We start from the raw sequence: 57,671 nt of genomic DNA, 5'->3' as shown, positions 1-57,671 counted from the left end.
GCTGAAGCGCATAGTGCATTAGGTAGAATCTATCTAGAGCAGAAAAACTGGGCTCAGGCTCAAGAAGAGTTTGAACTGGCGCTAGCGGTTCGACCAAGCGTCAATGACTATGGGTATCTCTCAACAGCTCTAGAGAAACAGAATAAGCATGCAGATGCTCATAATGTAAGTAAGAAAGCGATAGCTCTAATTACCGATCAATAGCTCTATGGAGTCATGACCAAATCTAAAAAAACCAAGCAATTATGCTTGGTTTTTTATTGATACTCATGAAAAGGAAAGTTAAATCACTCTAGAAAACTGCTGCTGGCGCGCCCTACTGCGCAGATATTTATCAAAACACATGCAAATGTTTCTAATAAGCAATCGACCTTTCGGTGTTACCCTGAGTAAATTCCCTTCGTCTACCACCAGTTCGTCACTTAAGAATGGCTCTAATAGCCCAATATCCTCAGCGAAATAGCGTTCAAATATGACTCTAAACTGTCTCTCTATCGCTCTTTTATCAAGACGGAAATTACAGATAAGCTGTTTAATAACTTCACGACGAATGAGGTCATCTTTTTCAAGCAATAAGCCTTTCCATAATGCATGACGCTGAGCGTTGACCTGTGCATAGTAGGCTTTTAAATCTTTCTGATTCTGAGCGTAAGTATCACCAACCATAGATATTGCTGACACACCAAAACCAATAAGATCATTGTCTCCATGAGTAGTGTAGCCTTGGAAATTACGATGCAATACCCCATTACGCTGAGCAATCGCCAGCTCATCATCAGGCAAGGCAAAATGGTCCATGCCGATAAATTGATAACCCGCTAATGTCAGTTTCTTTATCGTCGTTTGCAGAATCGCCATCTTTTCAGAAGCTTGAGGTAAGTCTTCGTCTTTAATTTTTCTCTGGGCAGCAAATAGCTGCGGCATGTGAGCATAATTAAAAATAGACAGTCGACTAGGACGAATCTTTAGGATTTGATCCAGTGTTTCAGAAAAACTTTGCACAGTTTGTTTAGGTAGGCCGTAAATCAAATCGATATTTGTCGAACGGAATCCAAGCTCCTGTGCTTTTGTCATCAAGTCAAAGATAAATTCTTCGTCCTGCTCACGATTCACCAGTTTTTGAACTTCTTTATTAAAGTCCTGAACACCAATACTCAGACGATTGAACCCTTCCTCTCTTAAATGTTCAAGGAGGTCAATTTCAATTTCGCGTGGATCCACTTCTATACTAATTTCAGCATTCTCAGCAAAATGAAATTCCTGGCGTAACAGCGCCATCAGACGGCTGATTTGAGCAACATTTAGAAATGTAGGGGTACCTCCACCAAAATGGAGCTGATTCACTTCGCGCCCAAACATCAATGACGCTCTTTGGCGAATTTCGTAGTCTAGAATATCGAGGTATTCGTCTGCTTTCTCACTATGGCGCGTAACAACTTTATTACAGCCACAGTAATAGCAAAGTTTGTGACAGAAAGGGATATGAACGTATAAAGACAGTGGACGCTCAGGATACTGAGTACAAGCCATATCAAAGTCAGCAATGGTAAAAGCTTCATGAAACTCCACTGCGGTTGGATAGGATGTGTAGCGTGGACCAGAGTAGTTATACTTTTCTAGTATTTTCTGATCCCAAACAATCTGCTCATTGTTTTCCGATTTGTACACCATTGTTCACTGTCCACAAAAACTACGACTGGTTACTATTTTGCCATATCGAAAAAAAAAGACGTCACTTAGAACTCAAATGTTGGAAAAATAAGGTCGAAAGTGCAATCTGGATCACTATTTGATCGAAAAATTACACCATCTGTATGTCAATTTGATTATTAAGTGGCCGTACATTTTCTTTAAGCTCTTTAAGCTCGCTCACGATCGAGTCACTCAAACGGCTTTCGGCTTTCATTCGCTGCATATTTTGCTGCATGCGTTCTTTTTTCTCTAACGCCTGACGCTCTTCACCACGAGGCATGTCTTTCACCACGTGGTAAAGCTCAGATATTGCCGGATAGGTTTTATCAAAGTCGACCCGTTCTTCGCCCTGAACATAGTCCATAATGCAGTAGACTCGGATACTAATTTCTGACAGATCACATTGCCCCTGAATTCCGACGTTACAAAGCGTTTCAACGTTTTCAAAAATGTTGGCATTACGCTTCTGAATGGCAAGTTTCATTTGTTGTGCCTGTAACTGTTTCTGCTTCTTAAGTTTAAGAAGAAGATAAGCAGCATACGATGCCAATGCGACAATAATAATTGCACCAATTACAGCTAAAACAGTTACATTCATCCTAACTCACCTTTTACTTTTCTAAATTATCTACATCTAGGTTTTCAAATCTTGAGAGTAAGTCATCTTCCGAATCGTTTGAAGAAACTTTGCCCTTTTTCTGTGACTGAGATTCATCATTCACTTGCTCTGACGAATCTTCTTCAAATAAACCGAGCTGCTTCATTAACTGTTCAATGCGATCTAGCTTCTCATCGACGTATTTCTGTAAACCCTCACCAAGCGTATCACCGTTATCTAGGCGATCTAATAAGACATTTAATTGTGCGTCATTTTCTAACATGTCCAACTCTTTCTCTGCGTTCTCACGCTTCTGTTGTTTGGACAATTTTTGTGGTGCTTCAACAATCAACGGGATTTTTTTCTTACTGCCGATGCGCGGATCTTTCACCTTACGGCCTAAAATATCCTCTTGCTTGGCTTCTTGAGAATGACGGCTGCCAGACTTTAATCCTTTTCTTTTTTTCTGCTTCTTCAAGTCACGACCCAACTGATCTGACGTAGAACGCTCACGTATTACAATGACATCAGTGTTTCCAGCTGATCTTGCTTTCTTTTTTCGACTCATAATTCAGGAACCTTAAATAAGATGACATCGTTGCCAATAAACTCTAGTTCGAGCTGATCCCGCTCTGCCAAATATTCGAACGTATTACGACTATAGAATCTCACATGGGTGAGATCGCTTTTATAGTGCCACGTCGCAAATGCATCTACATCTTTGACTAGTTTGGTCATCAATCCAATCCAGCCACCTGGCTTAACTAATTTTAGCCACGATTTCCAGACAATGTCTGGTTCAAAAATATGTTCGATGACCTCAGTAGATACCATAAAATCATACTGCCGTTCTAATGAGGATACATCGGGATAATAATATATGTCGTACAGCGACATCTGCTTCCCGCTTTCTTGAAACATATGAGCTAAAGCGGGCCCCGGACCACAACCAAAATCCAACCCAGATGCATCTGCTGCGACTCGATTAGAAATAGGTTCATAAACCCGAGAGAGAAAACGACGATAACGTTCATCATAAATATCGTTTTCATGTAAATCATAGAAAGATTTTTCGTCCTTCTCCGGTAAAAGATAGTCGGAACCAACAAACACTAATTCACAACGTTTACATTGCCAATATTCCCGACTTTTGTCGGTATGGTAGTGATGTATTTGGTCGCTATGACATAGTGGACAATCAGACATCAGACTCTCCTTTGTAAAGGGAAGCGCAAGATACCAGAAATGGCGATTAGAGTGGAGGGGAAAAGGTGATTTTTTCAACGATATTGCAACAACAGGGTATAAAAAAAGCGATAGAGCCCTCTATCGCTTTCTAAATCTGGCACTGGTGCCAAAAGAGTAACACAACTGAATTGTGTACAAGTGTCCATTTGTTTTAGGTGCTTTCCGTGCGAATGTTGTTTGTCATCATCCTGATGAGTTTTGCTTTCCCTGGAAAACTTCACTGTTTCAGAGCACATCCCAAGCCTGGTCCTTTACGTCCCGAATCCATGCGGCTAAGTCAACCATCCTTGTCTAATAGATATCCTATCTACTAAACATTCCCCCCGATACTATAAAAAATAGATAGATGCAGGGTGGTCGCTCCGTTTCTGGAGAAGTACTTTACGCTAAAAATTGTAATGGACAAGATGCTGGACTAGGACACAGATCACGTACTGTCAAATAAGTTTAAAATATCATTATTTTTCAGTTAATTAATAACAATAAAAATAGAATAGAAAATCTTCAAAATGGTGGATATCTCACATAATGTGCAGAGATTTAATTTGTATCAGTATGGTGGCAAAGGCTCTCTTTATATCTAAAGCGCATAAAACTTCCAGCTTATAACCAGCATCATGATATAATTGAGCCAATAGTCTTTAAGTATACTGTTCACGGCATTCACGTGATGGAGTCCATTTTGAGCGTAAAAATTCATTATCAAAACACGCACTTTATTACCAGCGCACCAGATATCCGCCATTTACCAGCGGATGAAGGCATTGAGATCGCATTCGCAGGACGCTCAAATGCGGGAAAATCTAGCTCACTTAATAAGCTAACAAATCAAAGAAGCCTAGCGAAAACCAGTAAAACACCGGGGCGAACTCAACTTATCAATTTATTTGAGGTTGCGCCGGGATGTAATATCGTCGATTTACCTGGGTATGGATTCGCTCAAGTTCCTATTGAGATGAAAAAGAAATGGCAAAAGTCATTGGGTGAATACCTGCAGCAAAGACAGTCACTCAAGGGATTAGTCGTATTAATGGATATCCGCCATCCAATGAAAGATTTGGACCAGCAGCTGATATTCTGGGCTGTAGAATGTCAGATACCAGTACAGGTTCTCCTAACAAAGGCGGATAAGCTTAAAAGTGGAGCAAGAAAGGCACAGGTTCTAAAAATTAAAAAAGACGCAATTGGTTTTGGCGGAGAAGTCTACGTCGATGCATTTTCATCGCAAAATGGCCTTGGTGTAGACACACTTCGAAGCCGTCTCGATTCTTGGTTTGCTCCAGCATTGGTAGCGCAGGAAATCGAAGACTCTCTTGATGATGACATCGAGCCACCAGTAGAAGAATAAGTATCTATTGTCCGAAAGGCATGATTATTTTCTTTCGGACAATAAAAACCCCGCCATCCTGGCAGGGTAACGGGAGAGATATTGAATTTCTTATTATTCGTTGTTGTATAATAAGCATCGCCCACAATTCGCTATTTAGCAAATTTCCCTTCACATTTTCTGATATAAATATTAGTCATAAATTTCAAATAGTTATATGAATATCGCATCCAATTCATCTTTATTTTCGTAAAGAATTAAGATTTTTGTGAAAGGAATAAAATTACAGAACCATTATTGAAATCGTTATATAAGTAGCAAGCTTTAATCGCAGAAGATTTCTCGGAGAAAGAGGTTTGGCGGATAATGATGAATTTTAAGTCATTGATATTTTTGTTTTTTACATGAAAAAACGCCCCGCTCAAAAACTGAGCGGGGCGGCTGAATCAGCCTAATCCAATAACGTGAAACAAAAGGTCTGAAAGATAGAACATCTTACCTCTGTACCCTACGAGTATTAATTTACAACAAATCGACCGAAAATCAAACTTTTTTTGTAGTTTTTTTTCATATTTTTTTTACCCAACCACATAAAAACATGATCTAAAACAACTTTGTTTCAGTAAAAAAAAAGCTAGCGTTTGTGCGCTAGCTCATGTTTATTTGTCAAATATGATTAAAATTTGTCTAGTGAGCCTGTTCCCAGTTATCTCCACGCCCAACTTCCGCTAGTAGTGGGACAGACAGCTCTGCTGCAGATTCCATCAGTTTTTGTATTTTACTTTCAATTTTGGTGATTGATGACTCTTCAACCTCAAATACCAATTCATCGTGAACTTGCATTAAGAGACGAACCTTTCCATCACCTTCTTGCTGTATCCACTCATCAACTAACAGCATCGCCTTCTTGATAATGTCTGCAGCGGTTCCCTGCATAGGTGCATTAATAGCAGCCCTCTCTGCAGCCTTGCGACGCATACCATTCCCAGATTTAATTTCCGGCAGATATAAACGTCGACCGAACAGAGTCTCTACATAACCTTTATCGCTAGCAGTGCTGCGAGTATCTTCCATGTACTGCATCACACCAGGATAACGCTCAAAGTAGGTATTCATGTATTGCTGAGCTTCTCCACGAGGAATACCCAGTTGTTTGGCCAAACCAAACGCACTCATCCCATAAATCAGCCCAAAGTTAACCGCTTTCGCGCGACGGCGCTGCTCACTAGAAACTTGATCAATCGAAACGCCAAGTATTTCCGCAGCGGTTGCAGCATGGATATCTTTACCTTCAGTAAAAGCTTCAACAAGCGCCTTATCATTAGATAAGTGCGCCATAATCCGTAATTCAATCTGAGAATAATCGACAGCAACAATTTTCCAGCCTTTTGGCGCGACAAATGCCTGACGAATACGTCGTCCTTCTTCATTTCGTACTGGAATATTCTGCAAGTTTGGATCCGTTGAAGATAAACGCCCAGTAGCAGTAACAGCCTGGTGATAGGAAGTGTGTACACGGCCAGTCGCTTTATTGATCAAACGAGGTAGCTTATCGGTATAGGTCGATTTAAGCTTGGCCAAACCACGATACTCAAGAATCACTTTAGGCAGAGGATAATCTAAAGCCAACTCCTGCAATACTTCTTCATTTGTTGATGGCGTTCCCGATGGCGTTTTTTTCACGACAGGTAATGACATTTTTTCAAACAGAATCGCTTGTAACTGCTTTGGTGAACTGAGGTTAAACTCTTCCCCTGCCATCTCATAGGCAGTCTGTTCAAGTTCCGCTAATCGTTTTGTAATTTGTTCAGATTGTGTTTTCAATTTCGCAGCATCAATAAGGACACCGGTTCTTTCAATGCGTGACAATACAGGAACAAGAGGGACTTCCACAGTCTCATAGATCGTTTTCAGTGATTCGTCATTCGCGATTTCACCGTATATGCGATTATGGAGGCGTAAAGTCACATCAGCGTCTTCTGCGGCGTACTCACCGGCCTGCTCAAGGTCAATTTGATTGAACGTGAGTTGGTTCTTGCCTTTACCAGCAAGCTGCTCGAAAGAGATACAACTATGTTGTAGGAAGCGTAGCGCTAAACTATCCATATCATGTTTGCCCCCTACGCTGTTTAGGACGTAAGAAGCTAACATGGTATCGTGTTTGATGCCTTTAAGTTCAATGTCGTACCGAGCTAAAATACTCGCATCAAATTTGAGGTTCTGCCCTACTTTGGCTTTTGCTTCATTCTCAAGTAGTGGCTTTAGGCGAGCTAACACTGAGTCTCGATCTAATTGCGCAGGTGCATCAAGATAATCATGAGCAACAGGTAAATAAGCCGCTTTTCCTTCCTTGATGGCAAAAGATAAACCCACCAAATTGGCCGTCATGTAGTCTAGGCCATCGGTTTCGGTATCAAACGCAATTAAATCCGCATTCTCCAGTAAGTCTACCCATTTATCGAAGACCTCTTCACTGGTAATAACCTCGTACGCACTGCGATCGATGGCAACAGCAGAATACGATGTCGGTGTTGCTTTAGAAGAACCACTTTTCGGCTGAGTAAGTTTTTTCGCTGCCGCTTCGTCAGGTTTGATAACACCATCCCCACCTTCCAAAAGCTCATTCAACCACGATTTAAACGCAAGCTGGCCATAGAGTTCTATCAGCTTATCAGTGTCGGGGCTCGCTTTAGTTAATTCATGCGGTTGAAACTCCAACTCAACATCAAGCTTAATCGTCGCCAACTCATATGATAAAAATGCGTTGTCTTTATTGTCTTCCAGCTTCTTCGCCATGGTTTTCGAACCACGGAATCCAAGATCTGCAATATCATCCAAATGCTCGTACAAATCGCCGACACCACCAATTCCTTGCAGCAATGCAGTAGCTGTCTTGGCCCCAACGCCCGGAACACCAGGTATATTATCAACTTTGTCTCCCATCAGAGCGAGATAATCAATAATCAACTCGGGTGGAATGCCAAATTTTTCGATCACACCGTCGCGATCCATGATGACATTAGTCATGGTGTTGATCAGTGTAACGTTATCATCAACCAGTTGAGCCATATCCTTATCACCGGTACTTACCAATACTGGCATACCCGCTTTTGAAGCCTGAGAAGCAAGCGTTCCAATAACATCATCCGCTTCTACACCTTCAATCGCCAATAAGGGTAATCCCATCGCACGAATAATATTGTGTAGCGGTTCAATCTGAGAGCGTAATTCATCAGGCATTGGTGGTCGGTTTGCTTTATATTCAGCAAACAACTCATCGCGAAAGGTTTTTCCCTTAGCATCGAATACTACAGCAATATGTTCAGAATCTACCTGTCTGAGCAGACTACGAATCATATTAACTACACCATAAACAGCATTTGTTGGAATGGTTCCATTGCTCATAGTGCTTGGGAAAGCGTGAAACGCTCGATAAAGATAAGATGAGCCATCAACTAAAATCAGCGGCTTCTCAGGGATACTGGCCATAATTTATTAGAATCCAATCAATCTGTGCAGAAAGTCATTATTGGCGACTAGGATGCCACGATCAGTCAAAGTATTCCACGGTAACAGAGAGATACTCTTCTCAATCTCATACCACTCAATACCGTGAAATATTTACATGTGATATGAATAATCTTTGCACACAAAAAGATAGCCCATTGATTAAAAATCAATTAAATACATATAATTCATAAACTTACAAAGTTGGCACGTAACTGGCTTGATATAAATCACTAACTAAATATAGGAGGTTGCTATGCCAGCTAATACTAAAACCACTCAAGATAAAGCTCATGAGAAAATTGATAACACAGCAGATGCTGCTCATCGTAGTGTAGATTCGGTTTCTGAATCAGCGGAAAGAAATCGTGCGCACCTTCAAGAAGTATCAGAGCAAATCTCTCAGCAGGCTCAGAAAATGGCTGAGTCAGCGAAAGAACGTTCAGACAAAGTTGCAGAATCTGTCGGTTCGTATGCTAAAGAACATCCCATTAAAACAGTCGGTATGGCATTTCTTGCCGGTGCAGTAGTTGCAGGTCTCATCGGGAGACGTCGTTAATCACTGTGGAGAACGTCATGGATAATAATAATCCTGACCAACCAGCAGTTAATGACGAGAACGTATTCGAACGCCTGTTAGTCACTCATCAAGTATGGTTAAAACAGGTGCTCGGTCTCGCGGCACTGGAAGCGAAAATTTGGGCAGCTTCCGGTGCCCAGCTCATAGCGTTAATCTGTGGTGTCGTATTCCTTTCAATCACCGCTTGGCTTCTACTCATTACACTTGCTGCCGTTGCAGCTTGGCACTATGGCTTTTCTTTAATTGCTATTGTCACGACTGCGTTTGGTCTTGTTGTAATTTCAACTGTCTTGATGATGCTTTGGGTTAGGAAAACACTAAAAGCTATGGACATAAATAAGTTGTTGGATACTGTTATCCCCGATGATTGAGGAAGGTTTATGTTTTATATAAATGAAATGAAAAAAAAACGCGAAATTCTTTATGAATCGGCTCAAGTGACAAAACGCGCCGCCAAAACAGCCCGCCATCGTAGTCAGCAAAAAGTCCTGTCAGAACTATCTTCCAAAAAATCTCTCGCCTGCAGTTTTCTATTGGGTATGGCTTCAACAACCGAAACAACAAATCGCCACGTTCTGTCCAACATAGTAAACACGTTGCTTACTACCCTAAAGAGTGAATTAGCAATACAACTAGTCGATATCGCTCAACAAAATTTCTCACAAGACGACAAAACGACTAAGTAGCCCACAAAACTGTGGATAACTCTGTTTATACTTTTTATCCACAGACTACCCACATCCCAAAACCCAACCAAGATCAATTTTAACCCATTGTTTTTATTGTAAATAATTTCAGATCGCACAGAGCTAAATGGATCTTTAAAAGATCCCATACTGTGGAAAATAATTTCTCCTAACTATAAATTTGTGCGCAAAAATTAAACTTTTGGCATAAAAAAAGCGACATTCGAAAATGTCGCCTAGCATAAAATAGAAAGCCAATAATGTGTTTATCGCCTTCCTGATAAGCTATAAATTACACTGGAAGCAATGTGAGCAATGTCGTGTCAAAAAGAACTTTGTCAATCCCAAATGAAGAACGTCTGAAATATCATCTGTTTTTCTGTTTGAGAATTCCTTCATTCCCTAAGACAAGTTAATAATAATTATTCTCATTTATAGAGTCAAGCACTAAATGAGAAAAAGTCTCATTTAATTTTTACTATTGGCGATATAAACAAAAAAAGCTGGCGACTGCGCCAGCTTTTTGTATGAAATGAAATCAGATTACTCTTTTCTCAAGTGGGAAGCTTTTGCTCTCCCCTCTTCAGCTAACCATTCAGCAACGCGCTTAGTGAAGTATGTCAGAATGCCATCAGCACCAGCTCTCTTAAAACAAAGCAAAGACTCCATAATGGTTTCTTTTTCTTGGAGCCAACCATTATTAATTGCCGCCATATGCATCGCATACTCACCGGACACCTGATAGGCGAACGTAGGTACCTGAAGTTCTGTTTTTACGCGTCGAACAACATCTAGATATGGCATCCCAGGCTTAACCATCACCATATCAGCCCCTTCGCTAACATCCATTGCCACTTCATGAAGAGCTTCATCAGTATTAGCAGGATCCATTTGGTAATTTTTCTTATTACCGCCTTTTAAGTTGGCTGCGGAACCCACCGCATCACGGAAAGGACCATAATAATAAGACGCATATTTCGCAGAATAAGCCATGATCTGAGTATAGATAAAGCCGTGCTCTTCCAGTGCTTCACGAATTTTACCAATTCGACCATCCATCATATCAGATGGGGCTACAACATCCGCTCCAGCAGCAGCATGAGACAGAGCTTGCTTCACCAAAATTTCTGTTGTTTCTTCATTAAGAACATAACCATCTTCATCAATGATGCCATCTTGTCCATGGGTAGTATAAGGGTCTAACGCAACATCCGTAATCACCCCCATCTCTGGCACATGCTCTTTTAGAGCTTTCACTGCTCTTTGGACTAAACCTTCAGGATTATAAGCCTCAGCAGCATCTAACGTTTTAACGTCTTGATTAACTACTGGAAATAGCGCTAATGCAGGGACACCGAGGTTAGCCAGATATTGTGCTTCTTCGACTAGCAGATCGATAGACAGACGTTCAATACCAGGCATAGATTCAACAGCTTCACGTCGATCTTTTCCCATCAAAACAAAAACAGGGTAAATAAGATCGCTCACCGACAACTGATTCTCAGCCACTAATCTGCGGCTAAAATCATGTTTACGAATACGGCGCATACGACGTCCGGGAAACTCACCTTGAATCGAAACTGACATTTTATCTCCTTATTCATTATTGTGCGCAAAAGGCACAGCTCAGGCTTTGCTCAAAATAATACCACTGACTCTCTATTTCGGCATGAATTCCCGTTAGAAAAATGCCAAAATGATCTAAAAGAGCGCCTTTCAATGCTTTTATTCCACTCTTTTACAATCAATAAGTGAGTTTTCTATGATCGATACCCATGCCCATATTTACGCTGATGAGTTTAACCATGACCGAGATGAAATGGTGAAAAGAGCGATTGATCAGGGCATTGAAATGATCTTATTACCCAATATCGATTTAGATTCGATAGCACCTATGCTTGAGACCGAAAGACGCTATCCTGAGCTATGTCGTTCAATGATGGGGCTCCACCCTTGCTATGTTAAAGAAGATATAAAAGAGACACTAACGACCATCCACAACTGGTTTGAACAGCATAACTTTATCGCTGTCGGTGAAATTGGTATCGATTTATATTGGGACAAAACATTCAAGCGGGAACAAGAGTATGCGTTTGTCACTCAGTTAAACTGGGCCAAAGAACTTAACCTCCCTGTCGTCATACATACTCGAGACTCTATCGAAGAAACACTGACGCTTCTGAATACTGAACAAGATGGGTCGCTAAGTGGAGTATTCCATTGTTTTGGTGGATCAGTAGAAGAAGCGAAAGCGATCAACGACCTCAACTTTCATCTTGGTCTTGGTGGAGTATCCACTTTTAAAAACGGCGGTATGGACAAAGTGATTCCTCACCTTGATATGAACTATGTGATTCTGGAAACTGACTGCCCTTATCTGGCACCCGTCCCACATCGAGGAAAGCGTAACGAGCCCGCCTACACGGAACTCGTTGCTAAAAGGATTGCTGAATTACGAGATATCAGCGTTGCTGATGTAGACAAGATAACCACTAGTAACGCAAAAACGCTATTCAGGTTGTGATTGTTCTTCTTCTGGCTTTTTCGTATAAAAACGGGCGCACAATAAGCCAATTTCAAACAGCAGGCACATCGGTACAGCAAGTAGCGTCTGTGAAATAATATCGGGAGGCGTCAACAGCATCCCGACAATAAAGGCACACACCACAATATACGGGCGTTTTGCACTTAAATCTTGCGGTGTTGTTGCTCCCGTCCAGCACAACAGAATAATCGCGACAGGCACTTCAAAAGCCACACCAAACGCCATAAACAATGCCAAAACAAAATCTAAATAACTGGATATATCCGTCGCGTAAGTAACACCACCCAAGTTGATAGACGTAAAAAAGGCAAATATCAGAGGAAATACAACATAGTAGGCAAATGCGATTCCACAGTAGAACAGCAATGAACTCGAGACAAGCAACGGTAAAACAAGGCGCTTTTCATGTTTATACAGACCCGGTGCCACAAATCCCCATATCTGATAAAGAATATAAGGTACCGCCAGAAAACCTGCACTGATCAGTGTAAGTTTCATTGGCGTAAAAAACGGTGAAGTGACATTTGTTGCGATCATCGATGCACCCTGCGGCAATCGATCAATCAAAGGTTGGGCAATAAACTCATAAATATTATTTGAAAAATAAAATAGCGCAGCAAAAATTACGAGAACAAAAACAATACTGCGTAACAAGCGCTGCCTAAGCTCAAGAAGATGGCTAATCAACGGCTGCGTTTGATCATCATTCGACATAATTACTCACTTGCGAGACAACAATTTTGGTCAAACCCAAAAAGGTTAAGATTTAGAATGAGGTTGGTTTGCTTTCGAGTCAGAAGACATTTCGTTCTTTGGTGAATCATCTTCCTGATTTTCTTTCCCTGAAGCAGGCCTTTCGTAGGAGGACTGTACTTCAGTTACCGATTTTTTAAACGAATCAACAGATGAATGCAGTTCAGAAGAGAGCTCTTTCAGCCCCAGATTCTCTGACTGTTTAAGGTCATCCTGAAGCTCTTTTAGTTTTAGTTCCTGGGAGAGCTCGTTCTTGACGGAGTTCGCTGTTTGTCGAACTGCGTTTGTAAACTTCATCACAGAGCGAATCGCATTGGGTAACTTTTCAGGGCCAAGGACGACTAACCCAATAATGAAGATGAGAACGAGTTCCCAAAAACCAATATCAAACACGGTAGCCCCTATTATTCGTTAGGCTTATTTTTTTCAGATTTAGCTGTTGTATCATCAGCCATAGCATCTTTAAAGCCTTTGATTGCTCCGCCTAAATCACCACCAAGTCCGCGTAATTTTTTTGTTCCGAATAGTAGAATTACAATCGCTGCAATAATAAGCAGTTGCCAAATACTAATACCACCCATAATTATTTTCCTCTATATAGGTAAACTGTGTCCGCACTTATCTCTTTTTAACGACGATACAGACGCCAGCTCAAAGACCAACTAATAACACCAAGAACTCCGGTAGTCCACGACAAATCAGAGTGCTCACTCGTTACCAGAATTGTTGAACACACTATCAGTGTAGCACCAACCCCCAGCAAGAACTTAGCTGAACCGTGCTGGCGTTTTGTCTGTCGATAGCCATGATAAATTTCGTCAAGGCGATTCGACATAACTCTACCCTGTTTCAAGCTATCATAAACTAACTCTGGAAGTTCTGGCAATTTCTCTGCCCACATGGGCGCTTTCTCTTTAATCGATTTAATCACAGCCCCAGGGCCGACCTGATCGATCATCCAACGTTCAAGAAATGGCTTAGCCGTTTTCCATAAATCAAGCTGAGGGTATAACTGTCTACCTAATCCTTCGACATACAGCAATGTTTTCTGTAATAACACCAACTGAGGCTGAACTTCCATCTGGAAACGACGGGCTGTATTAAATAAATTCAGTAATACGTGACCAAACGAAATCTCACAGAGGGGTTTAGCAAAGATAGGTTCACAAACCACCCTAATCGCACATTCAAACTCATCAACGTTGGTATCGTAAGGAACCCAACCGGACTCGACATGCAGTTCGGCAACACGACGATAATCACGATTAAAGAAGGCGAGAAAGTTCTCCGCTAAGTAACGTTTATCTTCTTTATTCAACGTTCCTACGATTCCACAATCAAGTCCTATCCACTGTGGGTTTTCCGGATGGTCTGGGTTAACAAAGACATTCCCAGGATGCATATCTGCGTGGAAAAAGCTGTCACGAAATACTTGAGTAAAGAACACACTAACGCCACGTTCCGCGAGAATTTGCATATTCACGCCACGCTCACGCAACCCTTCAACGTCAGATACCTGTATACCATAAATACGTTCCGATACCATGACAGTTCGGTTACTGAGTTCAGAAATCACCTCAGGAACGTACAGTTCTTCACTGCCTAAGAAATTACGGCGCAATTGAATAGCATTGGCAGCTTCACGCCGTAAATCGAGTTCATCAAGTAGCGTTTTTTCATACTCGCGTACCACCTCAACAGGCCGTAATCGACGAGCCTCTGGTAACGCGCGAGCAACAATTCCAGCCATACGGTGCATTAAACGTATGTCTGCCTGAATCACTGGTTCGATATCCGGGCGAATCACCTTAATAACAATATCGCGACCGGATTCTTTTAATTTAGCGGTATGTACCTGAGCAATCGATGCCGATGCCAGTGGTTTAATATCAAAATCATCAAACCAATTTTCAACATCACCACCCAGCGCTTTTTCAATATGCTGTTTGGCTAAATGCCCATCAAATGGCGCTACATTGTCTTGAAGTAACGCTAGCTGATCTGCGATATGAGGCGGGAAAAGGTCACGTCGCGTCGACATCATCTGACCAAACTTAATCCAAACCGGACCAAGCTCCTGCAATGCAAGACGCAGACGTTCACCCAACGGCTTCTCGGGATATTTATTTTTCAGCCAGAAAACCGATTTTCTGGCGAGCAGAGGTGCTTTAAGCAATTGATGATCAGGTAAAAGTTCATCTAATCCATATTCCAGTTGAACCTGAATAATGTGATAAAGGCGTTTTACTTCTGATAGCCTCATATTTTCTCCGCTAACGCATTTAAACGTGACTCAACCTGAGCAGCCTGTTGATTAACATCGTCAACCTGATCGCAAAAATAAGCCACTTCCAGCGGTCCTGGAGCAACTTTCCATTCTTCGGTAAGAACCTGAGCCAAATGTCGCTGGTGCTTATTGGCTTGCTGCTTAAACGTATCGAAAAGCTGACGGCCAGTATGAGCAACAGTATGGGCAAGTGCGTCACCCACCCACTGTGTTAACCACTCTTCAATGTCAGGCTTAGCATCGGTCAGCAAAGTTGCAAACTTCTGAGCCAATTGAATATCACCCTCTAGTACAAGCAAATCTTGCTTGATTAACTGAGTAATATTGGCTTGCTCTCTAAGTTGTGGCAGTGTTTTTAGTGAGACAGAAAGATAACAATCAGGTTCCCCCTCATATTGCCCAAGCACATCAATTTGCTGGCTAAAAATGAAAGTCAGTGTCTTATCAAACTCTTTGATATGAAGTTGCAGTACTTTACCTTTGAGGCGAGAACATTGGCGAACCAGGTCAGAATCGCTCTGCACGAGACGGTTTAACGCCGTCTCAATCGTTGCCGTGATTAATGGATAGAAAGGCATAGCCTGACCTCCTTAGAATTTAAAGCCGCGGTGTAAAGCGACGATACCACCAGTGAGATTATAGTAGGTGGTTTTCTCGAACCCAGCCTCTTCCATCATTCCTTTCAACGTCTCTTGGTCTGGATGCATGCGGATAGACTCTGCAAGATAGCGATAACTTTCTGAGTCATTTGCCACAAGCTGCCCGATTTTAGGCAATACATGGAAAGAGTATGAATCGTAAATTTTTGAAAGTGGCTCAAGAATCGGTTTGGAAAACTCTAGAATAAGTAGACGACCGCCCGGTTTTAATACACGGAACATAGAACGAATTGCCGCATCTTTGTCTGTCACATTACGTAAACAGAAGCTGATGGTGATACAGTCAAAGTAATTATCTGGGAAAGGTAATTCCTCAGCATTTGCCTGAACATAATGAACATTACCGACAATACCATTATCACGCAGTTTATCGCGTCCCACATTCAGCATAGAGTTGTTGATATCAGCAAGGATAACATGGCCCTTTTCACCCACGATGCGAGAAAATTTTGCCGTTAAGTCGCCAGTACCACCACCTAAGTCAAGAATACGCTGTCCCGGGCGAGCACCGCTACAATCGATAGTAAAACGCTTCCACAGACGATGAATGCCACCCGACATCAGGTCATTCATGATGTCGTATTTTGCAGCTACTGAGTGAAAAACCTGCGCAACCTTCTGCACTTTTTCATCTTTTGCGACCGTTTGGAAACCAAAATGCGTGGTTTCCTGGCTTTCTACTGTGTTATTTGATTGCACGTGGTACCTACCCTAAATCCAAAAAATCCATTGCAAACCGCGAAGTAACCTCCACGATTTAAGGCCATTAGTTTACTTTATCCTGGCTCACTTGTCTTTCAGCAAGCGACTCATTTTGCTCTTCATTTTTATTGCCCGAAGCAAACCTCAATGCATCGCGTTGTGAACGTTCAGCTAAATGCGCAGGCATAGAACGTTTCACCTCCACACCCAACTCACGAAAACTCTCAGCCTGACGTAGTGCATTTCCACGTCCAGTAACAAGTTTATTCATCGCTCCCTGATAATTTTGATTCGCTCTATCCAGAGACTGACCCAGAGAGTCCATATCTTCAACAAACAGTCTGAGCTTGTCGTACAGCTTACTGGCTTTGTCGGCGATAATTTTCGCGTTTTGATTTTGCCGCTCATTTTTCCATAAATTATCAATAGTTCGTAGTGCGACTAATAATGTCGTTGGACTGACCAAAATGATGTTTTGTTCCATCGCATCTTTCACTAAAGAGGGATCAGCCTGCACAGCCAGTTGGAACGCAGGCTCAACAGGAATAAACATCAGTACATAATCGAGACTTTTTATCCCTTGGAGCTGGTGGTAATCCTTACGGCTTAGTCCCTTGATATGGTTTCGAATCGCAATCAAGTGATCGTTTAACGCTGAAGCCCGATGATGATCGTTTTCCGCATGAAAATACCGTTCGTAAGCGATCAGAACCATTTTAGAGTCGATAACAACCTGCTTATCATTAGGTAAAAAGACCACCACATCAGGCTGATACCGCTTACCGGACTCATTTTGCAAACTGACTTGGGTCTGATATTCATGTCCTTCTCTCAGTCCGGACTCTTCCAACACGCGAGCTAAAACCACTTCACCCCAATTACCCTGCTGCTTGTTGTCACCTTTCAATGCCTGAGTTAGATTCAACGCCTCTTCAGCCATCTTTTCATTTAATCGTTGCAATGTTTTCAGTTCATGCACCAACGTATGCCGCTCTTTGGCTTCTGCTGAAAAACTGTCATTGACCTGCTTGCGAAAGCCATCTAACTGATCACGCAGAGGATTGAGGAGAGTCTCCAGGCTTTGTTTATTTTGCTGATCCACTTTGGCAGCTTTGAGGTCGAATAGCTGATTGGCAAGAGATTCAAATTGCTGCTTAAGGCGATTCTCCGAATCTTCAAGAAACTGAATTTTTTCTTTACCATGCTCGATCTGTTCACGATGCAATGTCTGCAATTCGCGATACTGAGCTTCAAGGTTGGCTTTTTGTTCACGAGCCTCCGCAAGCTCCTGCATAAAGCGTTTTCGCTCAGCTTCAATGGTTTCTAAGTAACGCAGCTTTTCCATCACAGCCATAAACTTACCATGCGACTGTTTGAGTTCATGCTGATCCCGATCTCGCTGAGCATCAAGCTCATCCAGCTCCTTATTCGCTTCACTTAACGCATTCTCGAGATAGTCGACCTTCTGCTGAGAAAGAGTATGTTGCGTTGCTAGCTCAGATTGTAATGCCTGAATCTCATGGCGACTTTTTTGTACCGACCACCAGCGAGTCAATACGCCAACACCAATGATGGAAGAAATCAGCACTAAGATCATTTGATGTTCTGTTATCCACTGCATGAACTAATACCTGAATGTGACTGTATTTACTTAGAAAGAATATTTTACCACTGTATAAATGTCCAGATAAACGCCTTTAGAGATCAAAAAACCCAGTCAAATGACTGGGTTCATGAATAACCAGAAGAGACTTACTCAGTAACAGCGCTAATCGCCTGTTTGGTTAGCTCAGTGATTCGAGCCCAATTACCTTCTTTCATCGCTGCTTTATCTAACATCCAGGTTCCACCAACCGTTGCGACACAATCGAGTGAAAGATAGCTTTTAGCATTATTAGCATTGATGCCCCCCGTTGGACAGAAACGAACATCAGGAAGTGGCGCTGAAATCGCTTTAAGAGTTGCGACACCACCATTCGCTTCTGCAGGGAAAAACTTCAGACAATCATAGCCATAAGACATCGCCGTCATAATTTCACTCGGTGTTGCAACACCAGGGATAAATGGTACATCCGTCGTATTCGCATGCTTTAACAAATCAACACTAAACCCTGGGGACAGAACAAATTGAGCACCGGCGGCAACGGATTGGTCGTATTGCTCTGGAGTAATAACCGTGCCCGCACCAACCAGCGCATCAGGCAGTTCGCTGGCAATCAGTTTAATCGCTTCAAGTGCACAATCCGTGCGCAGTGTTATTTCAAACACATTGATACCGCCATCACTTAACGCTTTTGCCATCGGTAATGCATCTTCAATGTTTTCAATGACCATAACCGGTACAATCGGTGATGCAGCAAAGACTTTTTGTGGTTCAAGTTTCCAATTCATAATGATTTACTCTCTAATTTTATTTATACGTTATGGTAAAAAACAGAGGCACCTAGCTCTGCACTTGAGACGTTATCTCGAAACGTTTTAAACAGTTCGCGACCGAGTCCGATTCCAGTATGAATACACTCATTGTCTATTTTTGCTTCTCGCTGTGATAAGTCGTCGAGTACATTCAACTCGCCAGTATTCGCATTAATTTGCAGCGCATCACCATCTTGTAAGTAAGCTAATGGCCCACCACGCTTGGCTTCTGGTGTCACATGGATGACCGCAGGTACCTTACCCGATGCACCAGATAAACGCCCATCAGTAACCAATGCCACACTTAATCCATCTTTCATCAAATTAGACAAAATAGGCATCAATTTGTGCAGTTCGGGCATACCATTCGCCGCAGGGCCGTTATAGCGAACCACAATAATGACATCGCGAGTAAACTCTCCCCGATAATAAGCCGCTTCAACGTCATTCTGATCATTGAACACTCTAGCAGGCGCTGATATTTCTCGCTTATCCGCAGCAACGGCACTGACTTTAATCACCCCTCGCCCAAGGTTACCGTCCATCACCTGAAGACCACCATGAATACTAAAGGCATCGCCTTCCGCCGCAATAACGGCCTCATCCATACTGCCACTATCGCTACGATAGATAAGGTTACCGTTATCCAGTAATGGCTGTTTAATACCATCAGCCATCGTGCCATAGACCGAAAGAGCATCGGTATAGAGTAGCCCTCTTTTCGCTAGCAGGCTTAATAAACACGGTACTCCACCGGCTCGCTGAAAACCATTGATGTCTGCTGGCCCGTTCGGATACATTTTAACCAGTAATGGTACAATTTTAGACAAAGCATCAATATCATCCCAACTAACAATCCAACCCGCAGCTCGAGCTACCGCCACAAGGTGCATCGTATGGTTGGTGCTGCCACCAGATGCCAGTAAGGCAACTAATCCATTCACAATGGCCTTTTCATCCATCAACGACGCCAGTGATATCGTCCCGTTTTGAGCCTGTGCTGCAATTTTCCTTGCGCATTCGCGAGTAAAGACCTCACGCAGTTCATCATTAGGCGCCACAAATGCCGAGCCTGGGTACATCAGTCCCATCGCTTCAAACACCAGTTGATTGGTATTGGCTGTACCGTAGAACGTACAGGTTCCTTCTCCGTGATAAGCGCTGCATTCCATATCTAAAAGTGCGGACTTATCCACTTCGCCACGTGCATATTTTTGTCGAATGTCGACTTTCTGATCGTTACTGATTTCTGTCGACATAGGACCTGCAGGAATAAAAGCCGCTGGCAGATGGCCAAAGCTCAATGCGCCCATTAGCATACCAGGGGCAATCTTATCGCAGATCCCGAGAAGTAAAATGCCATCGTAAGCGTTGTGACTCAGTGATACCGCGGTTGCCTGAGCAATCAGATCACGAGAAAACAGTGACATCTCCATACCGGGTTGTCCCTGAGTAATACCATCACACATCGCGGGTACGCAACCGGCAACCTGAGCAGTATGACCGACGTCGGCTAACGCACGTTTAATCTGATCGGGATAGTGCTGATAAGGGGCATGGGCGCTCAGCATATCGTTATAGGATGAAATAATAGCCAGATTCGAGCGGGTAAAGTCCAGAACTTTGCCTTTTTCTGATGTCGGGCATGCCGCCACTGTATGAGCCAGATTACCGCATGATAATGTATTGCGACTTTTTCCTTGCTTGGCCTGATTAGCCATCTGCTGCAGATAGCTTGCTCTGGATTGAGCGCTACGAGCGACGATCTGTTCAGTAACGCGAAGTAGCTCCTCGTTCATACTTATATCCTTACAGCTTCATCGATAGCAGATAAACAACGGTCAACGACTTCGTCCATGTTTCCATCGATGCTAACAACAAGTACATCGTGTTCGTCGTCTCCTGGCATTTCCAAGGTCTCAAACTGGCTTTTAAGAAGCTCAATTGGCATGAAATGGTCTTTACGCGACTGCATTCTCTGGCTCACTAATTCGAAATCGCCATGCAGGTAGACGAATTTCACTTTCTCGTTACCTTCACGAATCAGATCACGATATTTACGTTTTAATGCTGAACAGACGATTACACCCGTTTCACTTTTTTGCTCAATACTGAAAGCCGCATCATTAATACGTTGAAGCCAAGGAGCACGGTCGTCGTCATTAAGAGGAGAGCCTGAACGCATCTTAACAATGTTTGCTCGCGGGTGAAGATCATCGCCATCGATAAACTTGCTTGGGAGCTTTTGGGCTACCATAGCCCCAATGGTCGATTTACCGCTACTCGATACACCCATAAAGACAAAACTGTAGCCTTTTTTCATATCTTTCATTTTATTGACCCTTATCTCATTTTTTAAAATTGGCAACTTTCTATACTTTTCATCCTACCATGTTACCGATAACATGTTACCCGTAACCTATAAAAATGTGAACCATATAACAACTGAACAAAAGGTACCCAACATGTCAGATATATCTCTGATCTTCACCGCAATAGGATCGATAGCGCTGCTATTGGTGCTGGTTATGAAAGTTAGACTCCATGCGATCGTGTCGTTAATTCTGGTCTCGATGCTGGCGGGTCTGTTTTCTGGAATGAACCCTGGCGATATTGCCGCAACGATTCAAAAAGGGATGGGCGGAACGCTAGGTTTTGTCGCTGTCGTTGTCGCACTCGGCGCAATGTTTGGTAAGGTAATGGAAGCAACCGGAGCTTTGGACCAAATCGCGCATACGTTACTGCATAAATTTGGTACGAAGAATGCCAATTGGGCGCTGACGTTTACTGGCTTTATCTGTGCTCTACCCCTGTTTTTCGATGTAGCAGTGGTACTGCTTATCGGTATCGCTTTCGCCATCGTACGAAAAGGTGGTGGTAGTGTGGTTAAGATCGGTATTGCTTTATTAGCTGGTATCGCAACATGTCAGGCATTTCTGATCCCAGCTCCTGGCCCAATTCTCGTAGCCTCACAGCTGAATGCTGACTTTGGCTATATGATCATTTTTGGTCTTATCGCGTCTGTACCGGCTATGATATTAGGTGGTCCGATTTTCGGTAGCCTAATCGCTAAAAAGGTGAACGTTGAACTGCCAGCTCATGCTCAAATGGAAGACGAATCACGAGAAGGCAATGGCACTCCCTCGTTTGCGCTGTCATTAAGTATTGTCGGTTTCCCTTTAATTCTGATCGGTTTAAAAACCATTGTGTCACGCTTTGTTGACCCACAATCTAATCTACACCAATGGTTGGAACTGATTGGTCACCCGTTTACGGCTATTCTTATCGCATGTCTAACCGCGTTTTACGTACTGGGTATTCGTCGTGGCATATCTAACAACCGCATTATGGATATTTGTGGCAGTGCCCTACAACCAGCTGGCGTTATTATTCTGGTAACGGGTGCTGGTGGCGTCTTCAAACAGGTTCTGATCGATTCAGGTGTTGGTGCCGCGTTGGGGAATATTCTGGCAGGTTCAGGACTACCGATCGTCGCATTAGCCTTTATTCTTGCAGCCTCGGTTCGTGTTATCCAAGGTTCAGCGACCGTTGCGATGCTGACAACATGCGGATTAATAATGCCAATGCTCGCACCACTCCAACTTGGCGGCGCTCAATTGGCGGCCATTACTATCGCGATTGGTGGCGGAGCTATCGTATTTTCCCACGTGAACGACTCAGGCTTTTGGCTAGCAAACCGCTATCTTGGGTTAAGCGAAAAGCAAACGTTGCAAACATGGACAATCATGGAGACCATTATCGGCACTACTGGCGGTATCGTTGCCCTGATTATCTCGATGTTTCTGTAACCTCTCACTACGGCATGCTATTTAGGCATGCCGTTTTCATCTATTTCTTCGTTCGCAGTGACTGACCAACGTCAATTTTGAATCCTAGATCGATCACTTTATCCGTCATATCCTCTTCACCAAGACGTTTAATCAGTTCTCTCGCTGCCACTTTGCCCATTTGTTCGCGCGGTGTTATAACACTGGCAAGTTTCGGCTGCATTGACTGACCGATGTCATGCCCGTGGAAACCAGCCACACCAATTTGTTCAGGAACAGAGATACCCTGCCGTTGACAATCAAAAATCACGCCAGCCGCTAAGTCGTCGTTCGTGCAAAAGAAACTGTCCGCATCTGGGTATTTTGCTAAAGTCTGGTGTAATAATTCGGCGCCTAATGAAAAAGAGGAAGCCGTATTAGTCGTCATATGAATGGGAGTCAAACCCGCCTGAGTCATTGCTGCATCATAACCCTGCATTTTTAGCTTGGTACGGATGTCCATCCGCGCTCCAAGATAGACGATATGCTGATAACCCGCCGCAATCATGGCCTCCACCATAGATTGAGCCGCGAACATGTTGTCAAAGCCAACACACTGCTGCAGGCATGGGGATACACAATCCATTATTTCAATAACGGGGATCCCAGCGGTTTCAATCATACGTTCTGTACGTGGTGTGTGATAACTCTCAGAAAGAATAAGACCATCAATATTATACGAAAGTAACGACGCCACACGTTCTTCTTCCACTTCAGAGTGATATCCATAGTGCGCAAACATCGTCTGATATCCGCATTCACCAGTGACATCTTCAATACCCCGAATCACCTCAGAAAAAACTTGGTTGGTAAGAGATGGGACTAATACACCGATAGCACGACTTTTAGAATGCGATAAAATTTCTGGCGCTCGATTAGGGATATAACCCAGTTCATCTAGAGCCAACGCTATTTTTTCCCGAGTCGCAGGAGAAACCTGCTCTGCGTCTTTCAGATAGCGACTTACCGTCATCTTAGTCACTCCAACCTGATCGGCGACATCTTGCAGGGTTGGTCTTCTTTTCTTGTTCATGTATCGGCCTTTATCCCCGGGGAGATCGTGTAACGAATTAAATGATTGAGCGAAAATGTCTTACTCAAAACGACTATTCATTGGTTTTCATGGTTCTATAATAGTTTTCTCTATATAGTCAGTAAACAAATACACAAAATCATCGCATCAGATGATGATAAATAACTCTGAGTCAGCACGCTATGGATGAAAAAAAAGCAATCTTATTTGGTTTGAGTGCCGTATTGATGTGGTCGACGGTCGCGACCGCGTTTAAGCTAACGCTGCAAGAGCTTACACCGATACAAATGCAAACGATAGCCAGTTATGTCTCTGTTATTGCTCTCTTTGTTATCTGTAAACAGCAAAAAAAGACGCATCTTATCGTTTCAACATTCAGTGCTAACCCAAAGTTCTTTATCGTATTGGGGCTTATTAATCCCTTTGCTTACTATCTGATTTTATTTAAAGCCTACAACCTACTGCCAGCATCACAGGCGCAATCTATCAACTACAGCTGGGCTATCACGCTCACGTTTATGGCCGCGATTGTGCTGAAACAGGTGATACGTAAGCAGGATTACCTAGCCGCCGTCCTCTGTTATGCGGGCGTCATTGTTATTGCGACACAAGGTGATGTGATGCAAATGAAGTTTGAAAGTCCTCAAGGTGTCGCACTGGCTCTACTATCGACGTTACTTTGGGCGGGTTACTGGATCTTAAACGCCAAAAATAAGGCCGATCCTGTCGTTAGTGTCTTACTTGGATTTCTAGTATCACTGCCCTTTTCTACCGCAGTTATGCTGTACCAGGGTTTCACGTGGAACACAATCTCTTGGCAAGGTTGGTTAAGTGTTACTTATGTGGGTCTCTTCGAAATGGGTGTTACTTTCTTTTTCTGGCTCAATGCGCTTAAACACACGCAAAATACCGCCAGAATCAGCAACCTTATTTTTATCTCTCCGTTTATATCGCTGATCCTACTCGCGTTTATTATTGGTGAAACTATTCACGTCAGCACCTTTGTAGGCCTGATAATGATCATAATCGGATTAACGGTACAGCAGATTAAATTTAAAAAGAAAGTTGCTGATATCCAGCTTTAAGTTATTTGCTCACGATAGATTTTCGGACTGACTCCAGCTTTACGTTTAAATACTCGCGAAAAATAGAGCGGATCAGAATAGCCAACAATACGACCAATCTGATTAACCGAATGGTTGGTCGTTACAAGCAGTTGTTTAGCGCGGCTAATGCGTTGATCGTCACGCCATTGAGTGATGGTCATCGCCATCTCATCACGAAACAGGTGCCCGAGCCGAGATGGTGATAAACAAATATGATCAGCAACATCTTCAATAGAAAACTCCTGATTCAGGTTCTGCGTCATAAAGTTCATCGCTTCAATAATTCGAGGGTCAAGCGCCTTAGTCATCACATCCGGCTGTAGTGATTTACAACGGATAAGTAGCTGTTCGAGCAGATTAATGGCCAGATCATTGCGATATGGTACTTCTGATTTTGACGTGTATTCGATATCGATAAACAAACGTTCTATTTGCTCAAAGGATTTACGATCCAGCCCTCGTGTAATGAACACACCATTATGTTGTTCTTGCCAACTTAACCAGTCATGCCAGAACGCTCTTGGTCTAAAGTAGACCCAACGGTGAAACCACGACACTGTATCTTTTTTTCGATGGTAATAGTGCGCCGCAGTCGGAGGAAACATCAGTAGATCTCCGACCTGAACATCAAAAGCATCATCACCCGAAAACAGAGTTCCCTCGCCTTTACTGGTTAAGTTGATAATGTACCCTTTCATTCCGCTGGGTCGATTTATCACATAGTCCAGCTCATCACCTTCAATAATAGGAGTCAAGCCAGCAACCAAATGCGCATCAAAGTTATAACCGGGTTTTAGAGGATCATTTTGCATCCATCACCAATAGCCAATACGTTAGAATTATCTGACCATAACAGTCAGGTATGAATTTAGAGTGTAGAGAAATAAGCCATCCGTTTCGTTTAACTAGCTCATAATTCTTTATTCAACACGATCCATTGCGACGCAAAAAAGGCTTCTTTGAAGTCCCTTTTTCGCTGCTCAATCAAATAATCACTCGGTTTTTCGCGATTTCGGTGTTGCCATTCAGAGAGACGGTCAAACACATCGTGGCTTTGAGCCGTATGTTGATAGGTAGCGTTAACCTGATGAATTTTATGTCTAATATCGAGGCGGGTTGGAACACTGTTACGCGCTAGATAATCAATGACGAGCGAGCCCTGACTAAACGTGTATGTCAAACCAATTGAGAGAGCTTCGGACATTCTGACGTTGCACCACTGCTCTATCATGTTGTCTTTAATACGAAAACGCCATGGAAAATGCTGAGTTTCTATCATTTCGCCATTGTTAACCAACTCCAAGTACCCTGAATAGAGCAACTTACCATCCTGACGTAGCTGAAATGCATTGGGTTGATGCGACAAAATTTCCAGCTGCCAGTCATGGTAACTGAGTGATGAATTGGCAAGTACAATGTCGTTATCGGATTTTTTCAAATGACCACCTATGGTTACACCTCACTACCATATGGTAGTGAGGTGTAAGTCACTACTTGCGAGCAAAGCGATAGTACAAACCATTCTGCTTCAAGTTCATTTTAAACTGTTGAAGGTTCGTAGTTGAATTGTCGATCAGTGCCAATTCAATGCCCGCCATTTCAGCGTAATCAATCAATGTTTCAAGAGAGACAGATTGTGTATACACCGTATGGTGCGCACCACCTCCATAAATCCAGGCCGCCGCCGCTTTTTCTAAACTAGGTTGTGGTTCCCATAAAGCGTGAGCAACTGGAAGTTTTGGTAATGATTGTGGCGGCGTGACCGTATCAACCGCATTAACCAGCATTCTGAAACGATCACCCAAATCAATAATGGATATATTGTACGCAGGTCCTTGTGTTGCTGCAAAAATCAGACGCGGAATATCACATTTACAACCGATAGTATGACGATGAATTTGTAATGATGGTTTTTTCGCTGCAATCGAAGGACAGACTTCAAGCATATGAGCACCAAGAACTTGGCTCTTCTCACCGAAGTTATAGGTGTAGTCTTCCATAAATGAAGTCCCACCCGCTTTGCCTTTACCCATGACTTTGGTAATACGAGTCATCGCAGACGTTTTCCAGTCACCTTCACCACCGTAACCGTACCCTTTAGCCATCAGACGTTGTGTAGCAAGGCCAGGAAGATTCGATACGCCGGTAAGGTTCTCAAAAGTATTAGTGAATGCGAATGCGCCAACCGATGTAAGGAAGCGTTCCATACCAGCCTCAAGACGAGCTTCCTGTTGCATCAGCTTCAACAACGCAGGATCGCTATAAAGGACCGGATCAACTTCGTAAACAGAAGCATATTCATCAAGTAGCGCCGAAACCTCCCCATCACTAACATCATTAATCGTATCGCTTAGCTCACCAAGTCCATAGCCATGCACTTCATAACCAAATTGGATTTGAGCCGACACTTTGTTACCTTCAGTTACCGCAACCTGACGCATGTTGTCGCCAAATCTGGCCACTTTGAGTTGTTGACCTTCCTGAATACCAACAGCAGCACGACACCAATCGTCGATCTGTTTGTGTACATCTGAGTTGGCCCAGTGACCAACAACGACTTTGCGGTCGATATCTAAACGGGTACCAATAAAACCAAACTCACGACATCCATGAGCACTCTGATTGAGGTTCATGAAGTCCATGTCGATATCGTCCCAAGGCAATGCTGCATTAAACTGAGTATGCAAATGCAGGAACGGTTTATTCAATTGACTCAGACCACCGATCCACATTTTGGCTGGAGAGAATGTATGCATCCACAGAATCAGGCCGACACAATCTGGGTCATTATTGGCAAGACGGCACACATTCAGAATTTCATCCGGCGTTTTCACGGTGCCTTTATCGATAACGGGTACTGAAATCGATTCAGCTTGATTCAGACCATGCACTATCTCTTGGCTATTTTTCGCTACACTTTCTAATGTCTTTGGTCCATATAGATGCTGAGAGCCCGTAACAAACCAAACTTGTTTCTCGTTAAACACTTTCATAACTGTCCCTTACTCTTTCTCTGATTTTTGGCCGTAGTAAGCATTTTTTCCGTGCTTTCTCAGGTAATGCTTATCCAACAGGGCTTGATTGATATGACTAACGTTAGGATTAATCTGCAGCGTCTTTAACGCCATAGAGGCAATGGTTTCGAGCACAACGGCATTGTGCACCGCATTGTGAGCATCTTTACCCCAGCTAAAAGGTCCATGCTCTTTCACGATGATGCCGGGAATAGCCATCGGGTCGGTTTCACCGATTGTTTCGATAATAACTTTCCCAGTATTAAGCTCGTATTGTTCTGCAATTTCTGCGTCACTTAACGCTCTGGTACACGGTACATTGCCGTAAAAATAATCGGCATGCGTGGTCCCAAGAGCTGGGATAGGTACTCCAGCCTGTGCCCAGGATGTGGCATTTGAAGAATGGGTATGCACAACACCACCAATATCTGGATAGGCTTTGTACAGTTCAATATGGGTGTCGGTATCTGACGATGGGTTTAATTCACCTTCGATGATTTTGCCATCTAAATCGACTACGACCATTTTCTCCGGAGTGAGCTTCTCGTATTCGACACCACTAGGCTTAATCACAACTAAGCCCGATTTATGGTCAATACCCGACACATTTCCCCAGGTAAAAGTCACTAAGTTATATTTCTGCAGATCCATATTGGCCTGCCACACCTTTTGTCTAAGGATACTCAGCCTAGATTTAAGCTCCGAATCGAGACCAATGGGTGCGCTAAATGTCACTTCACTATTCATTGTCACTACTCTCCAACGAGTCATACCGTTGATGATGAATGCAGCTATTCCTGACATCCTCAGATTTGCTCAAAAGACATTTTCCGAATCGAGATAGTGAGGAAAAGGAAACCACTGCAAAACGCTTTATCACATTTATAGCGGTAAGTGTTGCGGGAGGACATGATCATGCTGGCTAAAAATATGGACAAATGCGTTACGAGTATTTTTGTGTGATAAGACTAATAAAACGCCACAGGCGCTTATAAAACCAACAAATTACGTGAAATATTTACTCCAAACCTATGAAATAAGCATTTCATATGCAGCATGGTGAGCTTAAATGGGATCTGCATCATAGCCAGTTAGGCTATATACATGGATAAAATTGCTACATTTTTCTGGTGTGATTTTCATCACTTCAATCAATAGTTACTTCAACAAATAATGATTTCGAAACAAACCCTACATACTTATAAAAAGTGGATGGAATAGCACTATGAAGACGATTAAAAAAACGCTCGCTGTCGCTGCTTTAACTGGCGCTGCACTATTAAGTGCTTCTGCTCATGCTTTTTTTGGAAGCAATGATGACGAACTTAAACTTGGCTACTTAGTGAAACAACCTGAAGAGCCTTGGTTCCAAACAGAATGGAGCTTTGCGGAAAAAGCCGGCGAAAAATATGGCTTTGAAGTAATCAAAATGGCCGTACCGGATGGAGAGAAAACACTTAACGCAATCGACACTCTCGCAGCCAGTGGCGCGAAAGGTTTTGTTATCTGTACTCCTGACCCTAAATTAGGTCCAGCGATTATGGCCAAAGCAAAAAGCTATGACCTCAAAGTCATCACCGTCGACGATCAGTTTCTGAACGCGAAAGGCGAACCAATGAAAGATGTTCCGTTGGTGATGATGGCAGCAAGTGAAATTGGCTATCGTCAAGGACAAGAACTGTATAAAGAAATGAGCAAACGCGGCTGGGATCCAAAAGAATCGGCAGTCATGGCGATTACTGCTGACGAACTTGATACAGCTCGTCGCCGCGTTGATGGCTCAGTGAAAGCACTGAAAGAAGCGGGTTTCCCAGCCGACCAAATTTATCGCGTCCCAACCAAAACCAACGATATCCCGGGTGCTTTAGACGCAGCTAACTCCCTTCTTGTTCAGTATCCAGCTGTTAAACACTGGCTTGTGGTTGGTATGAATGACAACACAGTTCTTGGTGGCATTCGAGCAACTGAAGGTCAAGGATTTAACGCAGAAAACGTTATCGGCATTGGTATCAACGGTGTGGATGCTGTTAACGAACTCGCTAAAGCGAAACCAACCGGTTTCTACGGCTCTCTTTTACCAAGTCCTGACGTACATGGATTCAAGAGCATCGAATCCCTTTATAAATGGGTAAAAGATGATGTTGAACCTAACAAGTTCGTCGAAGTAACAGACGTCGTTCTGATTACAAGAGACAACTACAAAGCGGAATTAGAGAAAAAAGGACTTTAACTTTCGTTCCCGTATAGCGGCATGGACAGCACACCATGCGACATGCCGCTGCTTTAGTATACAGGAGGCCAGATTATGGCTACTTCACCCTCTTACTTAGAATTTTGCCAGATTTCCAAACACTTTCCGGGTGTTAAGGCGTTATCTAACATCAGTTTTCGTGCAGATAGTGGCAGTGTTCATGCTCTGATGGGAGAAAATGGCGCAGGAAAATCAACCCTGCTAAAAATACTCAGCGGGCTCTACCAGCCAACTGAAGGACACATCAAAGTTGATGATAAACAATATGCATTTTCTAATGCGGTTGATGCATTAGAGCAAGGTATCGCCATCATTTATCAGGAGCTGAATCTGGTTCCAGAATTAAGTGTGGCAGAGAACATCTATCTCGGACAACTGCCAACCAAAGGTGGCAAAGTAGACACCGATACACTGAACAAGAATGCCCGTATCCAGTTAGAACGATTGGGCGAAGATTTTGACCCTTCTCGCCCACTAAAAGAATTTTCTATTGGTCAGTGGCAGATGGTCGAAATTGCAAAAGCGCTAAGCCGCAATGCAAAAATTATTGCGTTTGATGAGCCCACAAGTAGCTTGTCTCAACGCGAAATTGAAAACCTATTCAAAGTGATCAGAGAACTGCGTGACAGCGGCAAGATCATTCTTTATGTATCACACCGCATGGAAGAGATTTTTGAGCTTTGTGATGCGATTACAATTTTTAAAGACGGAACTCACGTTCAAACCTTCACCGATCTCAACACATTGACACAGGATCGCCTGGTCGAGTTGATGGTTGGCCGTGAAATCAACGACATCTTCAATTATCGCTCAAGAGAATATGGCGATAGCGGGCTGAGACTCGACAATATTCAAGGTCCAGGACTGTCATCTCCACTGTCTCTTGAGATACGTAAAGGTGAAATTCTTGGTCTGTTCGGATTAGTCGGTGCTGGCCGCACAGAATTGACTCGCCTCGTCTTTGGCGCTGAAAAGCCCGAATCCGGAGATGTATACGTATTTGGCGAGAAAGCACGCATAAAAACCCCTAAAGATGCCATCAAGGCAGGTATAACGCTTTGCCCTGAAGACCGAAAAGCTGATGGTATCGTCCCCATTCTGTCTGTGCAGGAAAACGCCAATATCAGTGCGCGACCTAACTTTCTTAAATTAGGTGGCGTGATCAATGATGGTTGGGAACGAGAAAATGCCGCTTCTCAATGCAGTGCACTTAATGTCAAAGCAGCCAATCTGGCTCAGGCCATCGGTGAACTCTCTGGCGGTAACCAACAAAAAGTCATACTGGCTCGTTGGCTATCCACCGATATGAAAGTCATTCTACTTGATGAGCCAACACGAGGTATCGATGTTGGTGCTAAATCTGAAATTTATGAACTGATATTTAAACTCGCTGAAAACGGTGTCGCCGTGCTGGTTATCTCCAGTGACTTACCTGAGGTTTTGGGTATTTCCGACCGGATTATGGTCATGAAAGATGGCGCGGTTACAGGTGAACTACAACGTTCTGAGTTTAATGAGCAAACTGCATTGCGCTTGGCCATGCTAGGAACAAAACATGCAGCTGCCTAAGAGGAAAGATCCTATGACTACTACAAGTACTACGAAATTCGATAAGAGTGAGAAAAAATCGTCGTTCGATTTATCTCACATCTGGGATAGATTTGGCATGCTCATGGTCTTTGCAGGCTTGTTTTTACTATGCGCATTTTTTGTCCCTTACTTTGCAACCTTTATCAATATGAAAGGCTTAGGCCTGGCGATATCCATGAGTGGAATGGTCGCTTGTGCCATGCTGTTCTGCTTGGCTTGTGGCGACCTTGACCTGTCTGTTGCGTCAGTCATCGCCTGTGCTGGTGTGGTCACCGCCGTCGCTATCAACGCAACTGGCAGTGTCGTACTGGGTATTGGAGCAGGTCTGCTGTCAGGTGTGGCATTCGGTCTGCTTAATGGCTTTGTTATTGCGAAGCTGCAGGTAAATGCCCTAATCACAACATTGGCAACGATGCAGATCGCGCGTGGTCTTGGCTACATCATCTCCGACGGTAAAGCAGTTGGTATCACTGAGGAAAGCTTCTTTGCTCTGGGTAACTCCTCTATCGTGGGTATTCCAACCCCAATCTGGCTTACCATCATCACGTTCGCTGTGTTTGCATTCCTACTGAATAAAACCGTTTATGGTCGCAACACGCTAGCGATTGGTGGTAACGAGGATGCAGCAAAACTGGCTGGTGTGAATGTAGTAAAAACCAAAATGCTCATCTTCACCGTATCCGGTTTTATCTCCGCCTTAGCTGGCGTCATTCTGGCAGCTCGAATGACCAGTGGACAGCCAATGACCTCGGTCGGTTTTGAGCTAGTCGTTATCTCTGCCTGTGTTCTTGGCGGTGTATCACTCAAAGGTGGTGTAGGTAAAGTGTCCTACGTTATCGCTGGGGTTCTGATTCTGGGAACGGTAGAAAACGCAATGAACCTTCTCAATATGTCTCCGTTCGCTCAATACGTAGTTCGTGGTGCCATCTTACTCGCAGCGGTTATCTTCGACCGTTACAAACAGGCGTCACGCAAAGTGTAAAAGTTTAGACATGTGGTATTTAATGCTCAAATGATGGCATTTCCCTTGGGATCTCGTATCTCAAGGGACTTTTTTTATGGCTAAGAATATTCCTCATCGCCCCATAGACAACTCGGTTTAACATCATAAAAGCAATTAAAATACAATAAGTTATATTATTTCATTCCACTTTATAGATTTCGACACTGCCCACTTTCCTTCCCTCAGCTTTACCACCGTGATGGTAATAAGGTCTACGAAAACAAAATTGAGTTTCAGTGTTATCTGTAATAAATACATATTCAATTTTAGCTCTCTTAAACGTAGCAATAGCAGCTTTAATCGCAGCTTCTGGAGAATAGAAAATCTGGTCCTCTTTTTGTAGGTTACCACTTTGTCTCAGTATCCTAACAAGGTACTTACCTTCAGTATGCAAGTTGGTTACTTTCAATAGTTGTTCCAAATAAACGACGCTGTCATCATCAGGATCATCAAGCTGTTTTTCTCTTCTGAAAACTACGGCCATTGAGATTCCAGCAAGTACTATGGCTCCGACGTATCCTACAACCTGATTTATTTGATCTGCATCCATAGGTACCTCCCATTTCTTGAAGTATTTTTCAGCGGGAAATGCTCAACTAAACTCACACAAAGAAGAAACACTCCTCTAACTTTTGAAATTTAGATCAAACCCACTGCCCTGCGACCCAGCCGGATGACCATGCCCATTGGAAATTGTAGCCTCCGAGCCAACCGGTGACATCCATCACTTCACCGATAAAGAACAGCCCTTTAACTGATTTACACTCCATGGTTTTTGATGAAAGCGCATCGGTATCAACGCCACCTAAAGTCACCTCTGCCGTACGATAGCCCTCGGTACTATTCGGGATAATCGTCCATGCGGATAACGTATCGACAATCGACTGTAGCTCACGTGGATTAAACTGCTTAAGCGGCTTATCTTCTAAGTCTTTACGTTCGATAAGTACCTCAACAACCCTTTTAGGTAATACCTTCGCTAAGGTATTTTTCAGAGTTTGATTGGGATGCTTTTCTCGTGATCGCTCAAGTAAGAGCGAGATATCATCATCAGGAACCAAATCAACAGTAACGGGTTGGCCTGGTTTCCAGTAGGAAGAAATTTGCAGTACAGACGGACCAGACAAACCTCGATGGGTAAACAGAAGCGCTTCTTTAAACGAAGTACCATCCTCTGCGGTCATCACAACCGGAATCGCAACACCAGATAATGGAGCAAACTGCTCTTTATCTTCTTTATGCAGAGTGAATGGAACCAGTCCGGCACAGGTAGGATGTACTTTCAGTCCAAAGCTTTCGGCCACCTTGTAACCAAAAGGTGTTGCACCTAATTTTGGCATTGATAAGCCACCCGTGGCAACCACCAGTGATTCACATTCGATCTCAATGCCATTGGCAAGAAAACGAAAGCCTGACTCGGTTTTTTCAATGTTCTGGATATCCACTTGATAGCGAAAATCGATGGTTGGCAGACGACACTCTTCCATCAGCAGGTTAACAATATCTTTTGCAGAATCGAGGCAAAACAGTTGGCCATGGTCGCGCTCTTCAAAGGCAATATCGTATTTACTGACTAAAGAGATAAAGTCCCAGTTGGTGTACTGAGAGAGCGCTGATTTCACGAAATGGCTATTGCTGCAAAGATAGTTATTGGCGGAGACATCATAATTGGTAAAGTTACAACGACCACCACCAGAAATTAGGATTTTACGTCCCGGTTTCTTCGCGTGGTCAATAACCAGCACACGTCGGCCTCTTTTCCCAGCCTGAGCAGCACACATCAATCCAGCCGCACCCGCACCAATTACCACTACATCTACTTTTTCACTCATTTCCGTCACTCAATCAGACAAAAGAAAGGATGTGCGTAGGCACATCCTTTTTAATTGGGCGTCATTTTAATCAACAAAGCCTTGCTTTGCCAACTTAGCTCATAGCAAGATACCAGCGAACATCGTCACCACCACCAAAGCACAGGACAGCACCGTGAGCTGTCTGACTTTCTCACACTTGTAGATGAATGTTTCATCATGATGATTTGCGTATTCTCGACTCTTCAAATAATGATACAGCCGCACCTGCTTAGCCACATTCGCGTGGACTTTAAAGAAACCGGGACCATCAACCTGCTGATAAAGCAACGGGTGTGCTTCACGCATGATGTATATTAATGTTCTTAATGCAGTGAGGCCTCTTGCAATATTTACAAGAGTAATAAGCATAAGCACGAATAAAATGGTATCTCCACTTATCATCTATTCCTCCCTACTTCGTCACAATAGCCAGAGAGAAAAGACGACAGTGCATCACAGTGTCTTTTCGCTGAGATTACTCAGCCTGGGCATCCATGACAGAAGATGAGCTTTTGTTTGCCATTGCCGCTAGATCTTTATCGATAAAGAACAACGCTTTTCCATCTTCACCAACAAGTTCTAACTTATCTAAAATCCCTTTGAATAACTTCTCTTCTTCATGCTGCTCTGCAACGTACCACTGAAGAAAATTAAAAGTTGAGTAATCCTGAGATGTAAAAGCAACATGAGCTAACTTATTTATATTCTGTGTAATCATCTGCTCATGCTCGTATGTTTCGCGGAACACGTCTCCTAAGCCAGAGAAGTCGTGTTTAGGCGCATCAATAGCACCTAAAATAGGCAGCGCACCAGTTTCACTTACATAAGTGAATAAACGGTGCATATGTTGCATTTCTTCCTGAGCATGAACTCGCAAAAATGCCGCTGCACCCTCGAAACCTTTATCTTCACACCAAGCACTCATTTGTAAGTATAGATTGGATGAAAAAAATTCGAGGTTAATTTGATCATTTAATTGATCAACCATGGCTTTTGATAACATATCTATCTCCAATGTGAATATATAACTCCCTAAACTATAACATGTTATGAGGTGAAACCACATGAAAGCGTAAATGACTCATTAACCTCGGAATTGAGATCCAAACAACAACATTTGTGCTACAAGACTGCTAAAGTGGAATGACTTTTCTAAAAAGGAGCGCGTTATGTGTTACAAACATATTCTCGTAGCTGTGGACTTGTCTGAAGACAGTCATCGTCTTATCGACCGAGCTGTAATGTTAGCGAAGCCGCTTGGTGCGAAGCTTTCATTTATTCATATCGATGTGAATTACGCTGAATTGTATACTGGCCTAATCGACATCAACTTAGTTGATACACAGAACCACTCAATGGAAATGGCTCAAAGCGAACTTCAAAAGTTAGAGGATTATGCTGATTATCCTATCCGTCACCGTTTAGTCGGCAGCGGCGATTTGAGCAGTGAAATTTGTGATACCGTCAACGAGTATAAAATCGACCTGGTTATTCTTGGTCATCACCAAGACTTTTGGAGTAAGCTACTTTCGTCCACTAAACTCATCCTCAACTGTTCTCCAGTTGATATTTTGGTCGTACCTCTTAAAGACGACTGACGCCAAGTCAAAACTTAGTTAAACTGCTCGCCATTATTGCTCAACATTAAACAAAAACAATTATGGCCTATTTATCTGCAGTGACCCTTCTATGGGCATTCTCATTCAGCCTGATCGGTGTTTACCTTGCCGGTCAGGTTGATTCTTGGTTTTCCGTTCTGATGCGAATTGCACTCGCTAGTCTGGTATTCCTGCCTTTCCTAAAATTTAAAGGTGTTCCAACAAAGCTTATCGCTAAACTGGCCACCATCGGTGGTATCCAGCTAGGCTTGATGTATTGCTTTTACTATAAATCGTTTGTTCTTTTGAGCGTGCCTGAAGTATTGCTGTTTTCCGTATTTACACCAATTTATGTCACGCTGATTTATGACTTACTAAAAAAACGCTTTTCTGCCTGGTATCTAGTTACTGCAGCGATCGCGGTAATTGGCGCGGTCGTGATCAAAAGAACCGATATCACCGAAAACTTTATTGTCGGTTTTCTGGTCGTACAGGGAGCGAATATTTGCTTCGCTATCGGTCAGGTCGGCTATAAGAAGATCATGGAGGATATGCAAAACAGTAAAATTGATATCCCTCATCACTCAATTTTTGGCTACTTTTATCTCGGCGCGCTAATTGTTGCAGTTATTGCCTTTGCTTTACTCGGTAATACTGAAAAATTACCGACCACCAATACGCAATGGGGGATCCTGATTTACTTAGGACTTATCGCATCAGGATTGGGCTATTTTGCATGGAATAAAGGCGCGTGTATGGTCAATGCTGGCGCGTTAGCCATTATGAATAATGTTTTAGTCCCCGCAGGATTGATCGTCAACATAGTCATCTGGAACCGCGAAATCGACCTAATAAATCTGATCGCAGGTGGAATGATCATAATGTTTTCACTGTGGTTGAATGAGACTTGGATTAAAAGAAAAGTCGAAGCCAGTTATTAAAGTACATGACAAACCCTAAAATAGAAAAAGGCCTCTCAGAGGCCTTTTTAATGAACTTTACTGGATAGTGAATACTTACTTCGTTCTATTTTTTCCACTAGCTTATCTTGTTTTTTCAATAATTTTTTTTGCTCTTTAAGCAGTTTCTTCAATTTCTTATTGCGCTTTTTCTGAGCCTTTAAGGCCTTTTTTTGCACATCAGAAACTGTCTCACTACTTTGCGCTTTTAAGTCCATTTCCATTGGCTTGCATAAAAACGAGGCCCGATTTGCAACGCGAGCACAGCTCTTACAAACGTATTTTGGCGCTTCGACCATACTCTGAATTTGTTGAATTTGACCGACGATCTCCGTGCGGCGAAACTTACACAGACTTTTACTCACACAGCACCCAGAAAGTAATAATGATTCTTATTAGCTATATACTGAGCATTGATTAAAATAGCAAGAGGATTATTTCATAGATGCTTTTACGTACACATCAAACCGATTTTTTTTAGTCTCAATCTTCATATTCGGCTCAACTCCCCCCAACACATCAGCATAGTCAGGACGCTTAACGACAACGCGCTTCTGTGCCAACTCGAGAGCAGGTGTAAGTAATTCATCTGCATCCATGTCCTTGCCCACCAGATCCTGAAAGACACGCATTTCTTTTTTAACTAATGCCGACTTTTTCTTATTCTCAGGGTGTGGATACATAGGGTCTAAATACACAACATCCGGTTTAGTAAACTGATTATCTTGAGCTAACTTGAGTAACGCATTATGGCTAGACTCATGGATTAACGTGACACGCTCTGTTACCCAAGTGCCAATTTCTTCATCTTGCTGCGCTCGTCGTAGCCCATCAGCAAGCATAGCCGCTACGACAGGATGACGTTCAACCATATAAACCTGACAACCTAGCGAAGCAAAGACAAAAGAATCTCGACCTAACCCAGCGGTCCCATCAAGTATTGTCGGTGTAACACCTTTATTCAGACCGACCGCCTTTGCAATCGACTGCCCTTTGCCACCACCGAACTTGCGGCGATGAGCCACTGCGCCAGATACCCAATCCACCGCTATAGCGCCGAGTTTGGGTTCATCCGTCTTTCTTAGTTCAATTCGTTCCCCGGTCCATACCAAAGCAAACACACTGGAGTTAGAATGCTCAAGCGCCCATTTTTCTGCGATATCATTGAGATATTGTGCGTCGCTAACCTCGGAGATGAGTTGAATTTGCACAAGAATGACTCCAACTAATTAAATAGAAATTATAATATCGGCAGAACTTATGTACCGATACCAATTATTTTTGAATAATCCAGTGGTAAACTAACCACCAATAAACGTGCCCTATAGGATAATTATATGCAATCCAACGCAGCAAAGCTGGACGACTTGGACAGAGCTATTCTCAAAATTTTAATGAATGATGCAAGAACTCCTTACGCGGAAATGGCAAAGCAGTTTAATGTAAGCCCAGCAACAATTCACGTGCGCATCGAAAAAATGAAAGCTGCGGATATTATTCAGAAAACAGAAGTCGTTGTTAATACAAAGAAACTTGGCTATGACGTCTGTTGTTTTATTGGTATCAATCTAAATGCTGCGCGCGATTATCACTCAGCACTAGAAAAACTGAATGCATTAGATGAAGTGGTAGAGGCCTACTATACAACTGGAGCCTATAATATATTTGCTAAATTAATGTGTCGTTCAATTGAAGAATTACAATATGTGTTGATCGATAAACTTCAGGCAATAGATGAAGTCCAATCAACGGAAACATTAATATCGTTGCAAAACCCGATAAACAGAAATGTTAATCCATAGCTCAGGATATATTCCTGAGCTAAAATGATATATTTATTAAATAGATATTACTTATTTAAATAGTTACGCAGGTCGTCTGCTGAAATACCTTGGGCAGCAAGTTCTTTTGCTAAAACTTCAACTTGCTCGCCTTTTCTGGATTCAATAACTTCCTCAAATTGAAATACTAAATCGCGTAGAACATGTAGTGGGACTTGTTTTGCAGCGCTTCTGATACGTTCTCCGCTCTGATTACCAAGTTCATTTAAAAGTTTACCAAACATCACCTTTTCTGGAGAGTCTTCCAGTTGCTCTAATACACGAGCCATCTCATAGGTTGTCATCGACATTCGCGTGATATCCAAGATATAAAAAATTGAAAGGGAATTATTTATGCTGATCAATATTATTTTTGTGGCAGCGCTAATATACAGTGATTACGCCACCTTATAAACAGTTTGACACACTATTTATAGTCATCAAGTTAGTAAACTGTCAATATTGGTATTCAATACGACACTTTTTTACTAATCCGCGTCCATACAATTACATTCAATTGCACGGACAAATAAAAAAGCGTAGCTTAAACTTGAAAGCAATGAATTATATAATATAGAAGAACTAAAATAATAACTCATTGTTTTTATATACAATATGGAAAATAAATATGGCAAATGCGATAACGGACAACCTGAAAAAGCTCCGAAACTGGCTGAGTGAAAGCCAATTAGATGCTTTTATCGTTCCTCATGAAGATGAGTATCTCGGTGAATACTTGCCAAAACATAATGAAAGACTTGAATGGGTATCTGGTTTTACTGGCTCTGCCGGTGCTGCAATAGTGACTCAGGACAACGCAGCGATCTTTGTAGATGGAAGATATACCGTTCAAGTAACGAAACAAACGCCAGCGGTCTGCTTTGAATATCATCATTTAATTGATGAGCCTTATCTAGACTGGCTTAAAGAACAGCTCCCTTTAGGAGCGAAGATAGGCTTTGACCCTAAAATGCATAGAGCGTCTTGGGTTAACAATGCCCAAGAAGTCCTGGCTCCAGAATACGAATTGCACCCCGTTGCAGCGAACCCGATTGACTTACTGTGGGAAAATAGACCAGAGCCGACATTATCCGACATGGTTCTGATGCCAGATGAGACATCTGGAAAAAGTAGCAAAGATAAGCGCGCATCTATCGCTAACTTATTAAAAGAGAAAGGTGCTGATAGCGCAGTTCTCACCCAGTTAGATTCGATTGGCTGGCTACTAAATATCCGCGGACTTGATGTAGCAAGACTCCCGGTTATTTTGTCTCATGCCATTATTTATCAATCGGGTGACGTAGACTACTTTATTGATGAAAGCCGTGTTGCTGATGGCTTTCATGAGCATGTAGGCGCTGGTGTAAACATATGTGCGCCAGATAGCCTAACTCAGGCTCTCGAAGCAATGAATGGTAAGAAGGTCATTCTAGACACGAGTAGCAGCAACGCTTGGTTTAAACTCCAATTGCAAAACAATGGCGCTACTATTATTGATATCGCCGATCCTTGTACGTTGCCTAAGGCTGCAAAGAATCGTGCAGAAGTGACTGGCATGAAAGCCTGCCACATTCGAGATGGAGCAGCTATGGCTCAATTTCTATGTTGGTTGGACGGACAAGTAGAGAAAAATAGTGAATTGGATGAAGCAACGCTGTCTGATCAGCTAGAGGCGTTTCGCCGTCAGGATCCAACGCTGGTTGATCTGAGTTTTGATACCATTTCGGCTGCTGCAACAAATGCTGCGATGTGTCATTACAATCACATTAATCAGCCTAAACCGGGGATTTTAAGCTTAAATTCTCTGTATTTGGTTGATTCGGGTGGTCATTATCAAGACGGAACTACCGATATCACCAGAACGGTCGCTATCGGTACTCCAACGGATGAGATGAAAACCTTATTTACACTGGTACTGAAAGGTCATATTGCGCTCGCTTCCGCTAAGTTTCCAGCAGGAACAAGCGGACATCAACTTGATGCTCTGGCTCGCCAATATTTGTGGACAAATGGTTATGACTTTGATCATGGTACAGGACATGGTGTCGGACATTGTTTAAGTGTTCACGAAGGACCACAGCGAATTAGTAAAGCACCAAATTCGGTCGCATTACTGCCTGGTATGGTGGTCTCTAACGAGCCTGGTTATTACCGTGAAAACGAGTTCGGTATTCGAATTGAAAACTTGGAACTGGTTGTGGATGTCGAAACGGCTGGCGATAAGAATATGCGTGGTTTCGAAGCTCTTACACGCTGCCCTATTGATAAGCGGGCAATACAAAAAGAACTTCTCACAGGAAGTGAGATCACATGGTTGAATCAATACCATGAACAAGTTTGGCATGATGTATCGCCGCTTGTAGAGGGAGACGTTAAAGAGTGGCTGCGTAACGCAACGTCCACCATATAAAAAGACGCTAAATGCATTTATTGGGACGTAGGTACTCAATAAATGCATTAGACCTCAAAACGAAATAACTCAAATATTTACACATCTAATTTTTATATCAGATTGTAACCAAGCGGTTGATATTTAATGTAAATATATGCGAATTTTTAAGAATTGTATCAATTAAGAACAAAATTTAATCAATAATTTATTTGAGATCTAAATAATTTTTGTGTAAGGTTTTTATTAATTAATCGTTCAATTAAAAAAATGGAGCGTATATGCCCAAGGTAGGGATGCCAGATATTCGCAAGCCGCAACTTGTCAAAGCGACGATGAACGTGATTGAAAAAGTTGGGTTACATGGTGCCAGTATTTCGTTGATCAGCAAGGAAGCAGGAGTATCAACCGGAATCATTAACCACTACTTCGGTGGTAAACACGGCTTACTGGAAGAGACAATGCGCGTTATATTGCGCGAGCACTCTAAAACCATTATGAGCGCTTTGGCCAAGCTGCCAAAGGAAGCTCACTATCAGCGAATTAACGCTATTGTTGACGGTAACTTCCTCGGCTTCCAGGCTGAAAGTGAAGTAGTCAAAACATGGCTCGCCTTCTGGTCATACTCAATGCATGACAAGCAACTGCACCGTCTGCAAAGAGTGAATGAAAAGCGTCTGATATCCCATTTAAAAATTGAACTCAAACAACTATTACCGAAAGAACAAGTTTGCCTCGTCGCACATGGTATAGCGGCTCTTATTGATGGTATCTGGATTCGTGGAGCATTAAATCCCAAAGGGATCGACTCAACACAAGCCAGAAACATCATTAACGATTACTTAGACAAACAACTTTCTTTTTACAGTGACAACCACTGAGGTCGCCATTCAATGGAAATTAAATCACTTTTTATCGATGGAAAACTAACTGATACAACATCAGGAGAAACGTTTCCAAGTATTAACCCTGCAACAGGCGAAACTATCGCGGTTCTGGGACAAGCTTCAGCTCAAGACGTTGAAGATGCAATTGCTTCAGCCAAAAAAGGCTTTGAGGTATGGTCGTCGATGACGGCTGTTGAGCGTAGCCGCATACTGTTAAAAGCGGTACAAATCCTACGTGACAGAAATGACGAACTAGCAGAACTTGAAGTTCTCGATACAGGTAAACCACTGCAAGAAGCCAACTGTGTTGATATCGCAACGGGTGCAGATGTTATTGAATATTATGCCGGTTTAGCACCAACACAATTAGGTGACCAACAACCTCTAAGTGAATCACAGTTCTTCTATACCCGTCGCGAACCTCTTGGCGTTTGCGCTGGTATCGGTGCATGGAACTATCCAATTCAGATCGCCATGTGGAAATCAGCTCCTGCTCTGGCTGCTGGTAATGCTATGGTATTCAAACCATCAGAAGAAACGCCACTAACTGCACTCAAGCTTGCCGAGATTTATAAAGAAGCCGGCGTACCAGATGGTGTATTTAACGTTGTACAAGGTGACTACCGCGTTGGCCAAATGTTGACAGGCCACCCAGACATCGCAAAAGTGTCTTTTACTGGCGAAGTCGGTACAGGCAAAAAAGTGATGGCAGCAAGCGCACAAACCTTAAAGTCAGTCACCATGGAATTAGGTGGTAAATCCCCTCTTATTATTTTCGATGACTCAAATCTTGACGATGCAGTCTCGGCATCTATGGTCGCGAATTTCTACACGCAGGGTGAAGTTTGTACGAATGGTACACGAGTATTTGTTCATGAAGCGATCTACGATGATTTTCTTAAACAGCTAAAAGAACGTACTGAAAAACTTGTTATTGGTGATCCACTCAATCTGGATACGCAGATTGGTGCTCTGATCTCTAAAGGTCATGAAGAGAAGGTACTTGCGGCAATTGAAGAAGCAAAACAATCCGATGCCAAACTGCTAGTTGGCGGCTACAAAGTAACAACAGACGGCCTTGAAAAAGGTAACTTTGTTGCTCCAACTGTTTTCTTCGACTGCTATGAAGAAATGGCATTGGTTCAGAACGAAATTTTTGGCCCTGTCATGGCGGTAATTAAGTTTACTGACGAAGCGGATGTCGTTGAAAAAGCGAACAATACACGCTTTGGCCTAGCTGCTGGTATTTTCACGAAAGATATCTCTCGTGCTCACCGTGTAATACACAAAATGCAAGCCGGTATTTGTTGGATTAATACCTGGGGTAACTCCCCTGCAGAAATGCCTGTTGGCGGTTACAAAGATTCAGGCATTGGACGTGAAAACGGTGTCGAAACACTCGCTCATTATACCCAGACGAAAAGCGTCTTTATCGAGTTGGGTAACTTTGAAAGCCCTTACGCATAGACTTTATAGGAGCCGAATATGAAACAGCATTTCGACTACATTATTGTTGGCGCAGGTTCTGCGGGTTGTGTTTTAGCAGATCGCCTAACGGAATCAGGAGAACATTCAGTTCTCCTTTTAGAAGCGGGTGGTAGCGATAAGAGTATTTTTATCCAGATGCCGACCGCATTGTCATATCCAATGAATACGCCAAAATACGCTTGGCAATTTGAGTCTTTGGAAGAACCAGGTATTGATGGTCGCCAACTTCATTGTCCACGAGGCAAAGTTCTTGGTGGCAGCTCTTCGATCAATGGCATGGTGTATGTTCGTGGTCACGCCTGTGACTTCGATGAGTGGGCGGAACAAGGCGCGACAGGATGGGATTATTCTCACTGTCTGCCCTACTTCAAAAAGGCCGAATCATGGTCTGGTAGTGAAGACGAATACCGCGGAACGACTGGTCCACTAGCCACTTGTAATGGCAATGAGATGAAGCTCAATCCGCTATACGAAGCGTTTATTGAGGCAGGTAAAGACGCAGGCTACCCAGAAACCCAAGACTATAACGGTTATCAGCAGGAAGGCTTTGGTCCAATGCACATGACGGTTGATAACGGTGTTCGCGCATCAACGTCAAACGCCTATTTAAAACGTGCGTTAAAACGCGACAACCTAACCTTAATAAAAGGCGTCGTGGCGAAAAAAGTAATACTCAAAGATAAGAAGGCCATTGGGATTGAATTCGAACATCAAGGTGCGGATAAAGTTGCCTTTGCGAATAAAGAAGTCATCTCATCTGCTGGTTCTATCGGCTCAGTCCAACTGCTTCAACTTTCAGGTATCGGTCCACGAGACGTACTCGAAAGAGCTGGTGTGACTGTTGAGCATGAACTGGTTGGTGTAGGTGAAAACCTTCAAGACCACCTAGAAGTGTACTTTCAGTATCATTGTAAACAGCCAATTACCCTCAATAGTAAATTAGGGTTGATTAGCAAAGGGCTCATCGGCACCGAATGGATATTGAAGAAGACAGGTCTAGGTGCAACAAACCATTTTGAATCATGCGCCTTCATCCGCTCTAGAGAAGGTCTGAAGTGGCCAAATATTCAATATCACTTCCTTCCAGCCGCAATGCGCTACGATGGACAGGCCGCTTTCGATGGACATGGTTTTCAGGTACATGTAGGCCCGAATAAGCCAGAAAGTCGCGGAAAGGTGTGGATAAACTCCAGCGATCCACATGACAAACCATCTATCCAGTTTAATTACATCTCGACGGAACAAGATCGTCAGGATTGGCGTGACTGCATTCGTTTAACACGACAAATATTATCTCAGCCAGCAATGGATCAATACCGTGGTGACGAAATTCAACCTGGTGCACATATCACCAGCGACGAAGATATCGACCAATGGGTAAAACAGAATGTTGAAAGCGCTTACCACCCTTCTTGCTCATGCAAAATGGGTTCAACAAATGACCCAATGGCAGTAGTCGATAGTGAGTGTCGAGTGATTGGTATCGACGGTCTGCGTATCGTTGACTCCTCTATTTTCCCAACCATCACCAACGGGAACCTCAACGCACCAACGATTATGGTCGCCGAAAAGGCAGCCGACATGATCTTAGAAAATGCGCCACTTCCCGCGTCTCAAGCACCTGTTTGGATCGACGAAAAGTGGCAAGAAAGACAAAGAATTGGAACACCTAAAAGACCGTAAATTCTGATCTTTTAAGCGATTAACATAAAAGGAATAATTATGTTTAAGAACAAACTTAAATTAGTAACTCTTGGCCTAGGCGCCGTAGCCTCGGTAAATGCATTCGCGAACCAGTGTGATACTGTTCGCTTCTCTGATGTTGGTTGGACAGATATAACTTCAACTACAGCCGTTACATCTGAAGTACTTAAAGGCATGGGCTATAAAACCAAAACCGACTTACTTTCCGTTCCGGTAACGTACTCTTCAATGGCAAATGGCGATATTGATGTCTTCCTTGGTAACTGGATGCCAACAATGGAAGGCGATATCAAACGCTACAGAGAGGCAGGTACCGTCGAAACTGTCCGTGCTAACCTTACTGGTGCAAAATATACTCTTGCTGTGCCTAAGTATGTGTACGATGCAGGCGTTAAATCATTTGCTGATATCGCAAAGCACGCAGATGAATTTAAAGACCGTATCTACGGCATTGAACCAGGTAACGATGGTAATCGCCTGATCCAATCAATGATCGATTCAAATGCTTTCGATTTGAAAGACTTTACGTTAGTTGAGTCAAGCGAAGCTGGTATGGTTTCTCAGGTCAATCGAGCTATTCGTCGTAAACAGTGGATAGCCTTCCTTGGTTGGGCACCTCATCCAATGAACAGCAACTTCGACATGGAATACCTATCTGGCGGTGACGATTACTTCGGTCCTAACTATGGCGGTGCAAGCGTCTATACCAATGTCCGTAAAGGCTTTACAGAGCAATGCCCTAATGTTGGTAAGCTTCTAACAAACTTAGAGTTTAGCCTACCAATGGAAAACCAGGTTATGGACTCTATTCTAAACAAAAACCAAAAACCTGACGCCGCTGCAATAGAGTGGCTAAACAAAAACCCTCAAGTTCTTGATAAGTGGCTTGAAGGCGTGAAAACCGTCGACGGTAAGCCAGCCAAAGCAGCTGTTCTAAGCTACATCAAAGACCACTCTTAATTCTTCATTTTTCATAATTTAAGGACAAAGGGGAATCGTGCTTTATCCCCTTTGATATAGGTATTAATGTGAACATTTTTACAGAGCATAAAATTCCTCTCGGACATTGGATGGAGTTCATTGTTGATTGGCTTACGATGCACGCATCAGGCTTTTTTGACGCCATCGCTATTACTCTAGAGAGCTCCATCATGTTTCTCGTTGATGTGTTTAAATGGATGCCACCAGCCGTCCCTATTGTATTAACTGCATTATTAGCTTGGTGGTTACACCGAAAAATATCTATGGTGATTTTTGTCGTAGCAGCGTTGCTGTTAATTCTGAACCTGGGATATTGGCAAGAAATGCTAGAGACGTTTGTCTTGGTATTTTCTGCAACAACAATCTCCGTATTACTCGGCGTCCCATTAGGTATTATGGCTGCTCATCGTCCTTGGCTTTATACCGTGATGCGACCTATTTTGGATTTGATGCAGACAGTACCAACTTTCGTGTATCTCATTCCAACGCTTGTTCTATTTGGATTAGGTATCGTTCCTGGTCTTATTTCTACCATCATATTTGCTATCGCTGCTCCGATTCGTCTGACCTATTTGGGTGTATTAAAAGTTCCTGAAGAACTGATAGAGGCCGGTAAAGCCTTTGGTGCAAGCAGAATGAAATTACTATTTAAAGTCGAATTACCTGCTGCAATGCCAAGCATTATGGCCGGTGTAACTCAATGCATTATGCTGTCTCTTTCGATGGTGGTTGTTGCTGCATTGGTTGGTGCTGATGGCTTAGGGAAACCAGTTATCAGAGCTCTGAACACAGTTAATATATCTCAGGGTTTTGAAGCTGGGTTAGCCATCGTGCTGGTCGCGATCATTCTCGACCGTATGTGTAAAACACCAAGTCAAACTAAGGAGCATTAATCATGACAGAGCATAAAAAGGCAATTTCAATAGAAAATCTGGACGTTGTTTTTGGTGATAAACCTAATCAAGCATTAACACTTCTCGATGAAGGAAAGTCTCGTCAAGAAATCATCGACGAGACAGGTCTAGTCGTTGGCGTAAACAATGTTTCTCTCGATGTAAATGAGGGTGAGATTTGCGTGTTGATGGGACTCTCAGGCTCTGGGAAATCCAGTCTTCTGCGCGCAGTAAATGGTCTTAATGCCATTTCTCGCGGTGCATTAAATATCAAAGATGGTAATACATCCGTTGACTTAGCCGATTGTAATGAGCAAACACTACGCCATCTACGAACTGATCGCGTTTCTATGGTTTTCCAAAAATTTGCTTTGATGCCATGGTTATCAGTTCTTGATAATGTTGCATTTGGTCTCGAGATGAAAGGCGTGCCTAAGAAAGAACGCCGTGCTCAGGCAAGAGAGAAGCTCGAGATGGTTGGCCTTGCTGAGTGGCAAGACAAATTCCCACATGAGCTTTCAGGTGGTATGCAGCAACGTGTTGGTCTCGCTCGCGCTTTTACCATGGATACTGATATCTTGCTGATGGATGAACCTTTCTCTGCGCTTGACCCACTGATTCGTGCTCAGCTACAAGACGAATTGCTTGAGCTTCAGTCTAAGTTGAATAAGACGATTTTGTTCGTAAGTCATGACCTTGACGAGGCACTAAAAATCGGGACTCGTATCGCTATCATGGAATCAGGCGAGCTGATTCAACATGGTAAGCCTGAAGAGATTGTTCTGACGCCAAAAACTCAATATGTACGTGATTTCGTTGCTCACACTAACCCGCTAAATGTACTTAAAGGTCGCTCTCTAATGAGACCAGCCAACGAACTGGTACAGGACAGTGAGCGTTGGCAACTATGTCAGCAATCCAATGTTTGGATAGAAAAAGAAAATACTAAATGGGTTATCTCAGGCGAATCACCACTGAAGATAATTGATTACACAGACAAAGAGATTGATATTGCGGATTTGTGCAAGAACAGTATTGTTATTGCTTCTCCAGATATCGATATGCGTGATGCCATCGAAATTCGCTACCATACTGGCCATCCAATTGTTCTAATCGAAAACGGACATTTGATAGGTACATTAAGTGACGATAACTTTTACCATGCATTATTAGGTAAATACAACGAACCTTCGTTGCACGCAGCCTAATATCAGTTAGTACTTACATACTTGAAAGGCAGCTAAATAGCTGCCTTTTTTCTATCTAACCTACATTTATTGTTTCACGTGAAACACTTATTATTTCGCTGTAAATTATCCTAAATAACTTTTATCCCAATCTTTCCAAACCGTTTGTAGCCCTTTGCTGTGCATCGAATTGGTAACATCAATAACACTTCTATCGTCATTGATAGAGAATTGTTCCAGTTCCACTTCTGCATTTGCATACCCGCCAGGCTGAGTTTTTGACGCAGCAGAAAGAGAGGTGATTGCGATTGGCACCACACTATCCCTAAATTTGGCCGACTCTCTGGTAGAAAGTGAGAGTTCAACTTCAGGATTGAATAGGCGATATGCACAGATGAGTTGTAATAACTGCGCATCTGTCATGATCGATTTTGGCTCTAACCCTCCGGTACAAGGTCGTAAACGAGGAAATGAAATAGAATAACGTGAACGCCAATAAGTTTTCTCTAGATAATCGAGATGTGCTGCAGTAAGAAAGCAGTCAGTTCTCCAGTCTTCTAAACCGATCAAAGCACCGATCCCAATTTTATCCAAGCCAGCTTTACCAAGTCGATCAGGTGTCATAAGCCGATATTCAAAATCCATTTTATTGCCACGTAAATGATGCTGAGAATATGTTGCCCTATTATAGGTTTCCTGGTAGACCATCACGGCATCAAGACCCATAGTTTTCAGCTCAGCGTATTCTTCCTGATCAAGCGGCTGAACCTCCATCGCAACATAATTAAACTGCTGCTTAATTCTCGGAATCATTTTCCTAAAATAATTCATTCCAGCTTTCGTTTCGTGCTCACCAGTCACCAACAGCACGCTATCAAATTTCATCGATTTAATAGCATTAACTTCAGCATCAATTTCGTTCTCATCGAGAATTTTACGCTTGATCTTATTACTCATAGAAAACCCGCAATAAGTACAATCATTCGCGCATAGATTAGAAAGATACAAAGGAATATACATTGATATCGTATTGCCAAATCGCTTTCTTGTCAGTTGTTGAGCCTTCTTTGCCATCACTTCCAGATATGATTCAGCTGCCGGTGAGATAAGCGCTTTGAAATCTTCTAAAGTGAGCCTAGTTTTCGCTAAAGCGTTCTGTACATCGCGCTTCGTCTTACCATAAACAGAGAGGCGTATATCATCCCATTCGTACAGATTTAATACATCAACAAAACTCATTTTCTATCCCTCCAACTCTGTTAGAAACGAAGTCAAAGGACTAGATGCATGAGCAAATTCACTCACAACACCAAGACCGGATTCATAAGCCATTCGACCACAAATCACGGCTTGCTTAAACGCCTCAGCCATAAGAATCGGATCACTTGCGGTTGCAATTGCCGTGTTAACTAATACCGCATCAGCGCCAAGTTCCATCGCATAAGCGGCATGGGAGGGAGCACCAATTCCAGCATCAACTACGACAGGAACACGGGCTTGCTCAATGATAATATTGAGAAAGTCTGCTGAAACAATTCCCTTGTTTGATCCAATGGGTGCAGCGAGAGGCATCACGGCTGCACACCCTACTTCTTCTAATCGCTTGCACAAAACCGGATCGCAATGGCAATAAGGGAGAACGACAAATCCATCCGTCACTAACTGTTCGGCTGCGCGAAGAGTTTCTATCGGGTCAGGCATCAGATATTTAGGATCGGGATGAATTTCCAATTTAATCCAATTAGTCCCAATAGCTTCTCTTGCAAGATGCGCGGCAAAAATAGCGTCTGTCGCATTTTTTGCTCCAGAGGTATTCGGGAGTAAATTAAGTCTATTGGCAACAAGAGGTTCGAGAATATCATCTTTTTGGTTAGAGGTATCGACTCGTCTTAAAGCCATAGTCACCAATTCTGAGCCACTTGTTATAATCGCTTTAGCCATTACATCACGGTGAGAAAACTTACCTGTTCCTGTAAATAAGCGTGAATTAAATGTTTTATTAGCAATAGTAAGCATATTTTAACCTCCGGCTATCGCCTGAAATAGGGATATTTGGTCGCCACTATTGAGTATGTAAGACGGCCACTGACTTTGTGGAACCACGGTATTATTGATAGCAAATACACAGCCCTTCGCTGGTAGTGAAAGCTTCTCGATGATATCTGCCAAAGAACTGCCAGAAGCGAGCGTTTCTTTTCGATTGTTTATCATAACTTCGACTGTCATGCCGTCACCTCTTTCGTCGCACAAACTGGACATTCAGGATCTCGAATGATATTTAGCGTTTGGAAAGTATTGTTAATTCCATTAAATGAGACTAAAGATTGCGGTGAGTGATTTGGGGTTGATATGAGATTCTTAATACACGCGAGCGCTTGCATGGAAGCCATTACACCAACTACTGGCCCCATGACCCCAGACGTTGAACAACTTCTTGGCTCAGATATATCTTCAGGATAGATACAACGATAACACGCCTCATCTTCCTGATAATGATAGACAGCGAGTTGCCCTTGCCAACCGATAGCAGATGCGGAGATCAGCGTTGTTTTGTGCTTGAAGCAAGCTCGATTAATTTGATGGCGAGTTGTGAAGTTATCGGTACAATCGATAACGACATCGCACATAATGACTTCTAGAGCCAGCTGTTGTTCTGTCAGTCGATATTGAATAGCTCGAACTTGTACATTGTTATTTAACTGATTTAAATTAGATTTAAGTCTAGCGGCTTTGTTCTGTCCGATTTCTGATTCTCGATAGATGAACTGCCTATGTAAGTTACTTATATCGATATTATCGTCATCGATAATTACGATGGATCCAACGCCAGCCCCTACAAGATATGGCGCGACCAGAGATCCCAACCCACCACAGCCAATCATCAGTACACGGCTTTCTTCAAGCTTGAGCTGGCCAGATTCTCCGAACTCAGGTAGACATATCTGCCGTTGATAACGGATAAAATCGCTATCATTGATAGTGTTCATGCAATTACTCCCTCGCCTGCTTTGATGCCATCGAGAGCATTGAATAGCGAACCAATTCGTCGAGAGAGATCTTTTGCCTGTGTGATGGCTCTAACCACTGCGATAGAATCAACTCCCTGAGATACAACACTGCTAATATTGCTTAAATCAATCCCTCCAATAGCAACAGTTGGTATAGAGTAATCACCAACCATTATCGTATTGATTAGGTTTTGATATAGCCCTAAACGGACTAAACCCTGGGGTTTAGATGGCATAGACTTTGTCGTTGTTGGGAATATATGTCCCAACGCGATATATGAGGGTCGAATAGTTTCTGCCTTAAGTATTTCGTAATAACCGTGGGTTGATACACCAAGACGAAGGTTTGCCGCATGAATCTGTTCAATATTGGCTTCGTCGAGATCTTCCTGACCGAGATGAACACCATAGGCTTGATGTTTTATTGCTAACCGCCAATAGTCATTAATAAATAGTTGAGTGCCCGTTTCCTGAGAGAGAATAGACACATCTTGAACTTGCTGATCCAATAATGCGCTAGTCCTATCCTTTATTCGTAACTGAGCAGTCTTAACACCATGAGCCTTCACCAGTGTTTTTACCCATTCGAATGTATCCACCACTGGGTACAAACGAAATAAGTCACGGTCTATTGGTAGAAAAGCCTCTCGCGCTACTCCGGATTGTTTACTAAAAACTGGAAAAAACTGGATGTCATCAGGCCATGTTTCACGTGAAACATTCATTGCTGAACGAGCAACAACAAGAGAATCCTCAATAGGAAAATCATGTGCGAGTAACAATATTATCCAAGCAAAATGTTCAGATGCATCGAAACTCTGCTGCTCATTTCTAGAATAAAGTGATCTGGTTTCACCATTAAATAACCACGAATCACATAGCTGATCTGGTTTCACGTTAGATGAACAAACAGACACAAATCCTTCGGACAAATCAGAACGATGTTCAATCTCATGGTCTAAATAGTAAAGATAGTACGACTGATTAAAGTCCGAATCCTCATTTAACTTAGCATGATTGGTTTGAGAAAATAAGTTGGTAGAAACACAAATCGTTGAGTTGGATATACTGTCAAAACAAATTAGTATCTCTTGATTAGAATGCTTTTTAAATCCGATATCTTGAGAAAATAACGGTAAAAACACATTCCTATATACTCGATCGAGAGTGCTCTGTAGAGCACTCTGATTGTCAGACAAAAATATGGTTTTCATACTAAGCCTCTTCTATAGACTTAGCTGGATGATAAAGCTCAGATCCTTGTTGTTTGAATTGCTCTGACTTTTGTCTCATCCCCTCTTGTGGATCTTCTAAAAGCGTAATCTCAATACCGTTAGGATTGTTTTTAGCATAATCCCTGACCTCCTGAGATATTTTCATTGAGCAGAACTTAGGACCACACATCGAGCAGAAATGTGCCACTTTACCGGATTCCTGGGGAAGTGTTTCGTCGTGATAAGACTTTGCCGTAACCGGGTCAAGAGCAAGATTAAATTGGTCTTCCCAACGGAATTCAAATCGTGCTTTGGAAAGTGCATTATCGCGAATTTGAGCACCAGGATGTCCTTTCGCTAAATCGGCCGCATGCGCTGCTAATTTATAGGTGATTAAACCAGTCTTAACATCCTCTTTATTGGGTAGACCTAGATGCTCTTTTGGAGTCACGTAGCATAGCATCGCACAACCATACCAACCAATCATTGCAGCGCCAATTCCAGAGGTGATGTGGTCATAACCAGGTGCAATATCAGTGGTCAGAGGGCCAAGCGTATAAAAAGGAGCCTCGTGGCAATGCTTGAGCTGTTCATCCATATTTTCTTTAATCATATGCATAGGAATATGCCCGGGACCTTCAATAATCACCTGAACATCATATTCCCAAGCAATCTTAGTCAATTCACCTAATGTACGTAACTCTGAAAACTGAGCCTCATCGTTCGCATCAGCAACGGAGCCAGGACGTAACCCATCGCCAAGAGATAAAGAAACATCATATTGTGCACAAATCTCACAAATCTCACGAAAGTGAGTATATAAAAAGTTCTCTTGATGATGCGCTAGACACCATTTGGCAATAATTGAGCCACCACGAGAAACAATGCCGGTAACACGTTTGGCAGTCATGGGGACATAACGTAGAAGCAAGCCAGCATGAATTGTGAAGTAATCAACGCCCTGCTCTGCCTGCTCGATTAACGTATCACGCATGACTTCCCACGTGAGATGTTCAGCTACTCCATTTACCTTTTCTAACGCTTGGTACATAGGCACTGTGCCAATAGGCACCGGACTATTACGTAAAATCCATTCGCGAGTTTCATGAATATTACGGCCTGTAGAAAGGTCCATTACTGTGTCGGCACCCCATCTTGTCGACCATACAAGCTTCTCTACTTCCTCTTCAATTGAGGACGATACTGAAGAGTTACCTATGTTAGCGTTTACTTTAACTAAGAAGTTACGCCCGATAATCATAGGTTCAGACTCGGGATGGTTAATATTACAAGGAATAACAGCTCGTCCTTCAGCGACTTCTCTACGTACAAATTCTGGAGTAATATCTTTAGGAAGATTCGCACCAAAATTGTTACCAGGGTGCTGTTGATTTAGCTGCTCATCAGAGAATTTTTGACGTCCCATATTCTCACGAATAGCAATAAACTCCATTTCTGGCGTGATAATACCTAAGCGCGCGTAGTGGAGCTGAGTAACGCATTTACCCGACTTCGCTTTACGAATTTGAGGTAGATTACCGTATCGAAGCTCATCCAGAGTCTTGTCATTTAATCTTTCCTGAGCATATTGAGATGATAAATTATCGAGCTCTTCGACATCGTTGCGCTCTTGAATCCAAGTCTGTCTAGGCTTAGGTAGGCCCTTATAAACATCAATGCTACTAGTAGGATCGGTATACACACCAGACGTATCGTAGACAGAAACAGGTTCATTAGGTTCGTATACTGGATATTCTTTTGACCCACCAACAAGCGTATCTGTCAGATGGATTTTTCTCATAGGAACACGAATATCGTCTCGTGAACCAATCACATACGCTTTCTCTGAATTTGGATATGGCGTTGCGGTTATATTTTCAATGAATTGTTTGGCTTCTAGCCTAGATTGTTTACGACTCGACATAGCACTTCCTTTCAATAATAAATGGATAATGCTTGACGGATGGATGCACACAAGAGGGAGGACGAATGTCACTCAAAAGATGAGATAAATTAGGAAAAGACCCAATTAATGTCTTCTCTTGTTCCCTTCGCAGGTATTAACCTGATCAGGTTCAACGGATCCCGAATTAACGGTCTCAGCCAAATGGCACTCCGACAAGTGAAACGATTATAAAATCAGCGTAAAAAAATAAGCAAATAAAAATTCAATAAATTTACGCTTTTGTGATCAGCTGAAAGCCAACCCATGCAGCAGTAATACTTAAAATGACGTTCAACAGGATGTTAAGACCCATTTTCAAAAAAGCCCCCTGCTGCAGCAATAAAACGTTATCCATTGAGAAGGTGGAGAATGTTGTTAATGCACCAAGAAAACCAAGCCCTATTAATTGGCGCCACGGTTCAGCCGCAAGAAATTGACTTTGAAATGCGGAAACGAGCAGTCCCATAATAAAAGAACCCAACACGTTTACTGTTAAAGTTCCATAAGGAAATCCACGGCCAAAAAGAAAGACACATAACTCAGATATCAAATAGCGAGAACAGGCACCAAAAGCACCACCAAGTGCAACAAAACTCAAAATAGAGAACTGCCCCATAAACTTCTCCTTAAGAAAATAGCTCAAATATTGTACAATATCATGCCCAATGAAATTTCAAATACAACGACACCAAGCTTTGCTAAACAAACAGAATTAAAACGTTACAGGAGTCACGTTACCTGTATGTAGCCCATCAATCCCGTTTTCATATGTTCAATTACATGACAATGATACATCCAACGACCTGGATTATTCGCAACAAATGCGACTTTCGCACTGCCGTTTTTTCCGAGTAATACAGTATCAGTATGAAATGGTGAATCAAGTTTAATGCCGTCTAATTCTAATACAAGGAAAGTATGCCCATGCAGATGAATAGGATGATGATATTGAGTCACGTTCTTCATCGAAAATATATAGGTTTTTCCAAGTTCTAATTTTGCTAAAGGCTCAGGAATCGAATCCATCGACATGCCTTCCCAAGCTCGTTTATTCATCAACCAAAACTGGGAAACAGCTTTTCCATCTTGGTTAAGAGGTGTGAGCGCTCCTTCCCACTCAAATACGAAATCAATCAAATATGCGTTTTCTAAATCAGGAGTGGGTATAGGATTTAACGGTAAAGAAGGAATGTAATGTTGTTCAGGGACAACCTCTTCCGGGTGCTGGCCTTTAATATCAAATCGACATAGTGGAAATGGGTATTTACCTTTGAGATATTGGAGCTCTATTTGGCTCCCTAAAGATGGTGAGACAAAAGCAATGTCTAACCTCATCCCAGGACCTAGTTTATGCTGAGAAAGCAGCACAGGCTCAGCAATCGGGTTTCCATCGATAGCGATAACCCAAGCATCCGTTCCTTTCACTGTAACGGGATACGTGATTGTGTTATCAACATTGGCGATTCGAACTCGGGTCAACGTTTTCGGCAATATAACCATGGTAGGATTATGTTGCCCGTTCACCGTCCCCCATTCACCTGGCGTTCCCATACGAGCACTGTACCTAGGGATCATCAAGGATTTCCAAGATCCACTCTGATCTAAATGCCAGTGTTTTAACATTACAGAAACATCCTGACCAAAATGAACATTTTCTGCCTCATCAACAATGATCAGTCCGACAAGTCCCATCCCTAGCTGTTTAACACTATTCATGTGGGGATGATACCAAAAAGTACCTGCATCAGGAGGCGTAAAGCGATAGGTAAACGTCTCTCCGGGCAATATAGGTTTTTGACTTAAAAAGGGTACTCCATCCATCTCAATCGGTATGCGGAGACCATGCCAGTGAATGGTAGTCGGCTCATCTAACTTATTCGTAAAATGGATAGTAACAGGTTGACCTTGCTTACACCGGATCTGTGGCGCAGGAATCAGGCCATCAAACCCAAGAATCGGCGTCTTCTTACCCGGAATCAGCTCGGCAATACCTTTTTCTGCGCTAATTCGATACACATAAGGGTCATTGTCGGTTGGTGTATGACTTAGAGAGCACCCTGGTAATAAAGCAGCAGCTCCTAAAGCTGAACCATACTGGATAAATTGGCGACGAGTTAATGCCATAGTGTTCTAACCTCAAATTTCGTATAAGACTATTCTACCGAAACAATACTTATTACCAATATATTTAGGCGTTACTATTCATATCGAACAATCTAACTACCGAAAAAGATGATAAAAAAAGAGAGATCTTTAGTTTTGCCGAGAGACTATAGGTGAAAAGGACACAGAGAATTACTCTGCAAGTTATGCTCATACTTATTAATAACCGCTAAGTGGACAAATTCGTTAGATCTGACGCTACAGAACATAAGTAACGGCTTTATTAGAAACTACAAATAGCAAAGCCCCAGCTAATGCTGAAGCCCTATGATAATGGTAAGGATGGAGAGATTCGACCGGACTGACGCTCCAGCTCCCAACACTGGCTTTACTAAAAGCCAAATACAACAAAGCCCCAGCATACGCTGAGGCTTTATGATAATGGCAGGGGTGGAGAAATTCGACCGGGCTGGCGCTCCAGCTCCCAACACGGCTTTTCTAAAAGCCAAAACAATAAAGCCCCAGCATACGCTGAGGCTTTATGATAATGGCAGGGGTGGAGAGATTCGAACTCCCAACACGCGGATTTGGAATCCGCTGCTCTGCCAATTGGAGCTACACCCCTAAAACATAGAGAAAACCCCAGCATCTCTGCTAGGGTTCTTTAAATAAGTGGCGGAGCGGACGGGACTCGAACCCGCGACCCCCGGCGTGACAGGCCGGTATTCTAACCAACTGAACTACCGCTCCGCATTGGTTAGCTTGGTGCTAAATAAAAGCCTGGCGATGTCCTACTCTCACATGGGGAGACCCCACACT

57 protein-coding genes, 2 tRNA genes, 1 pseudogene and 1 riboswitch (1 of these 61 running past the window's edge) are annotated in these 57,671 nt (G+C 42.8%); of the genes and pseudogenes, 21 read left to right on the top strand and 39 right to left on the bottom strand.

Annotated elements, in window-relative coordinates; all coding sequences use genetic code 11:
* Nucleotides 1-204 carry the 3' end of a heme biosynthesis protein HemY gene (locus tag EES38_RS19130; RefSeq protein WP_124938823.1) on the top strand. It extends 978 nt beyond the left edge of the window, so the window shows 204 of its 1,182 coding nt (coding positions 979-1,182); its start codon lies beyond the left edge, outside the window; it ends in the stop codon at nucleotides 202-204.
* 78 nt (nucleotides 205-282) lie between these two features.
* Here the strand turns inward: EES38_RS19130 and hemN are convergent, their stop codons facing one another.
* The 4 genes from hemN to EES38_RS19110 all read right to left on the bottom strand — a co-directional run bounded on the left by hemN (nucleotide 283) and on the right by EES38_RS19110 (nucleotide 3,496).
* Nucleotides 283-1,671: an oxygen-independent coproporphyrinogen III oxidase gene (hemN, locus tag EES38_RS19125; RefSeq protein ID WP_124938822.1), complete on the bottom strand. Its 1,389-nt coding sequence runs from the start codon at nucleotides 1,669-1,671 to the stop codon at nucleotides 283-285.
* A 130-nt stretch (nucleotides 1,672-1,801) separates the two neighbouring features.
* The gene (locus EES38_RS19120; RefSeq protein WP_124938821.1) at nucleotides 1,802-2,290 is read right to left on the bottom strand and encodes a DUF2489 domain-containing protein; all 489 of its coding nucleotides are present in this window, start codon (nucleotides 2,288-2,290) and stop codon (nucleotides 1,802-1,804) included.
* Nucleotides 2,291-2,303: 13 nt separating this feature from the next.
* Entirely contained in the window at nucleotides 2,304-2,858 is a 555-nt protein-coding gene (gene yihI, locus EES38_RS19115; protein WP_124938820.1) for a Der GTPase-activating protein YihI, read from the bottom strand.
* Nucleotides 2,855-3,496 (bottom strand): class I SAM-dependent methyltransferase, encoded by a 642-nt coding sequence (locus tag EES38_RS19110; RefSeq protein WP_124938819.1) that lies wholly within the window; start codon nucleotides 3,494-3,496, stop codon nucleotides 2,855-2,857. Before EES38_RS19110 ends, yihI begins: the two co-directional genes overlap by 4 nt.
* 724 nt (nucleotides 3,497-4,220) lie before the next feature.
* On the opposite strand from EES38_RS19110, the gene yihA reads away from it, so the two are divergent.
* Nucleotides 4,221-4,886 (top strand): ribosome biogenesis GTP-binding protein YihA/YsxC, encoded by a 666-nt coding sequence (yihA, locus tag EES38_RS19105; RefSeq protein ID WP_124938818.1) that lies wholly within the window; start codon nucleotides 4,221-4,223, stop codon nucleotides 4,884-4,886.
* Between the two features lie 425 nt (nucleotides 4,887-5,311).
* Here the strand turns inward: yihA and spfP are convergent, their stop codons facing one another.
* A complete protein-coding gene (gene spfP, locus EES38_RS22950; RefSeq protein WP_438356636.1) occupies nucleotides 5,312-5,359 on the bottom strand; it encodes a small protein SpfP in 48 nt (15 codons plus the stop codon).
* Between the two features lie 193 nt (nucleotides 5,360-5,552).
* Nucleotides 5,553-8,354, bottom strand: coding sequence for a DNA polymerase I (gene polA / locus EES38_RS19100; RefSeq protein ID WP_124938817.1), 2,802 nt, complete (start codon nucleotides 8,352-8,354; stop codon nucleotides 5,553-5,555).
* Between the two features lie 274 nt (nucleotides 8,355-8,628).
* On the opposite strand from polA, the gene EES38_RS19095 reads away from it, so the two are divergent.
* Genes EES38_RS19095 through EES38_RS19085 form a run of 3 tightly spaced genes read left to right on the top strand, consistent with a single transcriptional unit; the run spans nucleotide 8,629 to nucleotide 9,638 of the window.
* Nucleotides 8,629-8,931 (top strand): ElaB/YgaM/YqjD family protein, encoded by a 303-nt coding sequence (locus EES38_RS19095; RefSeq protein WP_124938816.1) that lies wholly within the window; start codon nucleotides 8,629-8,631, stop codon nucleotides 8,929-8,931.
* Between the two features lie 17 nt (nucleotides 8,932-8,948).
* Nucleotides 8,949-9,323, top strand: a complete 375-nt coding sequence (locus tag EES38_RS19090) for a hypothetical protein (RefSeq protein WP_124938815.1) — start codon at nucleotides 8,949-8,951, stop codon at nucleotides 9,321-9,323.
* 9 nt (nucleotides 9,324-9,332) lie between these two features.
* On the top strand, nucleotides 9,333-9,638 hold the full coding sequence (locus tag EES38_RS19085) for a hypothetical protein (protein ID WP_124938814.1): 306 nt from the start codon (nucleotides 9,333-9,335) through the stop codon (nucleotides 9,636-9,638).
* 543 nt (nucleotides 9,639-10,181) lie between these two features.
* Here the strand turns inward: EES38_RS19085 and hemB are convergent.
* Entirely contained in the window at nucleotides 10,182-11,225 is a 1,044-nt protein-coding gene (hemB, locus tag EES38_RS19080; RefSeq protein WP_124938813.1) for a porphobilinogen synthase, read from the bottom strand.
* Nucleotides 11,226-11,400: 175 nt separating this feature from the next.
* On the opposite strand from hemB, the gene EES38_RS19075 reads away from it, so the two are divergent.
* Nucleotides 11,401-12,162, top strand: coding sequence for a TatD family hydrolase (locus tag EES38_RS19075; RefSeq protein ID WP_124938812.1), 762 nt, complete (start codon nucleotides 11,401-11,403; stop codon nucleotides 12,160-12,162).
* On the opposite strand, the gene tatC is transcribed toward EES38_RS19075, so the two are convergent.
* The 10 genes and pseudogenes from tatC to EES38_RS19025 all read right to left on the bottom strand — a co-directional run bounded on the left by tatC (nucleotide 12,148) and on the right by EES38_RS19025 (nucleotide 21,331).
* Nucleotides 12,148-12,897 carry a twin-arginine translocase subunit TatC gene (tatC, locus tag EES38_RS19070; protein WP_124938811.1) on the bottom strand — a complete coding sequence of 250 codons (750 nt, stop codon included), beginning with the start codon at nucleotides 12,895-12,897 and terminating at the stop codon, nucleotides 12,148-12,150. The two genes, EES38_RS19075 and tatC, sit on opposite strands and share 15 nt — an antisense overlap.
* A 45-nt stretch (nucleotides 12,898-12,942) precedes the next feature.
* The gene (gene tatB, locus EES38_RS19065) at nucleotides 12,943-13,329 is read right to left on the bottom strand and encodes a Sec-independent protein translocase protein TatB (protein ID WP_124938810.1); all 387 of its coding nucleotides are present in this window, start codon (nucleotides 13,327-13,329) and stop codon (nucleotides 12,943-12,945) included.
* 32 nt (nucleotides 13,330-13,361) lie between these two features.
* Nucleotides 13,362-13,517: pseudogene (gene tatA, locus EES38_RS19060) on the bottom strand (twin-arginine translocase TatA/TatE family subunit); the annotation flags it as partial.
* A 47-nt stretch (nucleotides 13,518-13,564) separates the two neighbouring features.
* Nucleotides 13,565-15,199 carry a ubiquinone biosynthesis regulatory protein kinase UbiB gene (gene ubiB, locus EES38_RS19055; RefSeq protein ID WP_124938808.1) on the bottom strand — a complete coding sequence of 545 codons (1,635 nt, stop codon included), beginning with the start codon at nucleotides 15,197-15,199 and terminating at the stop codon, nucleotides 13,565-13,567.
* Complete coding sequence (locus EES38_RS19050; protein ID WP_124938807.1) at nucleotides 15,196-15,801, bottom strand: ubiquinone biosynthesis accessory factor UbiJ; 606 nt, start codon at nucleotides 15,799-15,801, stop codon at nucleotides 15,196-15,198. Before EES38_RS19050 ends, ubiB begins: the two co-directional genes overlap by 4 nt.
* 12 nt (nucleotides 15,802-15,813) lie before the next feature.
* Entirely contained in the window at nucleotides 15,814-16,581 is a 768-nt protein-coding gene (gene ubiE, locus EES38_RS19045; RefSeq protein ID WP_124938806.1) for a bifunctional demethylmenaquinone methyltransferase/2-methoxy-6-polyprenyl-1,4-benzoquinol methylase UbiE, read from the bottom strand.
* Nucleotides 16,582-16,648: 67 nt separating this feature from the next.
* A complete protein-coding gene (gene rmuC, locus EES38_RS19040) occupies nucleotides 16,649-18,205 on the bottom strand; it encodes a DNA recombination protein RmuC (protein ID WP_124938805.1) in 1,557 nt (518 codons plus the stop codon).
* A gap of 131 nt (nucleotides 18,206-18,336) precedes the next feature.
* The gene (locus EES38_RS19035; RefSeq protein WP_124938804.1) at nucleotides 18,337-18,975 is read right to left on the bottom strand and encodes a bifunctional 4-hydroxy-2-oxoglutarate aldolase/2-dehydro-3-deoxy-phosphogluconate aldolase; all 639 of its coding nucleotides are present in this window, start codon (nucleotides 18,973-18,975) and stop codon (nucleotides 18,337-18,339) included.
* 23 nt (nucleotides 18,976-18,998) lie between these two features.
* On the bottom strand, nucleotides 18,999-20,798 hold the full coding sequence (gene edd / locus EES38_RS19030) for a phosphogluconate dehydratase (protein ID WP_124938803.1): 1,800 nt from the start codon (nucleotides 20,796-20,798) through the stop codon (nucleotides 18,999-19,001).
* A 2-nt stretch (nucleotides 20,799-20,800) separates the two neighbouring features.
* Nucleotides 20,801-21,331, bottom strand: coding sequence for a gluconokinase (locus EES38_RS19025; protein WP_243694228.1), 531 nt, complete (start codon nucleotides 21,329-21,331; stop codon nucleotides 20,801-20,803).
* A 133-nt stretch (nucleotides 21,332-21,464) separates the two neighbouring features.
* Here EES38_RS19025 and gntU point away from each other — a divergent pair, with 133 nt between their 5' ends.
* Nucleotides 21,465-22,808 (top strand): gluconate transporter, encoded by a 1,344-nt coding sequence (gene gntU / locus EES38_RS19020; RefSeq protein ID WP_124938802.1) that lies wholly within the window; start codon nucleotides 21,465-21,467, stop codon nucleotides 22,806-22,808.
* A 40-nt stretch (nucleotides 22,809-22,848) separates the two neighbouring features.
* Here gntU and gntR read toward each other — a convergent pair whose 3' ends face one another.
* On the bottom strand, nucleotides 22,849-23,859 hold the full coding sequence (gntR, locus tag EES38_RS19015; protein ID WP_124938801.1) for a gluconate operon transcriptional repressor GntR: 1,011 nt from the start codon (nucleotides 23,857-23,859) through the stop codon (nucleotides 22,849-22,851).
* A gap of 182 nt (nucleotides 23,860-24,041) precedes the next feature.
* On the opposite strand from gntR, the gene EES38_RS19010 reads away from it, so the two are divergent.
* Nucleotides 24,042-24,944, top strand: coding sequence for a DMT family transporter (locus tag EES38_RS19010; protein WP_124938800.1), 903 nt, complete (start codon nucleotides 24,042-24,044; stop codon nucleotides 24,942-24,944).
* Here EES38_RS19010 and araC read toward each other — a convergent pair.
* The 4 genes from araC to EES38_RS18990 form a co-directional block, all read right to left on the bottom strand.
* Nucleotides 24,941-25,777, bottom strand: a complete 837-nt coding sequence (gene araC, locus EES38_RS19005; RefSeq protein WP_124938799.1) for an arabinose operon transcriptional regulator AraC — start codon at nucleotides 25,775-25,777, stop codon at nucleotides 24,941-24,943. The two genes, EES38_RS19010 and araC, sit on opposite strands and share 4 nt — an antisense overlap.
* A 98-nt stretch (nucleotides 25,778-25,875) precedes the next feature.
* Nucleotides 25,876-26,403 carry a hypothetical protein gene (locus EES38_RS19000; RefSeq protein ID WP_124938798.1) on the bottom strand — a complete coding sequence of 176 codons (528 nt, stop codon included), beginning with the start codon at nucleotides 26,401-26,403 and terminating at the stop codon, nucleotides 25,876-25,878.
* 52 nt (nucleotides 26,404-26,455) lie between these two features.
* Complete coding sequence (gene araA, locus EES38_RS18995) at nucleotides 26,456-27,958, bottom strand: L-arabinose isomerase (protein WP_124938797.1); 1,503 nt, start codon at nucleotides 27,956-27,958, stop codon at nucleotides 26,456-26,458.
* Nucleotides 27,959-27,967: 9 nt separating this feature from the next.
* On the bottom strand, nucleotides 27,968-28,726 hold the full coding sequence (locus EES38_RS18990) for an L-ribulose-5-phosphate 4-epimerase (RefSeq protein WP_124938883.1): 759 nt from the start codon (nucleotides 28,724-28,726) through the stop codon (nucleotides 27,968-27,970).
* A gap of 478 nt (nucleotides 28,727-29,204) precedes the next feature.
* Between EES38_RS18990 and EES38_RS18985 the strand changes: the two genes are divergently transcribed.
* The 3 genes from EES38_RS18985 to araH all read left to right on the top strand — a co-directional run bounded on the left by EES38_RS18985 (nucleotide 29,205) and on the right by araH (nucleotide 32,802).
* Complete coding sequence (locus tag EES38_RS18985) at nucleotides 29,205-30,209, top strand: arabinose ABC transporter substrate-binding protein (RefSeq protein ID WP_124938796.1); 1,005 nt, start codon at nucleotides 29,205-29,207, stop codon at nucleotides 30,207-30,209.
* Nucleotides 30,210-30,284: 75 nt separating this feature from the next.
* On the top strand, nucleotides 30,285-31,799 hold the full coding sequence (gene araG / locus EES38_RS18980) for an L-arabinose ABC transporter ATP-binding protein AraG (protein WP_124938795.1): 1,515 nt from the start codon (nucleotides 30,285-30,287) through the stop codon (nucleotides 31,797-31,799).
* A 13-nt stretch (nucleotides 31,800-31,812) separates the two neighbouring features.
* Complete coding sequence (gene araH / locus EES38_RS18975; protein WP_124938794.1) at nucleotides 31,813-32,802, top strand: L-arabinose ABC transporter permease AraH; 990 nt, start codon at nucleotides 31,813-31,815, stop codon at nucleotides 32,800-32,802.
* A gap of 160 nt (nucleotides 32,803-32,962) precedes the next feature.
* Here araH and EES38_RS18970 read toward each other — a convergent pair whose 3' ends face one another.
* From EES38_RS18970 to ftnA, 4 genes are all read right to left on the bottom strand, one after another.
* A complete protein-coding gene (locus tag EES38_RS18970) occupies nucleotides 32,963-33,373 on the bottom strand; it encodes a hypothetical protein (RefSeq protein WP_124938793.1) in 411 nt (136 codons plus the stop codon).
* 94 nt (nucleotides 33,374-33,467) lie between these two features.
* Entirely contained in the window at nucleotides 33,468-34,655 is a 1,188-nt protein-coding gene (locus EES38_RS18965) for a BaiN/RdsA family NAD(P)/FAD-dependent oxidoreductase (RefSeq protein ID WP_124938792.1), read from the bottom strand.
* A 99-nt stretch (nucleotides 34,656-34,754) separates the two neighbouring features.
* Nucleotides 34,755-35,078 (bottom strand): universal stress protein UspB, encoded by a 324-nt coding sequence (gene uspB / locus EES38_RS18960; protein WP_124938791.1) that lies wholly within the window; start codon nucleotides 35,076-35,078, stop codon nucleotides 34,755-34,757.
* A 73-nt stretch (nucleotides 35,079-35,151) separates the two neighbouring features.
* On the bottom strand, nucleotides 35,152-35,679 hold the full coding sequence (gene ftnA, locus EES38_RS18955) for a non-heme ferritin (RefSeq protein ID WP_124938790.1): 528 nt from the start codon (nucleotides 35,677-35,679) through the stop codon (nucleotides 35,152-35,154).
* Nucleotides 35,680-35,845: 166 nt separating this feature from the next.
* On the opposite strand from ftnA, the gene EES38_RS18950 reads away from it, so the two are divergent.
* Together EES38_RS18950 and EES38_RS18945 are read left to right on the top strand one after the other, a co-directional pair.
* Nucleotides 35,846-36,274 (top strand): universal stress protein, encoded by a 429-nt coding sequence (locus EES38_RS18950; protein WP_124938789.1) that lies wholly within the window; start codon nucleotides 35,846-35,848, stop codon nucleotides 36,272-36,274.
* 62 nt (nucleotides 36,275-36,336) lie between these two features.
* Nucleotides 36,337-37,215 carry a carboxylate/amino acid/amine transporter gene (locus tag EES38_RS18945; RefSeq protein ID WP_124938788.1) on the top strand — a complete coding sequence of 293 codons (879 nt, stop codon included), beginning with the start codon at nucleotides 36,337-36,339 and terminating at the stop codon, nucleotides 37,213-37,215.
* 47 nt (nucleotides 37,216-37,262) lie between these two features.
* On the opposite strand, the gene EES38_RS18940 is transcribed toward EES38_RS18945, so the two are convergent.
* Complete coding sequence (locus EES38_RS18940; RefSeq protein ID WP_124938787.1) at nucleotides 37,263-37,598, bottom strand: hypothetical protein; 336 nt, start codon at nucleotides 37,596-37,598, stop codon at nucleotides 37,263-37,265.
* Nucleotides 37,599-37,667: 69 nt separating this feature from the next.
* Complete coding sequence (locus EES38_RS18935; RefSeq protein WP_124938786.1) at nucleotides 37,668-38,444, bottom strand: class I SAM-dependent methyltransferase; 777 nt, start codon at nucleotides 38,442-38,444, stop codon at nucleotides 37,668-37,670.
* A 126-nt stretch (nucleotides 38,445-38,570) separates the two neighbouring features.
* Between EES38_RS18935 and asnC the strand changes: the two genes are divergently transcribed.
* Nucleotides 38,571-39,035, top strand: a complete 465-nt coding sequence (gene asnC / locus EES38_RS18930) for a transcriptional regulator AsnC (protein ID WP_124938785.1) — start codon at nucleotides 38,571-38,573, stop codon at nucleotides 39,033-39,035.
* Nucleotides 39,036-39,082: 47 nt separating this feature from the next.
* Here asnC and tsrA read toward each other — a convergent pair whose 3' ends face one another.
* The gene (gene tsrA, locus EES38_RS18925; RefSeq protein WP_124938784.1) at nucleotides 39,083-39,364 is read right to left on the bottom strand and encodes an H-NS-like global regulator TsrA; all 282 of its coding nucleotides are present in this window, start codon (nucleotides 39,362-39,364) and stop codon (nucleotides 39,083-39,085) included.
* Between the two features lie 317 nt (nucleotides 39,365-39,681).
* On the opposite strand from tsrA, the gene EES38_RS18920 reads away from it, so the two are divergent.
* The 7 genes from EES38_RS18920 (at nucleotide 39,682) to choV (ending at nucleotide 48,603) form a co-directional block, all read left to right on the top strand.
* On the top strand, nucleotides 39,682-41,463 hold the full coding sequence (locus EES38_RS18920) for an aminopeptidase P family protein (RefSeq protein ID WP_124938783.1): 1,782 nt from the start codon (nucleotides 39,682-39,684) through the stop codon (nucleotides 41,461-41,463).
* Nucleotides 41,464-41,723: 260 nt separating this feature from the next.
* Nucleotides 41,724-42,323 (top strand): transcriptional regulator BetI, encoded by a 600-nt coding sequence (gene betI, locus EES38_RS18915; RefSeq protein ID WP_124938782.1) that lies wholly within the window; start codon nucleotides 41,724-41,726, stop codon nucleotides 42,321-42,323.
* Nucleotides 42,324-42,335: 12 nt separating this feature from the next.
* The gene (gene betB / locus EES38_RS18910) at nucleotides 42,336-43,796 is read left to right on the top strand and encodes a betaine-aldehyde dehydrogenase (protein ID WP_124938781.1); all 1,461 of its coding nucleotides are present in this window, start codon (nucleotides 42,336-42,338) and stop codon (nucleotides 43,794-43,796) included.
* 18 nt (nucleotides 43,797-43,814) lie between these two features.
* Nucleotides 43,815-45,500 carry a choline dehydrogenase gene (gene betA / locus EES38_RS18905; RefSeq protein ID WP_124938780.1) on the top strand — a complete coding sequence of 562 codons (1,686 nt, stop codon included), beginning with the start codon at nucleotides 43,815-43,817 and terminating at the stop codon, nucleotides 45,498-45,500.
* 39 nt (nucleotides 45,501-45,539) lie between these two features.
* Nucleotides 45,540-46,481, top strand: coding sequence for a choline ABC transporter substrate-binding protein (locus tag EES38_RS18900; RefSeq protein WP_124938779.1), 942 nt, complete (start codon nucleotides 45,540-45,542; stop codon nucleotides 46,479-46,481).
* 68 nt (nucleotides 46,482-46,549) lie between these two features.
* Nucleotides 46,550-47,395, top strand: a complete 846-nt coding sequence (gene choW / locus EES38_RS18895; RefSeq protein ID WP_124938778.1) for a choline ABC transporter permease subunit — start codon at nucleotides 46,550-46,552, stop codon at nucleotides 47,393-47,395.
* Nucleotides 47,396-47,397: 2 nt separating this feature from the next.
* The gene (gene choV / locus EES38_RS18890) at nucleotides 47,398-48,603 is read left to right on the top strand and encodes a choline ABC transporter ATP-binding protein (protein ID WP_124938777.1); all 1,206 of its coding nucleotides are present in this window, start codon (nucleotides 47,398-47,400) and stop codon (nucleotides 48,601-48,603) included.
* Nucleotides 48,604-48,708: 105 nt separating this feature from the next.
* Here the strand turns inward: choV and thiH are convergent, their stop codons facing one another.
* The 10 genes from thiH to EES38_RS18840 form a co-directional block, all read right to left on the bottom strand.
* Entirely contained in the window at nucleotides 48,709-49,821 is a 1,113-nt protein-coding gene (gene thiH / locus EES38_RS18885) for a 2-iminoacetate synthase ThiH (protein ID WP_124938776.1), read from the bottom strand.
* Nucleotides 49,822-49,824: 3 nt separating this feature from the next.
* Nucleotides 49,825-50,598 carry a thiazole synthase gene (locus EES38_RS18880; RefSeq protein ID WP_124938775.1) on the bottom strand — a complete coding sequence of 258 codons (774 nt, stop codon included), beginning with the start codon at nucleotides 50,596-50,598 and terminating at the stop codon, nucleotides 49,825-49,827.
* A gap of 3 nt (nucleotides 50,599-50,601) precedes the next feature.
* A complete protein-coding gene (gene thiS / locus EES38_RS18875) occupies nucleotides 50,602-50,808 on the bottom strand; it encodes a sulfur carrier protein ThiS (RefSeq protein ID WP_124938774.1) in 207 nt (68 codons plus the stop codon).
* Nucleotides 50,805-51,569 carry a HesA/MoeB/ThiF family protein gene (locus tag EES38_RS18870; protein ID WP_124938773.1) on the bottom strand — a complete coding sequence of 255 codons (765 nt, stop codon included), beginning with the start codon at nucleotides 51,567-51,569 and terminating at the stop codon, nucleotides 50,805-50,807. The genes thiS and EES38_RS18870 overlap by 4 nt, the downstream gene beginning before the upstream one ends.
* Nucleotides 51,566-52,804: a thiamine phosphate synthase gene (thiE, locus tag EES38_RS18865; protein WP_124938772.1), complete on the bottom strand. Its 1,239-nt coding sequence runs from the start codon at nucleotides 52,802-52,804 to the stop codon at nucleotides 51,566-51,568. Before thiE ends, EES38_RS18870 begins: the two co-directional genes overlap by 4 nt.
* Before the next feature lies 1 nt (nucleotide 52,805).
* Nucleotides 52,806-54,728 carry a phosphomethylpyrimidine synthase ThiC gene (gene thiC, locus EES38_RS18860; protein ID WP_124938771.1) on the bottom strand — a complete coding sequence of 641 codons (1,923 nt, stop codon included), beginning with the start codon at nucleotides 54,726-54,728 and terminating at the stop codon, nucleotides 52,806-52,808.
* Between the two features lie 105 nt (nucleotides 54,729-54,833).
* Nucleotides 54,834-54,932: riboswitch (TPP riboswitch) on the bottom strand.
* 49 nt (nucleotides 54,933-54,981) lie between these two features.
* Complete coding sequence (gene crcB / locus EES38_RS18855; protein WP_124938770.1) at nucleotides 54,982-55,365, bottom strand: fluoride efflux transporter CrcB; 384 nt, start codon at nucleotides 55,363-55,365, stop codon at nucleotides 54,982-54,984.
* Nucleotides 55,366-55,478: 113 nt separating this feature from the next.
* Nucleotides 55,479-56,873 carry a multicopper oxidase family protein gene (locus tag EES38_RS18850; RefSeq protein WP_124938769.1) on the bottom strand — a complete coding sequence of 465 codons (1,395 nt, stop codon included), beginning with the start codon at nucleotides 56,871-56,873 and terminating at the stop codon, nucleotides 55,479-55,481.
* A 527-nt stretch (nucleotides 56,874-57,400) separates the two neighbouring features.
* Nucleotides 57,401-57,477: transfer RNA gene (locus EES38_RS18845), tRNA-Trp, on the bottom strand.
* A gap of 48 nt (nucleotides 57,478-57,525) precedes the next feature.
* Nucleotides 57,526-57,602: transfer RNA gene (locus tag EES38_RS18840), tRNA-Asp, on the bottom strand.
* Nucleotides 57,603-57,671 lie beyond the last annotated feature (69 nt).

It is taken from the genome of Vibrio viridaestus (assembly GCF_003856525.1).
Classification (GTDB): Bacteria; Pseudomonadota; Gammaproteobacteria; order Enterobacterales; family Vibrionaceae; genus Vibrio; species Vibrio viridaestus.
Note: the sequence above shows the minus strand (reverse complement) of the source record. Positions and strands in the feature narration are given on the sequence as shown.

What these genes read in the sequence shown, in the direction of transcription:
- yihI (WP_124938820.1), bottom strand. Translation starts at nt 2,858, where the DNA reads ATGAGTCGAAAAAAGAAAGCAAGATCAGCTGGAAACACTGATGTCATT.
- araH (WP_124938794.1), top strand. Translation starts at nt 31,813, where the DNA reads ATGACTACTACAAGTACTACGAAATTCGATAAGAGTGAGAAAAAATCG.
- EES38_RS19110 (WP_124938819.1), bottom strand. Translation starts at nt 3,496, where the DNA reads ATGTCTGATTGTCCACTATGTCATAGCGACCAAATACATCACTACCAT.
- thiH (WP_124938776.1), bottom strand. Translation starts at nt 49,821, where the DNA reads ATGAGTTTTGTTGATGTATTAAATCTGTACGAATGGGATGATATACGC.
- rmuC (WP_124938805.1), bottom strand. Translation starts at nt 18,205, where the DNA reads ATGCAGTGGATAACAGAACATCAAATGATCTTAGTGCTGATTTCTTCC.
- tsrA (WP_124938784.1), bottom strand. Translation starts at nt 39,364, where the DNA reads ATGTCGATGACAACCTATGAGATGGCTCGTGTATTAGAGCAACTGGAA.
- EES38_RS18965 (WP_124938792.1), bottom strand. Translation starts at nt 34,655, where the DNA reads ATGAGTGAAAAAGTAGATGTAGTGGTAATTGGTGCGGGTGCGGCTGGA.
- EES38_RS18985 (WP_124938796.1), top strand. Translation starts at nt 29,205, where the DNA reads ATGAAGACGATTAAAAAAACGCTCGCTGTCGCTGCTTTAACTGGCGCT.
- asnC (WP_124938785.1), top strand. Translation starts at nt 38,571, where the DNA reads ATGCAATCCAACGCAGCAAAGCTGGACGACTTGGACAGAGCTATTCTC.
- gntR (WP_124938801.1), bottom strand. Translation starts at nt 23,859, where the DNA reads ATGAACAAGAAAAGAAGACCAACCCTGCAAGATGTCGCCGATCAGGTT.
- EES38_RS18920 (WP_124938783.1), top strand. Translation starts at nt 39,682, where the DNA reads ATGGCAAATGCGATAACGGACAACCTGAAAAAGCTCCGAAACTGGCTG.
- EES38_RS18970 (WP_124938793.1), bottom strand. Translation starts at nt 33,373, where the DNA reads ATGGATGCAGATCAAATAAATCAGGTTGTAGGATACGTCGGAGCCATA.
- uspB (WP_124938791.1), bottom strand. Translation starts at nt 35,078, where the DNA reads ATGATAAGTGGAGATACCATTTTATTCGTGCTTATGCTTATTACTCTT.
- EES38_RS18900 (WP_124938779.1), top strand. Translation starts at nt 45,540, where the DNA reads ATGTTTAAGAACAAACTTAAATTAGTAACTCTTGGCCTAGGCGCCGTA.
- araA (WP_124938797.1), bottom strand. Translation starts at nt 27,958, where the DNA reads ATGAAAGTGTTTAACGAGAAACAAGTTTGGTTTGTTACGGGCTCTCAG.
- thiS (WP_124938774.1), bottom strand. Translation starts at nt 50,808, where the DNA reads ATGACAGTCGAAGTTATGATAAACAATCGAAAAGAAACGCTCGCTTCT.
- EES38_RS19025 (WP_243694228.1), bottom strand. Translation starts at nt 21,331, where the DNA reads ATGAAAGATATGAAAAAAGGCTACAGTTTTGTCTTTATGGGTGTATCG.
- edd (WP_124938803.1), bottom strand. Translation starts at nt 20,798, where the DNA reads ATGAACGAGGAGCTACTTCGCGTTACTGAACAGATCGTCGCTCGTAGC.
- betI (WP_124938782.1), top strand. Translation starts at nt 41,724, where the DNA reads ATGCCCAAGGTAGGGATGCCAGATATTCGCAAGCCGCAACTTGTCAAA.
- choV (WP_124938777.1), top strand. Translation starts at nt 47,398, where the DNA reads ATGACAGAGCATAAAAAGGCAATTTCAATAGAAAATCTGGACGTTGTT.
- tatC (WP_124938811.1), bottom strand. Translation starts at nt 12,897, where the DNA reads ATGTCGAATGATGATCAAACGCAGCCGTTGATTAGCCATCTTCTTGAG.
- EES38_RS18945 (WP_124938788.1), top strand. Translation starts at nt 36,337, where the DNA reads ATGGCCTATTTATCTGCAGTGACCCTTCTATGGGCATTCTCATTCAGC.
- betA (WP_124938780.1), top strand. Translation starts at nt 43,815, where the DNA reads ATGAAACAGCATTTCGACTACATTATTGTTGGCGCAGGTTCTGCGGGT.
- EES38_RS18850 (WP_124938769.1), bottom strand. Translation starts at nt 56,873, where the DNA reads ATGGCATTAACTCGTCGCCAATTTATCCAGTATGGTTCAGCTTTAGGA.
- gntU (WP_124938802.1), top strand. Translation starts at nt 21,465, where the DNA reads ATGTCAGATATATCTCTGATCTTCACCGCAATAGGATCGATAGCGCTG.
- ubiB (WP_124938808.1), bottom strand. Translation starts at nt 15,199, where the DNA reads ATGAGGCTATCAGAAGTAAAACGCCTTTATCACATTATTCAGGTTCAA.
- EES38_RS19010 (WP_124938800.1), top strand. Translation starts at nt 24,042, where the DNA reads ATGGATGAAAAAAAAGCAATCTTATTTGGTTTGAGTGCCGTATTGATG.
- EES38_RS19085 (WP_124938814.1), top strand. Translation starts at nt 9,333, where the DNA reads ATGTTTTATATAAATGAAATGAAAAAAAAACGCGAAATTCTTTATGAA.
- EES38_RS18990 (WP_124938883.1), bottom strand. Translation starts at nt 28,726, where the DNA reads ATGAATAGTGAAGTGACATTTAGCGCACCCATTGGTCTCGATTCGGAG.
- EES38_RS18950 (WP_124938789.1), top strand. Translation starts at nt 35,846, where the DNA reads ATGTGTTACAAACATATTCTCGTAGCTGTGGACTTGTCTGAAGACAGT.
- thiC (WP_124938771.1), bottom strand. Translation starts at nt 54,728, where the DNA reads ATGTCGAGTCGTAAACAATCTAGGCTAGAAGCCAAACAATTCATTGAA.
- EES38_RS19075 (WP_124938812.1), top strand. Translation starts at nt 11,401, where the DNA reads ATGATCGATACCCATGCCCATATTTACGCTGATGAGTTTAACCATGAC.
- betB (WP_124938781.1), top strand. Translation starts at nt 42,336, where the DNA reads ATGGAAATTAAATCACTTTTTATCGATGGAAAACTAACTGATACAACA.
- crcB (WP_124938770.1), bottom strand. Translation starts at nt 55,365, where the DNA reads ATGGGGCAGTTCTCTATTTTGAGTTTTGTTGCACTTGGTGGTGCTTTT.
- EES38_RS19120 (WP_124938821.1), bottom strand. Translation starts at nt 2,290, where the DNA reads ATGAATGTAACTGTTTTAGCTGTAATTGGTGCAATTATTATTGTCGCA.
- EES38_RS19035 (WP_124938804.1), bottom strand. Translation starts at nt 18,975, where the DNA reads ATGAATTGGAAACTTGAACCACAAAAAGTCTTTGCTGCATCACCGATT.
- araC (WP_124938799.1), bottom strand. Translation starts at nt 25,777, where the DNA reads ATGCAAAATGATCCTCTAAAACCCGGTTATAACTTTGATGCGCATTTG.
- EES38_RS19090 (WP_124938815.1), top strand. Translation starts at nt 8,949, where the DNA reads ATGGATAATAATAATCCTGACCAACCAGCAGTTAATGACGAGAACGTA.
- thiE (WP_124938772.1), bottom strand. Translation starts at nt 52,804, where the DNA reads ATGAAAACCATATTTTTGTCTGACAATCAGAGTGCTCTACAGAGCACT.
- ftnA (WP_124938790.1), bottom strand. Translation starts at nt 35,679, where the DNA reads ATGTTATCAAAAGCCATGGTTGATCAATTAAATGATCAAATTAACCTC.
- EES38_RS19050 (WP_124938807.1), bottom strand. Translation starts at nt 15,801, where the DNA reads ATGCCTTTCTATCCATTAATCACGGCAACGATTGAGACGGCGTTAAAC.
- EES38_RS18880 (WP_124938775.1), bottom strand. Translation starts at nt 50,598, where the DNA reads ATGCTTACTATTGCTAATAAAACATTTAATTCACGCTTATTTACAGGA.
- hemN (WP_124938822.1), bottom strand. Translation starts at nt 1,671, where the DNA reads ATGGTGTACAAATCGGAAAACAATGAGCAGATTGTTTGGGATCAGAAA.
- polA (WP_124938817.1), bottom strand. Translation starts at nt 8,354, where the DNA reads ATGGCCAGTATCCCTGAGAAGCCGCTGATTTTAGTTGATGGCTCATCT.
- EES38_RS18870 (WP_124938773.1), bottom strand. Translation starts at nt 51,569, where the DNA reads ATGAACACTATCAATGATAGCGATTTTATCCGTTATCAACGGCAGATA.
- EES38_RS19095 (WP_124938816.1), top strand. Translation starts at nt 8,629, where the DNA reads ATGCCAGCTAATACTAAAACCACTCAAGATAAAGCTCATGAGAAAATT.
- hemB (WP_124938813.1), bottom strand. Translation starts at nt 11,225, where the DNA reads ATGTCAGTTTCGATTCAAGGTGAGTTTCCCGGACGTCGTATGCGCCGT.
- araG (WP_124938795.1), top strand. Translation starts at nt 30,285, where the DNA reads ATGGCTACTTCACCCTCTTACTTAGAATTTTGCCAGATTTCCAAACAC.